The 56,895-nt window shown below is 63.9% G+C and carries 49 protein-coding genes, 1 tRNA gene, 1 rRNA gene and 1 pseudogene (1 of these 52 only partly in view); 30 read left to right on the top strand and 22 right to left on the bottom strand.

What is annotated here, in order from left to right; all coding sequences use genetic code 11:
* Together HBH1_RS03460 and HBH1_RS03455 are read left to right on the top strand one after the other, a co-directional pair.
* Positions 1–1,154: the 3' portion of an ABC transporter permease gene (locus tag HBH1_RS03460; protein ID WP_102661607.1), read on the top strand. The gene continues 592 nt to the left of window position 1, outside the view; only the last 1,154 of its 1,746 coding nucleotides appear in the window; its start codon lies beyond the left edge, outside the window; it ends in the stop codon at positions 1,152–1,154.
* A gap of 14 nt (positions 1,155–1,168) precedes the next feature.
* On the top strand, positions 1,169–2,512 hold the full coding sequence (locus HBH1_RS03455) for an ABC transporter ATP-binding protein (protein WP_102661606.1): 1,344 nt from the start codon (positions 1,169–1,171) through the stop codon (positions 2,510–2,512).
* Positions 2,513–2,628: 116 nt separating this feature from the next.
* On the opposite strand, the gene HBH1_RS03450 is transcribed toward HBH1_RS03455, so the two are convergent.
* Together HBH1_RS03450 and HBH1_RS03445 are read right to left on the bottom strand one after the other, a co-directional pair.
* Complete coding sequence (locus tag HBH1_RS03450; RefSeq protein ID WP_102661605.1) at positions 2,629–4,263, bottom strand: methyl-accepting chemotaxis protein; 1,635 nt, start codon at positions 4,261–4,263, stop codon at positions 2,629–2,631.
* Positions 4,264–4,589: 326 nt separating this feature from the next.
* Positions 4,590–6,050 (bottom strand): MFS transporter, encoded by a 1,461-nt coding sequence (locus tag HBH1_RS03445; protein ID WP_102661604.1) that lies wholly within the window; start codon positions 6,048–6,050, stop codon positions 4,590–4,592.
* A gap of 130 nt (positions 6,051–6,180) precedes the next feature.
* Between HBH1_RS03445 and HBH1_RS03440 the strand changes: the two genes are divergently transcribed.
* From HBH1_RS03440 to HBH1_RS03430, 3 genes are read left to right on the top strand one after another with little or no spacing between them, the layout of a single operon-like run.
* The gene (locus HBH1_RS03440) at positions 6,181–7,122 is read left to right on the top strand and encodes a LysR family transcriptional regulator (protein ID WP_006461899.1); all 942 of its coding nucleotides are present in this window, start codon (positions 6,181–6,183) and stop codon (positions 7,120–7,122) included.
* Between the two features lie 35 nt (positions 7,123–7,157).
* Positions 7,158–7,562, top strand: a complete 405-nt coding sequence (locus tag HBH1_RS03435) for an SMU1112c/YaeR family gloxylase I-like metalloprotein (RefSeq protein WP_102661603.1) — start codon at positions 7,158–7,160, stop codon at positions 7,560–7,562.
* 55 nt (positions 7,563–7,617) lie between these two features.
* Entirely contained in the window at positions 7,618–9,510 is a 1,893-nt protein-coding gene (locus tag HBH1_RS03430; RefSeq protein ID WP_102661602.1) for an AI-2E family transporter, read from the top strand.
* 129 nt (positions 9,511–9,639) lie between these two features.
* Here the strand turns inward: HBH1_RS03430 and ilvD are convergent, their stop codons facing one another.
* The 3 genes from ilvD to HBH1_RS24775 all read right to left on the bottom strand — a co-directional run bounded on the left by ilvD (position 9,640) and on the right by HBH1_RS24775 (position 13,520).
* Entirely contained in the window at positions 9,640–11,502 is a 1,863-nt protein-coding gene (gene ilvD, locus HBH1_RS03425; RefSeq protein WP_102661601.1) for a dihydroxy-acid dehydratase, read from the bottom strand.
* A 168-nt stretch (positions 11,503–11,670) separates the two neighbouring features.
* Positions 11,671–13,137, bottom strand: a complete 1,467-nt coding sequence (locus tag HBH1_RS03420; protein ID WP_199181517.1) for an MFS transporter — start codon at positions 13,135–13,137, stop codon at positions 11,671–11,673.
* 35 nt (positions 13,138–13,172) lie between these two features.
* Entirely contained in the window at positions 13,173–13,520 is a 348-nt protein-coding gene (locus tag HBH1_RS24775; protein ID WP_146012811.1) for a hypothetical protein, read from the bottom strand.
* Between the two features lie 21 nt (positions 13,521–13,541).
* Here HBH1_RS24775 and HBH1_RS03415 point away from each other — a divergent pair, with 21 nt between their 5' ends.
* A complete protein-coding gene (locus tag HBH1_RS03415; protein WP_102661600.1) occupies positions 13,542–14,495 on the top strand; it encodes a 2-hydroxyacid dehydrogenase in 954 nt (317 codons plus the stop codon).
* 64 nt (positions 14,496–14,559) lie between these two features.
* A complete protein-coding gene (locus HBH1_RS03410; RefSeq protein ID WP_102661599.1) occupies positions 14,560–15,489 on the top strand; it encodes a LysR family transcriptional regulator in 930 nt (309 codons plus the stop codon).
* Between the two features lie 2 nt (positions 15,490–15,491).
* Here HBH1_RS03410 and mntP read toward each other — a convergent pair whose 3' ends face one another.
* The 3 genes from mntP to HBH1_RS03395 form a co-directional block, all read right to left on the bottom strand.
* Positions 15,492–16,073 (bottom strand): manganese efflux pump MntP, encoded by a 582-nt coding sequence (gene mntP, locus HBH1_RS03405; protein WP_006461904.1) that lies wholly within the window; start codon positions 16,071–16,073, stop codon positions 15,492–15,494.
* A 287-nt stretch (positions 16,074–16,360) separates the two neighbouring features.
* Positions 16,361–17,755, bottom strand: a complete 1,395-nt coding sequence (locus HBH1_RS03400; RefSeq protein WP_102661598.1) for a hypothetical protein — start codon at positions 17,753–17,755, stop codon at positions 16,361–16,363.
* A gap of 348 nt (positions 17,756–18,103) precedes the next feature.
* Positions 18,104–19,039: a cation diffusion facilitator family transporter gene (locus HBH1_RS03395; RefSeq protein WP_102661597.1), complete on the bottom strand. Its 936-nt coding sequence runs from the start codon at positions 19,037–19,039 to the stop codon at positions 18,104–18,106.
* A gap of 319 nt (positions 19,040–19,358) precedes the next feature.
* Here HBH1_RS03395 and HBH1_RS03390 point away from each other — a divergent pair, with 319 nt between their 5' ends.
* Both HBH1_RS03390 and HBH1_RS03385 read left to right on the top strand, forming a co-directional pair.
* A complete protein-coding gene (locus HBH1_RS03390) occupies positions 19,359–20,996 on the top strand; it encodes a DUF342 domain-containing protein (protein WP_102661596.1) in 1,638 nt (545 codons plus the stop codon).
* Between the two features lie 77 nt (positions 20,997–21,073).
* On the top strand, positions 21,074–21,472 hold the full coding sequence (locus tag HBH1_RS03385; RefSeq protein WP_102661595.1) for a hypothetical protein: 399 nt from the start codon (positions 21,074–21,076) through the stop codon (positions 21,470–21,472).
* A gap of 12 nt (positions 21,473–21,484) precedes the next feature.
* On the opposite strand, the gene HBH1_RS03380 is transcribed toward HBH1_RS03385, so the two are convergent.
* Positions 21,485–22,333, bottom strand: coding sequence for a LysR family transcriptional regulator (locus tag HBH1_RS03380; RefSeq protein ID WP_102661594.1), 849 nt, complete (start codon positions 22,331–22,333; stop codon positions 21,485–21,487).
* Positions 22,334–22,444: 111 nt separating this feature from the next.
* Between HBH1_RS03380 and HBH1_RS03375 the strand changes: the two genes are divergently transcribed.
* The 5 genes from HBH1_RS03375 to HBH1_RS03355 all read left to right on the top strand — a co-directional run bounded on the left by HBH1_RS03375 (position 22,445) and on the right by HBH1_RS03355 (position 25,984).
* Entirely contained in the window at positions 22,445–23,491 is a 1,047-nt protein-coding gene (locus tag HBH1_RS03375) for a bile acid:sodium symporter family protein (RefSeq protein WP_102661593.1), read from the top strand.
* Between the two features lie 136 nt (positions 23,492–23,627).
* Positions 23,628–23,999, top strand: coding sequence for a VOC family protein (locus HBH1_RS03370; protein WP_006461911.1), 372 nt, complete (start codon positions 23,628–23,630; stop codon positions 23,997–23,999).
* A gap of 118 nt (positions 24,000–24,117) precedes the next feature.
* Positions 24,118–24,816, top strand: coding sequence for a helix-turn-helix transcriptional regulator (locus HBH1_RS03365; protein ID WP_166758401.1), 699 nt, complete (start codon positions 24,118–24,120; stop codon positions 24,814–24,816).
* A gap of 121 nt (positions 24,817–24,937) precedes the next feature.
* The gene (locus HBH1_RS03360) at positions 24,938–25,342 is read left to right on the top strand and encodes a DUF2325 domain-containing protein (RefSeq protein ID WP_006461913.1); all 405 of its coding nucleotides are present in this window, start codon (positions 24,938–24,940) and stop codon (positions 25,340–25,342) included.
* Between the two features lie 138 nt (positions 25,343–25,480).
* Positions 25,481–25,984 carry a hypothetical protein gene (locus tag HBH1_RS03355; RefSeq protein WP_102661591.1) on the top strand — a complete coding sequence of 168 codons (504 nt, stop codon included), beginning with the start codon at positions 25,481–25,483 and terminating at the stop codon, positions 25,982–25,984.
* A gap of 137 nt (positions 25,985–26,121) precedes the next feature.
* On the opposite strand, the gene HBH1_RS03350 is transcribed toward HBH1_RS03355, so the two are convergent.
* From HBH1_RS03350 to HBH1_RS03340, 3 genes are all read right to left on the bottom strand, one after another.
* Positions 26,122–26,949 carry a diguanylate cyclase gene (locus HBH1_RS03350; RefSeq protein ID WP_006461915.1) on the bottom strand — a complete coding sequence of 276 codons (828 nt, stop codon included), beginning with the start codon at positions 26,947–26,949 and terminating at the stop codon, positions 26,122–26,124.
* Between the two features lie 212 nt (positions 26,950–27,161).
* Complete coding sequence (locus HBH1_RS03345) at positions 27,162–28,739, bottom strand: methyltransferase regulatory domain-containing protein (protein ID WP_102661590.1); 1,578 nt, start codon at positions 28,737–28,739, stop codon at positions 27,162–27,164.
* A gap of 55 nt (positions 28,740–28,794) precedes the next feature.
* Positions 28,795–29,268, bottom strand: a complete 474-nt coding sequence (locus tag HBH1_RS03340; protein WP_006461917.1) for a nucleotide pyrophosphohydrolase — start codon at positions 29,266–29,268, stop codon at positions 28,795–28,797.
* A gap of 170 nt (positions 29,269–29,438) precedes the next feature.
* Here HBH1_RS03340 and HBH1_RS03335 point away from each other — a divergent pair, with 170 nt between their 5' ends.
* The 4 genes from HBH1_RS03335 (at position 29,439) to HBH1_RS03320 (ending at position 33,238) form a co-directional block, all read left to right on the top strand.
* Positions 29,439–30,032, top strand: coding sequence for an attG domain containing protein (locus HBH1_RS03335; protein WP_166758403.1), 594 nt, complete (start codon positions 29,439–29,441; stop codon positions 30,030–30,032).
* A 387-nt stretch (positions 30,033–30,419) separates the two neighbouring features.
* Positions 30,420–32,069, top strand: coding sequence for a methyl-accepting chemotaxis protein (locus HBH1_RS03330; protein ID WP_102661589.1), 1,650 nt, complete (start codon positions 30,420–30,422; stop codon positions 32,067–32,069).
* 184 nt (positions 32,070–32,253) lie between these two features.
* Positions 32,254–32,463 carry a protamine P1 domain containing protein gene (locus tag HBH1_RS03325; protein WP_102661588.1) on the top strand — a complete coding sequence of 70 codons (210 nt, stop codon included), beginning with the start codon at positions 32,254–32,256 and terminating at the stop codon, positions 32,461–32,463.
* 148 nt (positions 32,464–32,611) lie between these two features.
* Complete coding sequence (locus HBH1_RS03320) at positions 32,612–33,238, top strand: trimeric intracellular cation channel family protein (RefSeq protein ID WP_102661587.1); 627 nt, start codon at positions 32,612–32,614, stop codon at positions 33,236–33,238.
* A gap of 589 nt (positions 33,239–33,827) precedes the next feature.
* On the opposite strand, the gene HBH1_RS03315 is transcribed toward HBH1_RS03320, so the two are convergent.
* Positions 33,828–34,037 carry a cold-shock protein gene (locus HBH1_RS03315; protein WP_006461922.1) on the bottom strand — a complete coding sequence of 70 codons (210 nt, stop codon included), beginning with the start codon at positions 34,035–34,037 and terminating at the stop codon, positions 33,828–33,830.
* A 450-nt stretch (positions 34,038–34,487) separates the two neighbouring features.
* Here HBH1_RS03315 and HBH1_RS03310 point away from each other — a divergent pair, with 450 nt between their 5' ends.
* The 4 genes from HBH1_RS03310 to HBH1_RS03295 all read left to right on the top strand — a co-directional run bounded on the left by HBH1_RS03310 (position 34,488) and on the right by HBH1_RS03295 (position 39,697).
* Positions 34,488–37,409, top strand: a complete 2,922-nt coding sequence (locus HBH1_RS03310) for an HD domain-containing phosphohydrolase (protein ID WP_102661586.1) — start codon at positions 34,488–34,490, stop codon at positions 37,407–37,409.
* 93 nt (positions 37,410–37,502) lie between these two features.
* On the top strand, positions 37,503–38,159 hold the full coding sequence (locus HBH1_RS03305) for an alanyl-tRNA editing protein (protein ID WP_102661585.1): 657 nt from the start codon (positions 37,503–37,505) through the stop codon (positions 38,157–38,159).
* A gap of 15 nt (positions 38,160–38,174) precedes the next feature.
* A complete protein-coding gene (gene arfB / locus HBH1_RS03300; protein ID WP_006461925.1) occupies positions 38,175–38,582 on the top strand; it encodes an alternative ribosome rescue aminoacyl-tRNA hydrolase ArfB in 408 nt (135 codons plus the stop codon).
* Positions 38,583–38,761: 179 nt separating this feature from the next.
* Positions 38,762–39,697: an exopolyphosphatase gene (locus tag HBH1_RS03295; protein ID WP_102661804.1), complete on the top strand. Its 936-nt coding sequence runs from the start codon at positions 38,762–38,764 to the stop codon at positions 39,695–39,697.
* A 98-nt stretch (positions 39,698–39,795) separates the two neighbouring features.
* Here HBH1_RS03295 and trmB read toward each other — a convergent pair whose 3' ends face one another.
* The 6 genes from trmB to HBH1_RS03265 all read right to left on the bottom strand — a co-directional run bounded on the left by trmB (position 39,796) and on the right by HBH1_RS03265 (position 45,649).
* Complete coding sequence (trmB, locus tag HBH1_RS03290; RefSeq protein ID WP_102661584.1) at positions 39,796–40,515, bottom strand: tRNA (guanosine(46)-N7)-methyltransferase TrmB; 720 nt, start codon at positions 40,513–40,515, stop codon at positions 39,796–39,798.
* A gap of 79 nt (positions 40,516–40,594) precedes the next feature.
* A tRNA-Gly gene (locus HBH1_RS03285) sits at positions 40,595–40,668 on the bottom strand.
* Positions 40,669–40,890: 222 nt separating this feature from the next.
* Complete coding sequence (locus tag HBH1_RS03280) at positions 40,891–41,622, bottom strand: molybdate ABC transporter substrate-binding protein (protein WP_102661583.1); 732 nt, start codon at positions 41,620–41,622, stop codon at positions 40,891–40,893.
* Positions 41,623–41,875: 253 nt separating this feature from the next.
* Positions 41,876–43,720 (bottom strand): DNA helicase RecQ, encoded by a 1,845-nt coding sequence (gene recQ, locus HBH1_RS03275; RefSeq protein ID WP_102661582.1) that lies wholly within the window; start codon positions 43,718–43,720, stop codon positions 41,876–41,878.
* Between the two features lie 37 nt (positions 43,721–43,757).
* Positions 43,758–44,630: an undecaprenyl-diphosphate phosphatase gene (locus HBH1_RS03270; RefSeq protein WP_077236889.1), complete on the bottom strand. Its 873-nt coding sequence runs from the start codon at positions 44,628–44,630 to the stop codon at positions 43,758–43,760.
* A gap of 164 nt (positions 44,631–44,794) precedes the next feature.
* Complete coding sequence (locus HBH1_RS03265; RefSeq protein ID WP_102661581.1) at positions 44,795–45,649, bottom strand: undecaprenyl-diphosphate phosphatase; 855 nt, start codon at positions 45,647–45,649, stop codon at positions 44,795–44,797.
* A gap of 296 nt (positions 45,650–45,945) precedes the next feature.
* Here HBH1_RS03265 and arsC point away from each other — a divergent pair.
* Together arsC and HBH1_RS25190 are read left to right on the top strand one after the other, a co-directional pair.
* Positions 45,946–46,296, top strand: a pseudogene (gene arsC, locus HBH1_RS03260) (arsenate reductase (glutaredoxin)); the annotation flags it as partial.
* Between the two features lie 152 nt (positions 46,297–46,448).
* Complete coding sequence (locus HBH1_RS25190) at positions 46,449–46,616, top strand: hypothetical protein (RefSeq protein WP_166758416.1); 168 nt, start codon at positions 46,449–46,451, stop codon at positions 46,614–46,616.
* Here the strand turns inward: HBH1_RS25190 and HBH1_RS03255 are convergent, their stop codons facing one another.
* The gene (locus HBH1_RS03255) at positions 46,617–46,907 is read right to left on the bottom strand and encodes a YkgJ family cysteine cluster protein (protein ID WP_102661580.1); all 291 of its coding nucleotides are present in this window, start codon (positions 46,905–46,907) and stop codon (positions 46,617–46,619) included. It abuts the gene before it with no gap.
* A 162-nt stretch (positions 46,908–47,069) separates the two neighbouring features.
* On the opposite strand from HBH1_RS03255, the gene HBH1_RS03250 reads away from it, so the two are divergent.
* The 3 genes from HBH1_RS03250 (at position 47,070) to HBH1_RS03240 (ending at position 48,914) form a co-directional block, all read left to right on the top strand.
* Positions 47,070–47,699 carry a TetR/AcrR family transcriptional regulator gene (locus HBH1_RS03250; RefSeq protein ID WP_039877179.1) on the top strand — a complete coding sequence of 210 codons (630 nt, stop codon included), beginning with the start codon at positions 47,070–47,072 and terminating at the stop codon, positions 47,697–47,699.
* A gap of 207 nt (positions 47,700–47,906) precedes the next feature.
* Positions 47,907–48,572 (top strand): protein-L-isoaspartate O-methyltransferase family protein, encoded by a 666-nt coding sequence (locus HBH1_RS03245; RefSeq protein WP_102661579.1) that lies wholly within the window; start codon positions 47,907–47,909, stop codon positions 48,570–48,572.
* A gap of 18 nt (positions 48,573–48,590) precedes the next feature.
* On the top strand, positions 48,591–48,914 hold the full coding sequence (locus tag HBH1_RS03240; RefSeq protein ID WP_077236884.1) for a rhodanese-like domain-containing protein: 324 nt from the start codon (positions 48,591–48,593) through the stop codon (positions 48,912–48,914).
* Positions 48,915–49,013: 99 nt separating this feature from the next.
* Here the strand turns inward: HBH1_RS03240 and HBH1_RS03235 are convergent, their stop codons facing one another.
* Entirely contained in the window at positions 49,014–49,673 is a 660-nt protein-coding gene (locus HBH1_RS03235) for a TetR family transcriptional regulator (RefSeq protein WP_077236883.1), read from the bottom strand.
* Positions 49,674–50,253: 580 nt separating this feature from the next.
* Here HBH1_RS03235 and HBH1_RS03225 point away from each other — a divergent pair.
* Genes HBH1_RS03225 through adeC form a run of 3 tightly spaced genes read left to right on the top strand, consistent with a single transcriptional unit; the run spans position 50,254 to position 56,073 of the window.
* The gene (locus HBH1_RS03225) at positions 50,254–51,462 is read left to right on the top strand and encodes an efflux RND transporter periplasmic adaptor subunit (RefSeq protein ID WP_102661577.1); all 1,209 of its coding nucleotides are present in this window, start codon (positions 50,254–50,256) and stop codon (positions 51,460–51,462) included.
* A gap of 11 nt (positions 51,463–51,473) precedes the next feature.
* The gene (locus tag HBH1_RS03220) at positions 51,474–54,629 is read left to right on the top strand and encodes an efflux RND transporter permease subunit (RefSeq protein ID WP_077236880.1); all 3,156 of its coding nucleotides are present in this window, start codon (positions 51,474–51,476) and stop codon (positions 54,627–54,629) included.
* The gene (gene adeC / locus HBH1_RS03215; protein ID WP_102661576.1) at positions 54,622–56,073 is read left to right on the top strand and encodes an AdeC/AdeK/OprM family multidrug efflux complex outer membrane factor; all 1,452 of its coding nucleotides are present in this window, start codon (positions 54,622–54,624) and stop codon (positions 56,071–56,073) included. The genes HBH1_RS03220 and adeC overlap by 8 nt, the downstream gene beginning before the upstream one ends.
* 707 nt (positions 56,074–56,780) lie before the next feature.
* Here adeC and rrf read toward each other — a convergent pair.
* A 5S ribosomal RNA gene (rrf, locus tag HBH1_RS03210) occupies positions 56,781–56,893 on the bottom strand.
* Positions 56,894–56,895 lie beyond the last annotated feature (2 nt).

Genomic DNA, 56,895 nt, shown 5'->3' with positions numbered 1-56,895 from the left:
TGATGTCCTTCGGCGGCGGCTGGTTCTTCGTGGCGCAGAGCGAGGCCATCAGCGTCATGAACAAGGACCTGAAGCTGCCCGGCCTGGGCTCCTACATGGCGCAGGCCATCGACCAGGGCGACCACACGGCGGCGCTATGGGCGGTGATCGCCATGCTGGCACTGATCCTCATCAGCGACCAGCTGGTATGGCGGCCGCTGCTGGCCTGGGCCGACAAGTTCAAGATCGAACTGACCGAATCGGGATCGGCACCGACGTCCTGGGTCTTCGACCTGCTGCGCGGCTCCTATGTCTTTACCTGGCTCGACGAAAAACTGTGGCAGCCGCTGGGCGACTGGCTGGCGCGCCATCGGCCGGCGTCACCCGGTGTTCCCACCCCGGCCCGCATCGCGCGCCGGCGCTGGACCCATCGCATCCTGAGCGGCCTGATCTGCGCGCTGCTGATCTTCGAGGCCCTGCGCGGGCTGGTGGCCGCCATCGACGCCCTGCACGGGGCGATGAGCTGGAGCCTGTTCGGGCATATCGTGTGGCTGGGTTTCCTGACCATGCTGCGGGTGCTGGCCATGACGGTGATCGCCACCCTGATCTGGACCCCGGTGGGGGTCTGGATCGGCTCCAAGCCGCACATCGCCCGCTTCGCCCAGCCGCTGGCACAGATCGGTGCCTCCTTCCCGGTCAACATGACCTTCCCGCTGGTGGTGGGCTGGTTCGTGGCCGGCAACGTCAGCATGAACTGGGGCAGCATCCTCCTGATCGCCATGGGCACGCAGTGGTACATCCTCTTCAACGTCATCGCCGGCGCCATGGCCATCCCCAACGACCTGAAGGAGGCCGCCCGCATGTACGGCCTGTCGCGCTGGAACCTGTGGAAGACCCTGATCCTGCCCGCCATCTTCCCGTTCTGGGTGACCGGGGCCTGCACCGCCGCCGGGGGCGCCTGGAACGCCTCCATCGTGGCCGAACTGGCCAGCTGGGGCGATGTCTCGCTCAAGGCCGACGGCCTGGGCGCCTATATCTCGGCGGTCACCAAGTCCGGTGATACGCCGCTCATCATCGCCAGCATCGGTGTGATGTCGATGTTCGTGGTAGTGATGAACAAGTTTGTCTGGCGTCGCCTGTATGCCTTCGCCGAACGCCGTTTCCGCCTCGATTGATCCTGAGCCCAGCCATGACCATGACTTCTCCGCAACAACGTCCCGCCGTCGCCGAACTGTGCGCGGTCAGCAAATCCTATAACACCGCCGGCGGCCATGAACTGAAGGTGCTGGACAACATCGACCTGGCCGTGCACGAGGGTGAACTGCTGGCCCTGCTGGGCCAGTCCGGCTCGGGCAAGTCGACCATCCTGCGCTGCCTGACCGGGCTGGTGGAACCCAGCTCGGGCCACACCATGGCGGCCGGCAAGCAGCTCTATGGCGTCAATCGCGATGCCTCGGTGGTGTTCCAGACCTTTGCGCTCTATCCCTGGCTGACGGTGGAACAGAACGTGGCTGTGGGCCTGATGTCGCACAACCCGACCCGCGAGGAGCGCGACGCGGCGGTGGACCGCGCCATCGAACTGATCGGCCTGGGCAATTACCACAGCGCCTATCCGCGCGAACTCTCCGGCGGCATGCGCCAGCGTGTGGGCATCGCCCGCGCCCTGGTGTCCAAGCCCAAGCTGCTGTGCCTGGACGAAGCCTTCAGCGCCCTGGACGTGCTGACCGCGGAAAACCTGCGGCAGGAACTGATCAGCCTGTGGCGCGCACCGGACAGCGGCCTGACCTCGATCTTCATGGTCACCCACAACATCGAGGAAGCGGTCGAGATGGCCACCCGCATCGTGGTGGTGTTCCCGCGCCCGGGCCGCCTGGGCCTGGTGCTGGAAAACCCGCTGCCCTACCCGCGCGACAGCAAGAGCCCGGAATTCCAGCGCCTGGTCAATATCATCCACGAAGCGATCACCACCCTGACCCTGCCCGACCTGCCGCCGGAAGTGCATATGCCGGGCGAGCCGATCTCGCGTGGCCGCAAGCGCATGGAGTCGATCCCGCTGATCCCGGTGGGCCAGATCCTGGGGCTGATGAGCCTGCTGCACGACGAGCCGGAACTGAACAACATCTACGACATCTCCGACGAGATCGGCAAGGAATTCGGCGAGACCATCGCCACCGTCAAGGCCGCCGAAATCCTGGAACTGGTCGATACGCCCAAGCAGGAAGTCTTCCTCACCGAGCTCGGGCACCGCTTCGTGGCGGCCGACCGGCTGGGGCAGCGCGCCATCTTCGCCGAACAGGTCTACAAGCTGCGTATCTTCCACATCATCCTGGCGGTGCTGGGCGAGGCCGAGGAAATCGAGGCCGAGCGCGTGTTGAAGGACATCGGCAGCGCCCTGCCCTACGACAATCCGGAAAAGACCTTCGAGACCATGATCGCCTGGGGCCGCTATGCCGGTCTGATGGATTACAACGCCAAGACCGGCATGGTGTTCGTGCCCAAGGACGAAGATGATGAAGGCGGCCCTTCGGCCTGAGCGTAAAACTAAAACCGGGCCCGACACCGACATCGGGCGCATGAAAAACGGCTGATCCCCGATCAGCCGTCAAATCATTACCAGATCGGCATTCCTGCCTGCACCGCCGTCTGCGCTCAGCGCAGCGCCGGCATCGGCGCGGACCTGCTCATGGCGGCCTGGTCCTGCATCGTCGTCAGCGATTTGTCCTGGCGGATCTTGAAGATCGAGACCACCTTCAGCAAGCCGCTGGCCTGTTGTGCCAGCGACTGCGCGGCCGCACTGGCCTCCTCCACCAGCGCCGCATTCTGCTGCGTGACCTGATCCATCTGCACCACGGCGGTATTGATCTGCTCGATACCGCTGCCCTGCTCCTGGGTGGCGGTGGCGATGCTGTTCATGATTTCACCGAAGCGCTGTACCGAGTCCACGATCGCGCCCATCTGCTGTCCGGCGCTGGCCACCAGCTGCGACCCGGCGCCCACGTGGGCCATCGATTCGCCGATCAGGTCCTTGATCTCCTTGGCCGCGACCGCGCTGCGCTGGGCCAGCGAACGCACTTCCGAAGCCACCACCGCAAAGCCCCGTCCCTGCTCGCCGGCACGGGCCGCTTCCACGGCCGCGTTCAAGGCCAGGATGTTGGTCTGGAAGGCGATCCCTTCGATGACGCTGATGATGTCGGCCATCTTGCCCGAGCTGGCCGATATCCGGTCCATGGTCTTTACCACGCGATCGAAAGCCTCGCTACCGGCGCTGGCGGTCTGCGATGCGCCGCTGGCCAGGCGCAGCGCCTCGCCCGCGTGCTCGGTATTCTGGCGCACGGTGGTGGTCAGCTCTTCCATGCTGGCGGCGGTCTCTTCCAGCGAGGCGGCCTGTTCCTCGGTGCGTTGAGACAGATCGAAGTTGCCCTGCGCGATCTGCCCGCTGGCCACCGAGATGGTTTCGGCGGCCGACTTGATGCCGTGGGCGATCACGTTCAACTGGTGACGCATCTGTTCGATGGACGCCATCAGGCTGGAACCGTCGCCTTCGCGCAGTCGCACCGTGGCGGTCAGGTCACCGCTGGCGATGTCGCGCGCGATGGCCTGTGCTTCGGAAGGTTCGGCGCCCAGCTGGCGCAGGATGCTGCGGGCGATCATGGCCGATCCCGCCACGCCCACCAGCAAGGCCAGCGCCACGGCGCTGAGCATGATGCCGCGCAGCCATTCATAGGTGGCACGTGCGCTGGTGGCAGCCTCGTCATTGAGCTGTTCTTCGAACTCGGACAGGTCGGTGAGCGACTTGATCCAGCCTTGCTGCCTGGGTCGCACTTCGGTGATGAGGACCTTGACGGCGTCGGCCGGCTTGTTCTCCAGCCCCAGCTGCAAGGCCTTGGCCATCAGCGGTACGGTGGCCGCTTCATCGGCCTTGATCTGGGCCAGCAACTGGCGCTCGCGGTCGGTGGTGGCGGTTTCACTGGCAAACATCTTCTCCAGTGCCACGCGTGCATCGCCGTAGAGCTTTTCCTGGCGTGCCAGCGTCTGCGCTTCGACCCGCATGCCTTCCTGGTCGTCCAGCAAGGCAATATTGCGGATGGCGATGGCGCGCTGGCTCAGCGCATTGCGCATGGCGGTGACCAGCCTGGTCTCGGCATTGTTGACGGCAGTGATGTCGGTGAGGGCGTCGTTCATGCGCGACATGCCCATCATCCCCAGCAAGGAAATGCCCAGAAGAAACACGAGAATCAGGCCGAAGCCCAATGCCAGCCTGGTCACGACTTTGAATTTGCCCATGGTATTGCCCCCTTTGCGGTATCCCCCGGCCGGTCTCGGGTGGGTCGGGGAGAGTTTGACGGAGCTTGTCGCAGGGAGGCTGCGACGCCAGGTCGCATGAACCTGGCGGCAAAGGATGTGCTGTTTGTTGTCATTGTGATGGACATCCGCAGCAACCGGCGCAGCGGCAAGCAGGAGCAGTCTAAGTCTCCACTCGACGGGGCAAAGCGAGAATCAGCGAGGATTTATCCGGTCACTAAAAAGTTAGGTTTTTACGTACCTTTCAGTTTTGTCCATATGCCGGCGCTACTGCTGAGCAGTCCTGCAGCATGGCTTGCTCTGCCGCATCAGGCGGGCGATTGCGCCTTGCGGCGCAGGCGGCTGGCGCTGACCGCCGTGGCCAAGGCCGTGGCCAGCGCGGCCACCCACAATGCGACACGGATCGCCTCGCCATCCTGCACCGGGCTCATCTGTAGTTCACCGTGGGCCACGGCACCTGCAGTATGGACGGCCAGGATCACGCCCAGCAACGCGGCGCCCAGGCACTGGCCGAAAGTACGCATGATGGCCAGCACGCCGGAGGCATTGCCACTGCGTTCGCGCGAGACATTGCCGAGCATCTCGCGGTTGTTGGGGCTCTGGAAAAAGCCGAAGCCCATGCCGCACACCAAAGCGCGCCAGCCGATGTCCCAGGCCTGGGCGTGATCGGGTAGCAGGGCCAGCAACACCAGGCCGACGGTAAATACGGCCAGTCCCAGGCTGGACAGCAGGGCCGGAGAATGACGGTCGGCCAGGCGTCCGGCATGCGGCGCCACCAGTACGATGCCCAGCGGCCAGGGCGTAAACAGGGCCGCCGATTCGAAGGCGCTGTAGGCATAGGCATTCTGGAACAGGAACGGCAGGGCCACGAAGGCGATCCCCTGGCCCACGAAGGACGCCAGCGAGGTCAACGCAGCCAGGGAAAAGCGCGCATTGGAAAAGATGTCCAGCGGCAACAGCGGTTCGCGCACCCGACGCTGGCCGCGCACGAAGGCCAGTGCAGAGACCAGCGCCACCAGCGCGTAGGCCGCGGCGGTGAGCGCCGCGTGGGCGCCCTGGCCGGGGTCGGCGAAGTGGGCACAGGTGTCGGCGGCCATGATGACCGCGCCCATGGCCAGCGCCGACCACAGTGCGCCGGCCATGTCGAAGGGCGGGCGCAGGCGGCCACGCTGGCGGGTGTCCGGGATGGCGCTCCACGACAGCAGCACCGCTGCCACGCCCAGCGGCAGGTTGATCAGGAAGATCCACTCCCAGCTCAGCGCGGCCAGCAGGGTGCCGCCCAGCACCGGGCCGATGGCGGTGCCGGCCGCCACCAGCACTGCGTTGAGCCCGAGGATGCGGCCCAGCAGGCGGTTCGGAAAGACCGTGCGATGGATCGCCGGCGCGATACTGAGCATGGCCGCGCCCCCCAGCCCTTGCAGCACGCGCATGGCAATGAGCCATTCCACCGAGGGCGACAGGGCACAGCCCAGCGAGGCCAGCGTGAACACCGCCAGCCCGGCCGTGAACTGGTTGCGAAATCCCAGTCGCGACGACATGGCGGCAAAGGCCGCCAGCGTCATGGCGGTGGCCAGCAGGTAGGCATTGGCCACCCAGACGGAGGCGGCGGCCGAGGTCTGCAGTGCCAGACCGATCTGCGGCAGGGCGACATTGATGATGGTGCCGTCGAATACTGCCATGGTGGTGGCGGTCATCACCGCCAGCATGGCGCGACGGCGGCGCACGCCCGGCAGGCCTTCGTCGCCGGGCAGGTCGGAAAACAGTTCCATGGGAAAATTTCCTGGAGGATCGAATCAGGTCTTCACTATAGCCACCCACGAGACAAGGCGGAAGACGCACGGCTTGCATTGGATCATTGCATGCGACGCCATGTCACTGCGGCCATGCTAGGATGCCGGCATGACCGAAACCGACCTCAACCTGCTCATCGCGCTCGATGCCCTCATCGCCGAGGCCAGCGTGGCAGGGGCCGCGCGCCGCCTGGGCCTGAGCGCCTCGGCCATGAGCCGCACGCTGACCCGGCTGCGCCAGGCCACGGGCGACCATCTGCTGGTGCGTGCCGGCCGCCAGATGGTGCTGACGCCCTGCGCCGAGGCGCTGCGCGAGCGGGTACGCAACGTGGTGCACGAAGCCCGCTCGGTGTTGCGCCCCTCCGTCCCCGAGCTGGACCTGGCGCGGCTGGAGCGGGATTTCACCGTGCGCGCCAACGAGGGCTTCATCGAAGCCTGCGGTGCCGCCCTGATCGGCGCCGTGGCCGCCGAAGCGCCGCTGGTGCGCCTGCGCTTCGCCCCCAAGGTGGAGCGCAGCCCGCTGCCGCTGCGCGAAGGCAGTGCCGACCTGGAGATCGGCGTGGCCAGCGAGATGGGGCCGGAAGTGCGGCTGCAGACCCTGTTCCGCGACCGCTTCGTGGGTGCGGTGCGCATCGGTCATCCGCTGGCGGCATTGCGCCGCGTGAGCGCCGAGCGCTATTGCAGCTTCGAACACGTGAGTGCATCGCCACGGGGCGACCGCAGCAGCCCGCTGGATGCGGCGCTGGCCGAACGCGGACTGACGCGCAAGGTGGTGGCCATCGTCCCCAGTTTTCCTGCTGCGCTGGCGGTGGTGCGCTCGTCGGATCTGGTCTCCATGGTGCCGTACTCCTTCCTGACCACGGCCGGTGCGCCGCGCAAGGATGGCAGCGCCTCCGGCATCCATCTGTTCGAACTGCCGGTGGCGACCGATCCCATCGTGGTATCGCTGATGTGGCATCCGCGCGTGGAACTGGACCCGGCCCATCGCTGGCTGCGCGAGAAGGTACGCGGCGTCTGCGCCGAGCTGGCGCGCACCGGGCCGCGACGTTGATGTCCACGCTTACCTCTTCCCTCTGAAAGACCGCCATGCAACTACAAGGCACTCATCACGTCGCCATCATCTGTTCCGACTACGCGCGCTCGAAGGCCTTCTACGTCGGGCTGCTGGGCCTGCGCGTCATCGCCGAGCATTATCGCGAGGCACGCGACTCCTGGAAGCTGGACCTGGGCCTGCCCGATGGCACGCAGATCGAACTGTTTTCCTTTCCCGCGCCGCCGGCCCGGCCGTCGCGTCCGGAGGCCTGCGGTCTGCGCCACCTGTCCTTCGCGGTGGCCGATGTACAGCATTGCAAGGAGCAACTGGAGCAACAGGGGGTGGCGGTGGAGGACATCCGCGTGGATGAATACACCGGCCGCCGCTTTACCTTCTTCGCCGACCCCGACGGCCTGCCGCTGGAGCTCTACGAAGTGATCGACCCGGCGCGATCCTGACAACCATCCCAACAACGCCGCCGGCCCCGCCAAAGACATTGCTCCCGCCCCTCCCATGCCAAACCTCAAGACTTCCGCCTTCTCGCGCCTGAGTTCCACCACCCTGCTCGGCGCGGCCGTGATACTGGGCATGCTCTACTTCGGTCGCGACATCCTGGCACCGCTGGCGGTGGCCGGCATTGCCAGCCTGATCATCCTGCCGCTGGTGCGCCAGCTGGACGCCCTGGGCATCAATCGCGCCGCCGCCGCCATCATCTCGGTGCTGCTGGTGGGTGCCTGCCTGGTGGCGCTGGCGGTGGTGCTGGCATTCCAGCTCGTCAGTGTCACCAGTGACCTGCCGCAGTACCGCGAAGCCATCCAGGAAAAGGTGGAGAGCGTGCGCGCCATCACCGAGCGCCCCTTCGCCCGGCTGGAGGCCGAGTTGAGCGCGGTCATTCCGCAACCGGTGCCGGAGGTCAATCGCAGCGGCAAGAAGAACAGCCACGCAGCAGCTGCAGCAGCGACCGCGGCCAATGCCACATCCACGCCGGAGGCCGATACCCGCATGTCGGTCAGGGGTGCCCTGCGACGGCTATTCGCACTGGCCTGGGGGCCGATCGGCCAGGCCGGCATCGTGCTGGTGCTGCTGGTCTTCATCCTGCTGGAACAGGAGTCGCTGCGCGAACGCCTGATCCGCCTGGCCGGCCTGACGGAAATGAGCCGGACCATGCAGGCCCTGGGCGACGCGGCCGAGGGGGTGTCACGCTTCTTCTTTTCGCAGTTCCTGGTCAACCTGGCGTTCGGCCTGATCATGGGCGCGGTGCTGGCCGCCGGTGGCGTGCCGCACGCGGTGCTGTGGGGTACGCTGGCTGGCGTATTGCGCTTTGTGCCTTATCTGGGGGCACTGGCGTCGGGCCTGATGATCTCCATCTTCATCGCCGCCATCGATCCCGGCTGGTGGCTGGCATTGTCCTTCCTGGCCTTCTATGTCTGCCTGGAAGTGATCGTGGCCAACTTCGTCGAGCCGCGCATCTATGGTCATAGCTCCGGGCTGTCGCCGCTGGCGGTGATCGTCTCGGCACTGTTCTGGGGTTCGCTGTGGGGGCCGATCGGCCTGTTGCTGTCGACTCCGCTGACGCTCTGCCTGGTGGTGGCCGGCCGTCATGTGGCAGCGCTGGAGCCGATCACCATCCTGCTGGGCGAGGCCCCTGACATGAGCCACGCCGAACGCTTCTACCAGCGCGCGCTGGCCGGCGAATCCGACGCCATCATCCGCGACGCCCGCAGCCATCTGCAGAAGCAGAGCTTTGCCAAGTACTGCGACCAGATCCTGCTGCCTGGGCTGGCGCTGGCGGCGCTGGACCTGCGCCACGGGCGCATCGAGACGGCCCAGCAGGAGCGGCTGCGCGGTTCGGTTTCGCAGTTGACCGACGTGCTGACGCAAACCCCCGGCGCGCCGCGCAGCTTGCGGCGCCGGCGCGAAGTCCCCTTGCTCAACAGCGGCGTGGGCGCGCATCTGCGCGAACTGCGCCTGGCGCGACTGGGGCGCTGGCAGGGCTCGCTGGACGTGCCACTGGGATCGGTGGTGTTGTGCGGCGGTCTGCAGGGCGAACGCGACGACCTGCTCTCCGAACTGCTGGTGCATGCCCTGCGCGTGTCCGGCATCGATGCCCGCAGCATCACGCTGGATCAGCCGGAAGACGAACGCCCGGACAGCAGCAAGGCCGAACTGGTATCCATCGTCTTCCTGGTCTATCCGACCCGCGAACGGCTGGACGCCTGGATGGCGGTGGTGGGGACGCTGCGCAGCAACCTGCCGCAAGCCTTGCTGGTGACGATCCGCCCCTCCTTCTTCAATGAGGAAGTAGACGCGGCAACCGTGAAGGAGCAGGTGGACATGGTGCTGTCTTCCTTCGAGGAAGGGCTGGCCCTGGCGTCCACCCATATGCGCCCGGCCATCAAGGTCTGAGCGGCGCGAAAGGTCTCCGGGGCCGGAGCAGAAGATCCTGGCGTAAAAAATGCCGCCCGCTTGAACGCGGGCGGCATTGTCGTCTGGTGTTGCCGCCAATCAGCGGCATCAGCAGGACGTGGACACTTCTCAGCGCTTCAGTTGCGACAGGTCGCGCACCGCACCGCGATCGGCCGAGGTGGTCAGCGCGGCATAGGCCTGCAGCGCCTGTGACACCACGCGGGTGCGCTCGGCCGGCTTCCAGGCGGCATCGCCGCGGGCCTCCATGGCGGCGCGGCGCTTGGCCAGGTCGTCCGCCGTCACACGCAGGTTGATGCTGCGGTTGGGGATGTCGATGTCGATCAGGTCACCCTCTTCCACCAGGCCGATGGCGCCGCCTTCGGCCGCTTCCGGCGAGGCGTGGCCGATCACCAGGCCCGAGGAGCCGCCGGAGAAGCGGCCATCGGTGAACAGGGCGCAAGCCTTGCCCAGGCCCTTGGACTTGATGTACGAGGTGGGGTACAGCATTTCCTGCATGCCGGGGCCGCCCTTGGGACCTTCGTAGCGCACGATGACCACGTCGCCGGCCTTGACCTTGTCACCCAGGATGCCTTCGACGGCGGCGTCCTGGCTTTCGAACACACGGGCCGTGCCGGAGAACTTGAGGATGCTTTCATCCACGCCGGCGGTCTTGACGATGCAACCCTTCTCGGCGATGTTGCCGTACAGGACGGCCAGGCCGCCATCCTGCGAATAGGCGTGCTCGCGGTCACGGATGCAGCCGTTGGCGCGGTCCAGGTCGTTGTCCTCGAAACGCTCTGCCTGCGAGAAGGCCACCTGGGTGGGAACGCCGCCGGGTGCTGCGCGGAAAAGCTTGTGCACGGCCGGATCGCTGGAGACGCGGATGTCGTATTTCTCGATGGCTTCGCCCAGGGTCTTGCTGTGCACGGTGGGGCGCGAAGTATCCAGCAGGCCGGCACGGGCCAGTTCGCCCAGGATGGAGATGATGCCGCCGGCGCGGTGCACGTCTTCGATGTGGTACTTGTTGGTCATCGGCGCGACCTTGCACAGGCAAGGGACCTTGCGCGAGATGCGGTCGATGTCGGCCATGGTGAATTCGACCTTGGCCTCGTGCGCGGCCGCCAGCAGGTGCAGCACGGTATTGGTGGAGCCGCCCATGGAAACGTCCAGGGTCATGGCGTTTTCCCAGGTTTCCTTGGTGGCGATGTTGCGCGGCAGGATGGAATAGTCGTCCTGCTCGTAGTGACGCTTGGCCAGTTCGACGATCAGGCGGCCGGCGCGCAGGAACAGTTCCTTGCGGTCGGCGTGGGTGGCGACGATGGTGCCATTGCCCGGCAGCGACAGGCCCAGCACTTCGGTCAGGCAGTTCATCGAGTTGGCGGTGAACATGCCCGAGCAGGAACCACAGGTCGGACAGGCCGAGCGTTCCACTTCGGCCACGTCGGCATCCGAGATGTTCTGGTCGCCGGCCTGGATCATGGCGTCCACCAGGTCCAGCTTGATGACCTTGCGGTCTGTGTTGACGGTCTTGATGACCTTGCCGGCTTCCATCGGGCCGCCGGAGACGAAGACCACGGGGATGTTCAGGCGCATGGCGGCCATCAGCATGCCCGGGGTGATCTTGTCGCAGTTGGAGATGCACACCATGGCGTCAGCGCAGTGGGCGTTGACCATGTATTCGACCGAGTCGGCGATCAGGTCGCGCGAGGGCAGCGAGTACAGCATGCCGTCGTGGCCCATGGCGATACCATCATCAACGGCGATGGTGTTGAATTCCTTGGCCACGCCACCGGCCGCCTCGATCTCGCGGGCCACCAGCTGGCCCAGGTCCTTCAGGTGCACGTGACCGGGCACGAACTGGGTGAAGGAGTTGACCACGGCGATGATGGGCTTGGTGAAGTCGCCATCCTTCATGCCGGTGGCGCGCCACAGCGCGCGTGCGCCGGCCATGTTGCGGCCCTGGGTGGTGGTATAGGAACGATAGGTCGGCATGATGGGTGTCTCCTCAGGGCTGCTTAGGGAAAATGGGACGCCAAGAGTGCCTCGGGCGCTACCATTTGTCCAATATATAATTCGACTCGAATTAATATCCTATGGATATTTATCCCACATGAAAAAGCCCGCGCGATGGCGGGCCCGGGTAAGGTGCCGAAGCAAGGCTCAGGCCTCCTCCCCTGCCTTTCTCACCGTGATCGGCTCGACCACGCTCAAGAGCAGCACCAGGCACAGCAACGAGGTGCCGACCATGTAGAGGAACACGCTGGTCCAGTCATAGCGGTCCAGCAACATGCCCACCGCCAGCGGCGCGCAGGCGCCACCGATCTGGCCCAGCGAATTGACGATGCCAAAGGCGGTCGGATAGGTGGCCTTGGTGGCCAGCCCCATCGGATAGGCGGAATAGCCGGCAAAGCCGATGCCCAGCATCAGGCCGGAGAGCATCAGCATGGCGCCCAGGTAGAGCACGCTGTCGGGCGCTTCCACCAGCAGCAACGTCATCGCCGCCGTACCCAGTGCACCGAGCAGCATCATGGGCTTGCGGCGGCCACCGAGGAGACGGTCCGAGATGATGCCGCCCAGCATGTTGCCGGCCACCGCGCCAATGAAGGGTGCCGAGGCCAGGAAGCCCATCTTGACCGAGGCGAAGCCCTTGACCGTGACCAGGTAGGTCGGTATCCAGGACATGAAGATATTGCTGATGCCGATCATGCAACCGTAACCCAGGGCCACGCCGATCACGTTCCAGGAGGTGAAGACCTGGCGCAGTGTTTCCAGGCGTGGCACGCGGCGGGTGCGGTTGATGCCGTCCAGCCAGGGCATGGGCGTGACCTGGGCACCCACCAGGGGCTTGCTGCCGGCGGCGTTGGCATTGGTATTGGCGTTGGCACTGCTGGCGGGAGCATCATGGCTGATATAGCGGCGCTCGGCCTCGTTGCAGAAACGGTTGTCGCCCGGGGAATTGGTCACCAGGAACAGCCACAGGATGGCCAGGAAAATCCCCGGCACAGCAAAGACGTAGAAGATTTCACGCCAGCCCCAGAGCTGGATGACGATGATGCACACGGTGGGCACGATCAGCGGTCCCAGCTTGGAGGCGGCGATCCAGAGCCCGGTGGCAGTTCCCTTTTCTTCCGGCGGGAACCAGCGGTTGATGACGTTGGTGCAGCCGATGCCCAGCGGGCCTTCCGACAGGCCCAGGCCGACCCGGTAGAGCTGCAGCAGCAGTACCGAGGAGGTGGTCCCCATCAGGCCGGTAAACAGCGAGGTCAGCAGCATGAACACCGAAAACAGGATGCCGGTGGTCTTTTCGCTCAGCCGCTTGTACATCAGGCCGACCGGAATCTGCACGAAACCATAGGCGAAGGAGAACAGGCTCACGATGAGGCCGGCCTCGGTGTTGGAAATGCCGTACTCCTTTTTCATGTACGGCAGGGCGATGCCGAAGTTGGCGCGGTCGGCACAGGCGATGGCCCAGATCAGGAAGATCAGGCCCATCACCACCCAGCGGTAGCGGGTAGGCTTTTGCAGGGTGGCAGCGGCAGAGGTGGCTGAGGTTGCTGAAGTTGCAGATGCGGCGGATGCGGCTGAACGGTGGCGGCCGACCTGGTCGGCGGCGTCGACATGATTCATCGTCGGACTCCTTGTGGCGTGTCTCGTGGTTATCGTTATTGGCGGCGGGAAGATGACGGTGTCGCCTTCAGGGCGGCAGCGCCCTGCCCGTCCGGTGCGATCGCAGGTGCATGCTTGTCTCCATTGCGGGTGGCGGGCTTTGTTGTGCTTCCCGGCAAAGGGAGATATTGGCGCCCGACGTTCTCGGCGGCCGTCTCGGGATGGCCGACGCTGGGAATCATGGCCGTGCACTGCAATACCGTCCAATCTTTTCTGGCTATCAGGTGATGTGCAGATTGAATCGATGCTGATACCGGATCGCTCACCAATTCCTGTATCAATTGATAGCCTTTTCGGATTGGACGCGCTCCCCGAATGACCGCATCATCCGCCGGCATTGCCATCGAACGAGAAGGAGTCTCCCCATGAAACGCCACGTGCTGCAACTCAATCCCATCCTGGTCCCGGCCATCAACGACAAGCTGGAAAGCCGGTACCACATGCATCGCCTGTTCGAGCAGGAGGACAAGGAAGCCTATATCGCCCGTCACGCCGCGGTCATCGAAGGTGTGATCACGGGCGGTCACACCGGCATCAGCAATGCGTTGATGGATCAGCTGCCGGCATTGAAGGTGGTGGCCGTCAATGGCGTGGGTACCGATGCCGTGGATCTGAACCATGCGCGCAGCAAGGGCTTGCCGGTGACCGGTACCTTCGGCGCGCTCACCGAGGACGTGGCCGACCTGGCGCTGGGCCTGATGCTGGCGGTGTGCCGCCAGATCTGTCCGGGCCATGCCTTCGTGCAGCGCGGCGACTGGGTGCGTCATCCCTCGCCGGCGGCGATCCCGCTGGCACGGCGCCTGAGCGGCAAGCGCGTGGGCATCGTCGGCATGGGCAAGGTGGGGCGCGCCATCGCGCAGCGCGCCGCGGCCTTCGGCTGCCCGATTGCCTATACCGACCTGCGTGCCATGGACGACCTGCCGCACCGTTTCATTGCCGACCTGCTGCAACTGGCGCGCGAGAGCGATGTGCTGGTGCTGGCCGCCGCCGCCGACAAGGCGCAGGGCATCGTCAATGCCGCGGTGCTCGACGCACTGGGTCGCGACGGGGTGCTCATCAACATCGCGCGCGGCAAGCTGGTGGTAGAAGAGGATCTGGTCGATGCCCTGCAGCGCGGGGCCATTGCCGGGGCCGGTCTGGATGTGTTCGTGGATGAACCCAACGTGCCGGCCGCCCTGCTGCAGATGGACCAGGTGGTGCTGCAGGCGCATCGCGCCAGCGCCACCGTGGAGTCGCGTACCGCCATGGGCGAAATGGTCCTGGCCAGCCTGGAACAGGGCCTGGCCGGCCTACGCCCGGAAGGCAGCCTGACCACCTGAGGCCAGCCGGCCGCAACAGGGAGTGCGCCTATAATGCAGGCGCACTCTTCACAGGCGAATCCCCATGCTCGATCTGGCTCAAGTCCGTTGTTTCGTGGTCGCTGCGACCGAACTCAACTTCCGTCGCGCAGCGGCCCTGCTGAACATGACGCAGCCACCGCTGTCGCGCCAGATCCATCTGCTGGAGCACAAGCTGGGCGTGCAATTGTTTGAACGGGTTGGCCGCACGGTGCGGCTGACCACCGAAGGGCGGGTGTTCCTGGCCGACGCCTCGCGCCTGCTGCAGCTCTCCGAACAGGCCGAGAGCACGGTACGCCGCGCCAGCCAGGGCAAGACCGGGCGCGTGCGGGTGGGCTTCACCGGCGCCGCCGGCTATGAATTGATCCCGGAACTGCTGATGCAGGCGCGCCAGCAATTGCCGGAGATCGACGTGGTGCTGTTCGAACTGATCTCGGTGGCGCAGCTGGAGGCCTTCACTGCCAATACCATCGACATCGGCTTTCTGCGGCCCCTGTCGTCGCGCCAGCCGCTGGAGCTGGCCCTGGTGGACGACGAGCCGCTGGTACTGGCCATGCCCAAGGGCCATGCGCTGGCACGCCATGCGGAGGTGGCCACGGCGCAACTGGACGGCCAGCCCTTCATCATGCATTCACCCACGCATGGCAAGTATTTCTACGAACGCATCATGGCCATGCTCGGCGCGGCCGATGTCAAACCCGACTTCACCCAGTACATCGACCAGAGCCACACCATCCTCTCGCTGGTCAGGGCCGGCCTGGGCGTGGGCATCCTGCCGGCCTCGGCCCAGCGCTTCCATTACGACCGGGTGGAGTTCCGCCCGCTGGCCGGCGAGGTGCCGCGAGCGGAAATGAGCATGGCCTGGCGCGCCGACCAGGACAACCCGGCGGTGACCGCCTTTCGCCTGATGGCCGCCGACTACTGTGCGGCCAGGGCCGCGAGGGCCGCCCCTGGCGGTGATGTCGCGCCGGACTGAATTCAACCGCCTGCGCGGCTCAGGTGTTCATACAGGATGGCCGCGCCGACACCGATCAGCACCACGCCCCCGATGATCTCGGCACGTTTGCCGATGAGGTGACCGAGCACGCGACCGACCATCACGCCGATGGTGACCATGGTGGTGGTGGCCAGGCCGATCAGCAAGGCCGCTTCGAGGATGTTGACGTCGATGAAGGCCAGGCCCACGCCGACGGCCATGGCGTCGATGCTGGTGGCGACCGCGGTGAGGGCCAGCATCACCACCGATTGCTTTTGCGGGGCGGCGTCGGCTTCTTCGTCTTCATCGTCCTCGCTCATGCCTTCGCGGATCATGCGCGCGCCCAGCACCAGCAGCAGCGTAAAGGCGATCCAGTGATCCCATTCCGACACCCATTTGGTGGCGACCGAGCCGGCGAACCAGCCGATCAGGGGGGTAATGGCCTCGATCACACCAAACAGCAGACCGATGCGCAGGGCTTGCAGGAAGCGCGGCTTCTGCATGGCGGCGCCCTTGCCGATGGCTGCCGCAAAGGCGTCAGTGGACATCGCAAGCGCGAGGAGAAGGAGTGCGGGGAAATTCATGAAGGGGATTCCTTGGCCGGGCGAAGTCCATGGACGTGCCTGCGCGCCCAGCCTGGCCGCAGGATACGTCTATGGTCTCGCCTACCTGATTGGCTACCCGCGCCACGGCAAGATGTTGCCGAGAATGTTGACACGGGCTCTTCCGGATGACCCGGAAGCTGGCTACTCCCCAAAGAGAAGCCCGGATTTTAAACGAAGACGGTTGGGCTAGACAAGTTGTTGTGGCGGTCGCCGCAACAGGGCGAGTGGCAAGACGCATCGTCTCACGCCACGCTCCTATGCCCCATTCAATCGTTGAGCAACTGCGTGCCGTTGCGACGGACCTGGTCCGGATCGGCCTGCAACAGGCCCAGCGCACTGATGCCGTCGAGCAGCCGGCTACGCCGGTAGGCCCCATCGGCGGCACGGGCCTCCTTGCCGTCCTGCAACTGGGCGGCAAAGTCGCGCACGATCTGGGCCTGCAAAGGGGTGTGGCTCTGGCTCACCAGCTGACCGAGCACGTACTTGCTGACGCGACTGTCCTGGCTGGCCGATTGCTGCAGGCGGGCCTGCGTCATGTAACCGAGGCGGTAGCCGATCTCCAGCCGGCTGTCGGCCTGGTCGTCGATCTGGTGGTAGGTGTAGTTCTGCGATTGACGATCGGTCCCCAGCCGCAGCGGCAGGTCGGCTTGCAGGGATTGGTGGTAGGACGCCTTGAGTCGGGCCTGCGCCTGCTGCACGATGGAGCGGTCAGCCTGGCGCGCACCGGACAGGTTGGTGTGCTGCGAGACCTGGTAGTCAAAACCATCCACCTCGTCGCGCCGCAGGGGATTGGGCGCCGCGCTGGCACCGGTGATGGAGGCCGTGAAATCGGCCAGCCCCGACAACATGCGACGATCATTGAGGTCGGCGACCAGCGCCGGTGCCGATAGCTCGCCGGGACGCGTCGGCGTCGTGCTACCGCCATGCAACTGGGCGAAGGCATCCTTGAACAAGTCGGCAAGGGCGGCATCGCCATGGCCTCGACGGGTGGCGGCATCGAACTGCTGCAGGTAACTGGCGATGGCGCGCTGGCGTTGTTGGGCGCTACCGGTGATGGCCTCGCTGGTGGCATCGACGGCGACCTTCATGGTGCCGGCGGCGCTGGTGGCGCTCACGCTGCGCTGGGTCGCATCGGCATGCAGTTGCACCTGCAGATCGTCCCCCAGCGTGGCGTTGAGGTCGATGGCGGTCAGGTGCTGCTGGTCCAGGTGCATCAGGCCATCCAGGTCCAGCGTGGGCGGTTGGGCAGCCAGCCCCTTGAGGGCCTGCTCGAAGGCATCGCCCATCGCACTCAGGGCGGCGCGATCGTCATCGTCCAGCGTACCCTGGGCCAGCTTGAAATCGACGGCGATGCCGTCGGCATTGGCAGCGAGATGGAGCTCGATGCGCGCCCCCGATTGGGTGGTCAGCGAAAGATCGACGCGCTGGCTGGCGAATCGATGCAGCTGATCACGCAGGACCGCCTGCACATCGCTGTTGCCCTGGGTCGCGGTGGACGACAGCAGCACCGACTGCGAGTAGCTGCCGCCCCCCAGGCTGGCCTGGTCCAGCAGGGCCTTGCCCAGACCGGTCCAGCGCTCACCCATCGGGCCGGCGCCGATGTTGCGCGCCATCAGGGTGGAGAGCGTGTCGCCCTGACGGCTCTCCCATATCGGCGGCATGGATGCAGGCGCCTCACTCATCCGGCCGGACGCTGAATAGAGGGAGAGCACGGGCGCCAGGGGGCGGGCGCTGGCGCTGGAACTGGCAGTAGAGCTCGGGGCCGAGGTCGATGACGCCGTGACGACGGCGGGCGAGTTGCTACTGGTGGAGGTTGCGACCGCTGCAGGAGCGGTGGACGTGTAGGCCGGCGACGGCGACACGGAGGTCAGTGGGCTCATGAGCGCAGAGGGGCTGGCGACGATACGCTAGCTAACGGCCCCCTGCTGCGATTCTTTAGATGAACGTACGCGGCGTATCGGCACGCGACGTCTAGAGATGTCTAGCGGAGTCCGGCATGGCCTGGCGCGTCAAGGCTGCTGCGCGGTGAGGCCCGCCTTTCCCGGGGTGTCGATCGGGTCCACATGCGTCATCACATCCAGCACATGATGCGCATCCAGCACCCGGCGCCGGGCATCGGTGGCGATCGCATGGCCTTGCGTGACGCTCAGCGCCCCGTCGATTTCCAGATGCACGTCCACCTGCGTCATGTCGCCCATGCGTCGGGTGCGCAAGTCATGCAGGCCTTGCACGCCAGGTGTGGCGAGGATGGTGGCGCGGATCGCCTCTGCCTCTTCGGTCGAGACGGCGCGGTCCATCAGGTCGTGCAGGGCGCTCCAGAAGAAACCCCAGCCGGTGCGCACCACCATCAGGCCGACCACCGCTGCGGCCACCGGATCGAGCAGGGTGAAACCGGCCAGGCTGCCGACGATGCCCAGTGCCACCACCAGCGACGAGGCGGCGTCCGATCGCGCGTGCCAGGCATTGGCCACCAGCATGCTGGAACGCACGCGCTCGGCAATGCGCAACATGTAGCGGAACAGCAGTTCCTTGGCCAGCAGGGCCACCAGTGCCACCCACAGGGCGGTGATATGTACCGGCGGAGTATGTCCGTAATGCTGGATCTTTTGCGCAGCGGAGATCAGCATGCCCAGGCCGACGGCCAGCAACAGGGCGCCCAGCGCCAGGGAGGCGGCATTTTCGTAACGCTGGTGACCATACTGGTGATCGTCGTCGGCCTGCTTGCGGCTGTGGTGCCCGGCCAGCAGCACCACGAAATCCGAGATCAGGTCCGAGAGCGAATGGATGCCATCGGCAATCAGGGCCTGCGAACCGGTGAATACGCCAGCCGTGACCTGCAGCATCACCAATACGATATTGACCACGATGCTGACCAGCGTACTGATGCGTCCGGCGCGGTAGCGGGCGGGATCGCCCTTGAAGTCTTCTATTTGGGTACTTAACATAAAACCAACGATAAGAGCCTAATCTAGAGTCAAAGTCGGCAAAACTTGTGCTATCCATCAAATTACTGGATCATCTTGCCACATTACAATGTCAGCTGTATTGCGCCAGGGGGTGGCGTCGCCGCTTTTTTACGGTCCGGCGTACGCGGGACCGCGCAGACGCGGTGACCAACGAGCGACAACAGCATGCGCCCCCTTCGCATGAAATAACAGCACGGCGCCCCTGGCGAACCGTGTACATCCGCGGCAGCGGCGGTGGCAACAACGTCGCGCAAGCAATCCGCGGCAGACCCGGTGCAGCCATTCATCGAGGAACAGCATGAACCAAGCAACTCCGCAACCGCTGTCGTTTGCGTTCGACAGGGCCAGCGGCGAACTGAGCGCAACGTTTACCCCGACGGCGGGCTTCCCGCCGCTGACCCTGGCCTTCCTGAAGCAAGCCATGACCGATCATGGCCTGACCAAGCTGTTCTTCCAGGACTCGGTCCTCAACGCCTTCGTGCGCAAGGCCGAGGAGGGCAAGGAAGCCGTCACCCAGGTCATCGCCGAGCGCCGTGATGGCGAGTTCTCGCTGGACGTGGCCGACGACCTGATGACGGCATCGCTGACCCTGGTGCCGCCCTACGGCGGTCGCGCCAAGAGCGTGGAAGTGGTCAATGCGATCCGCGCCGCCGGCATCACCTACGGCATCCTGCATGAACAATTGCGCGGCGCGCTGTCCGCCGGTTTCTGCAACAAGCTGGTGGTGGCCCAGGGCTTGATGCCCACGCCTGCCGAGCCGGCCCGTTTCGAGAGTCTGCTGGAAGAGAAGGAAGAAGAGCTGGCCGACATCGACGACGATGCCGTGGTTTCCTATGCCGACATGGGGCATATCCTGCTGGTGAAGGTGGGCGACCCGCTGATGCGCCGCATTCCGCCCGTGCCGGGCAAGGATGGCATCGATATCCGTGGCGGCAAGGTGCCGGCGCGGCCGATTGCCGATGTGAGCTTCGCCAAGGACAGCATCGGCGCCGAACCCAGCGAGGACGATCCCGATCTGCTGGTGGCGATCGTGCCGGGCCAGCCGACGGTGATCAAGAACGGCGTGAAGGTCAACCCGGTGCTGGATGTGGAGAACGTCGACCTGTCCACCGGCAACCTGAGCTTCGAAGGCACGGTGCGCGTCTCCGGGGATGTGCTGACCGGCATGAAGCTGCACGTGGGCGGCGACGTGGTCGTCAACGGTACGGTGGAAGCGGCCGAGATCGTGGCCGGGGGCAGCGTCACCGTCAAGGGTGGCGTGATCGGCCACAGTGAAGGCGTGACCGCACAGGCGGGCAGCACCGCCATCGCCTCGCGCATCAGCTCACAGAAATCGGTGCAGGTGATGTTCGCCGAAAGCGCCCACATCGAAGCCGCCGAAGACATCCTGGTGCTGGGCAATGCGCGTCACTGCGAACTGCTGGCCGGTAACGAGATCACGGTCGGCAAGGGCAATCCGCGCACCGGCCACATCATCGGCGGCCGGGTAGAGGCCACCAACATCATCCGTGCCAACGTGATCGGCGCCTCCACCAGCACCCATACCCGCATACAGGTCGGCCTGGATCCCTATCTGGAAGAAAAGATCGCCATCAAGGAACAGGAATACACCCGCAAGGTGTCCGAACTGGACCGCACCATCAAGCAGCAGAGCTACTACAAGCTCAATCCCGAAAAGGCCACGCCGGAACTGGTGCACGAAACCAGCGACAAGCGCAAGGCGCTGGCCTACGAGGTCAAGGTGCTGCTGGAAGAAGTGGGGCAGATGAAGGAAAACATGGTCGCTGCGGAAGATGCGCGCATCATCGTGGCCAAGGCCGTCTATGAGGGTACGGAGCTGCGTATCGGGCACGAGGTCTGGCCGGTGCAATCCGACCTCGGTGGCGGTACCGCGCAGTTGTTCGAAGGCGATATCCGCTACAACCCGAAAAAGTGATGCCGCGCCAGCGCGCCTGTGGATAAATCGTTTATACGGTTACACTTGCACTTATCCACAGGCCCGACCACTCTCCCATGCAAGATCAGCTTCCCCAGGCCACGCCACCATTGCTGCGCGAACTGGCCACCCGTTCCGCCGACATTTCCCAGAACTGCAACTGCCGTGCGGTCGACACCAGCGGCTGGATCAGCCTGCCGCTCTCGCTGCCGGAGACGCAGCTGGCCGACGTCGCCACCCTGATCATCGATCCCTACGCGGAACCGACCTTCACCGAATATCACCCGGAAGGTACCCGTTACGATTCACCGACGGCGCCCATCGCCCCCGCCTGGTATCCCTACAACCGCTGCAATGTCGCCCGCTGCACGCAGTGCGGTCGGCATTACCTGCGCTACATGGAGGCCGGCGGCTACTTCGTCGACCGCCGCATCCGTGCCCTGGAAAATCCGGCACTGGTGGTCGACCCGGCATAAGCGCCCTGCCCTTCAGCCGCGACTGAGGCGGCTCGACATCAGGATCTGATACAGCGTATCGGCCGGCTGCGACAGGCGGCGCGCCGTCAGGGCCACATATTCCACATCCGGCAGGCGCGGCAGGGCCGCGTGATTGAGCGGCGGTACCAGGTCACGCGAAGACAAATGCTGCGGCAGGGCCGCCAGCCCCAGGCCTCCGCGTGCAGCCGCCATGCAGCCGGCGTGGCTGCCGCTGGTGCAGACGATGCGCCAGTGATGCCCGGACTTGCCCAGCGCCTGCAAGGTCGCGGCCCGGGTGATGCTGGGTTCGGGCAGCAGGATCAGGGGCAGCGGCTCGGTCAGGTCCACCAGCGTGTCCGGCCGGGTCAGCCACTGCATCGGCGTGGAAAACATGCTGTGACCGCGCGATTCGCCGGCACGGCGCTTGCCCACCAGCAAATCCAGCTTGCCCTGGTCCAGCGAGGCATAGAGGTCGCTGGTCAGGCCGATGGTGATCTCCAGTTCCACTTCAGGATGCTGGCTGCGGAAAGCGGCCAGCATGTCCGGCAGCGGCCCCATGGCGAGATCGTCGGAAGTGCCGAAGCGCACCCGGCCGCGCAGGCGGGGGGCGCTGAACTGGGCCTCGGCGCGGGCATGTGCCTGCAGGATCAGGCGCGCATGCACCAGCAGGCTCTCGCCGTCGGCGGTCAGCGCCAGCGAGTGGGTATCGCGCACGAAGAGGCGCCGGCCCAGGCTTTCTTCCAGCCGGCGGATGTGATCGCTCACGGTGGACTGGGTCAGCCCGAGCTGGCGCCCGGCCTCGGTAAAGCTGGCCGAGGCGGCGGCGGTGGTAAAGGTCTGGAGCCAGAGCGGATTGAGCATGAGGCATTATCATCGGACTTTCCGATGACAGTCAACGTGCTCAGAGGGGTTCCCGATGGCAGGCGGATTTCCTATCATGACGACAAACCCCTTTTCCATTGCGAGTACGTCATGAACCGCTTCCTCCCAGACCGCTTCACCCAGTTGCTGATCGGCACCGTGCTGCTGGCTACGCTCTTCCCGGCCACCGGGAGCTTCGAGCATTTCATGCACCTGGCCAGCAATGCGGCCATCTCGCTGCTGTTCTTCCTGCATGGTGCCAAGCTCTCGCGCGAGGCGGCGCTGTCGGGCCTGAAGCAACCGCGCCTGCACCTGCTCACGCTGGGCTCGACCTTCATCCTGTTCCCGCTGCTGGGTCTGGCACTCAAGAGCGTGGTGCCGGACCTGTTGACGCCGCAACTGTGGATGGGCGTGCTGTTCGTCTGTACGCTGTCGTCGACGGTGCAGTCCTCGATCGGGTTCACCTCCATCGCCCGTGGCAACGTGCCGGCAGCGATCTGCGGCGCCACGGCGTCCAACCTGCTGGGCATCGTGATCACGCCGCTGCTGGTGACGCTGCTGCTGCACCGGCACCACGAGGCCAATGGCCTGTCGCAGGTGTTGAGCATCCTGCTGCAACTGTTGCTGCCCTTCGTGCTGGGCAACCTGATGCGGCGCTGGATCGGCGAGTGGATCAACCGCCACAAGGTGATCGTCAACGTGGTCGATCGCGGCGGCATCCTGCTGTCGGTCTATGCCGCCTTCAGCGTGGCGGTGGCACAGGGCGTGTGGCACCTGTTCCCGCCGGGCCAGCTGGCCTTGCTGGTGCTGGTCAATGCGGTGCTGCTGGGCGCGGTACTGCTGATCACCACCTTCGGCGCACGCGCCCTGAAGATGCCGCGCGGCGATGAAATCGTGCTGGTGTTCTGTGGTTCCAAGAAGTCGCTGGCCTCCGGCATCCCCATCGCCTCGGTGCTGTTTGCCGGCAGCGGTGCAGCGGTGGTGCTGTTGCCCATCATGCTGTTCCACCAGATGCAGCTGATGCTGTGTGCCGTGCTGGCGCGGCGTTATGCGGCGCAGCTGGACGGCGTGGAGGCTGCCGAGGCTGCCGACGCTGCAGAGGTTGCAGAGGTTGCGGCAGCTGGCAAGGCCGGCGCACCGCTGGCGACCTCCCGCTGAAGCGACTCGATTCTTCCCATTTCTTCTTCCCTGGCGAGGGCTACTGACAGAACGTTGTCAGTAGCCCTCGCGCATGATGCGTCGCATGCCACACGGCATGACCAATCCCTCATCAACGACGCAAAGGAAGAAGAACATGCAAACCCAAGTCAACTGGTTCGAGATCGCCACCAAGGATCTGCAGCGCGCCACCCGTTTCTACGAAGCCGTGTTCGCCACGCAGTTGCGCCAGGAGCAGATCAGCGATAGCGGTCCGATGGCCATCTTCGTGCGTGACGATGGCCGCTCGGTCGGCTGCCTGACCGGCCCCGGCTGGCTGGAACCGACCCGCCAGGGCACACTGATCTATCTCGATGCCGGGCCGTCGATCCAGGCGGTACTCGACCGCGTGGTCGCCGCCGGTGGCGAGCTCACCATGGAACGCACGCAGCTGCCCAACGATATCGGCTATATCGCGCAATTCATCGACAGCGAAGGCAACCGCATGGCGCTGCACGCCATGCACTGAGCGACTGGCCCGGCCTGGTGACGAGCATGCAGGCATCTTGCACAGCAGCATCGAAGTCTGTGGCGGGCCTGCAGCGTGCGTGCCAGAATGGCGCGCATCAATTTTCCGCCTCCCTTCCATGCGCCGAGCCGACCGCCTGTTCCAGATCACCCAGTACCTGCGTGGACGCCGTCTCACCACGGCGCGCCAGCTGGCGCAATGGCTCTCGGTCTCGGAGCGCACGGTCTATCGCGATATCCGCGATCTGTCGCTGTCGGGCGTGCCGGTCGATGGCGAGGCCGGCGTCGGTTATCGCATCAAGCCGGGCTATGACCTGCCGCCGCTGATGTTCAATGCCGATGAAATCGATGCCCTGGTGATCGGCATGCGCATGGTGCAGGCCTGGGGTGGCCCGCAGCTGGGCGCCTCGGCCGCGTCCGCGCTGGCCAAGGTGGTGCTGGCACTGCCCAAGGAAAAACGCGACTTCGTCGAAGCCACACCGCTGTTTGCCCCGACCGCACCGGACGCCGGCGGCCAAGGTGAGCGGCTGGAGGCGCTCCGCCAGGCCATCGGCAGCCGCCACAAGCTGCTGCTGCACTACACCGACGCCCAGCAGCGCGCCAGCCAACGCGTGGTCTGGCCGCTGGCGCTGGCTTTCTTCGGCGGCACCTGGCTCCTGGCGGCATGGTGCGAACAGCGCGACGACTTTCGCTCCTTCCGCCTGGACCGTGTACAACAGATGAGCGAGCAGGGCTATTACCCGGACCGCAATGGCCGGCGTCTGCCCGACTTCGTACGGGCCATGCAACGCCAGGCCCGCAACCAGCCGGCGGCCTGAACCATACGGGCTTGCGGCAGCTTCAACGCAAATCGCATATGTAGCTGCAAATTGATTCGTTCGCGTCACGGAAGGCGGCGGTTAGGCTGGAACCGTTCCTCACTTCCGGCGAGTCTGTCTCATGCGTGCTGCCCTGCCCTCCCCTGCCCAAGCTGCCGTTTCGCTGGCCGACCGCTGCGTGCTGTGCGTGGGCGGCCTGACCGGCGCCCGCAACCACTACCGGGCCGAGATCGAAATACGTGCCGGCCGCTTCCTGCATCACGATGGTGGCCGCGAAGACAACCTGCATCGGCTCACGCCCATGCTGGCGGCGGCCGACATTGTCATCTGCGCCTCCGGCAACATCAGTCACAACGCCTATCACCTGGTCAAGAGCACCTGCAAGAAACTGGGCAAACCCTGTGTATTGGTGAAGGGGACGGGCATCGCGTCCTTCCTCGACGGACTGGGTCACCTGGCCGCCGAGGATGCACCGGCCGACGGTCCCTCGGCACGCGGTGACCGGGTCTTGCGGCGCAAGCGCTAGCAGCCCATCCGTCGCAAAAAATGCCGCGCTGCAGTACGGATTGGAAAAATCGGCAAAAGCCCCCTACAATCGACTCCCTGGCCCGCATTGCCTGGCCGCACAGACAACATGCCGTCACGGCAATTTCCGGGAGTCCGTTTGAAGATCGTAACCCGCCTGAGCAATCGCCTCCTGGCGCTGGCGCTGGCCTGTGCGGCCACTGTCGCACCGGCGGCGCACGCTGCACCGCAGCCCAGTTTCGGCATCGAGGTCGGCAACGCCCTGCTGTGCCTGAACCAGCTCAACAGCAAGTATTTCTTCGATTATCTGGTGGCAGCCTTCGGCCCTCCGTACAAGACCGAGGGTGGCGCCTACTGGTTCAAGGCCACCAATGTCTCGCTGTGGGGCATGCAGGCGACCGACTTCCTGGTCAATGACAGCAGCAGCCAGGCCGATTTCATCGGGGCCTACTTCAACACCACGCCGGTCAAGCTGACCGATGCCATCAAGGCGGCGCTGGGCATCCGCTTCACGCCCGAGGATGACACCGCCTATCCGGTGCGACAGTCGCAGGCGGGCAGCAAGATCGTCTACAACGATACCAATGCCAAGATGTATTGCGCCAAGTCCAAATTCCTGGTGCCGGGGCCGGAACAACCCTGAGGTGGTGCCGTAACGGCGCCCCCGCCCGTCCAAGACAAATGCCGCGCGCTGCAGATTGCAACGCGCGGCATTTGTCCATTTGCACTCCGGATGACGCTGGAGCGCTCCGCCCGGGTCAAGAGGGGACGGGGACCGGCTCAGGCCTGCGCCTTGACCAGATCCTCGGTGGTGCGGATGCAGTCGCGGCCGGAGGCCTTGGCCAGTGCCAGTGCCTGTTCCGATTCGCGCAGCACCGTTTCGGGCTCATCCACCTGACGCTGTGGCGTCACCGAGGCGATACCGATGCTGATCGTCACCCGTCCGGTCGGGCTGGCGCTGTGGGTGATGTCGAGCTGCTCGATCGACTTGCGGATGCGTTCGGCCACGATCAGCGCGCCTTCCAGCTTCGACCCCGGCAGCAGGACTGCGATTTCCTGGGTCCCGAACCGCGAGAGAAGGTCTTCCGGTCGCACGTTGGTATCGCGGATGGCGCTGCCCACCCGGCGCAATACCTTGTCGCCGGCCATGCGACCGTAGGCGGCGTTGTATTCGTCGAACAGGTCGATGTCGATCATGATCACCGCCAGCGAAAGATTGGTGCGGGCGGCGCGGTTGAATTCCTCCAGCAGGCCACGCTCGAACTGACGACGGTTGGCCAGGCCGGTAAGGGCATCTTCCAGGCCGACGCGGGCCAGGGTCTTTTCCATTTCTTCCAGATGGACGCGCGCATCGTCGCGCTCCTCCACCAGCTGCTTGCGCTCGCTCTGCAGGTTCTGCAGTTCGCTTTCAAGACCGCCCAGCGGCCGCAGCAACTGCCCCAGCAGCAGCCAGGACAGCAATGCCGACAGCAGCACCAGCACGATGGCGGCGCCAGCCAGGCCCTGCGTGCCGCTCCACGCCATGGCGGTCAGGACGGCAGCGGTGACGACCACGGCGGCGGTAGCGGCCAGGGTCAGGCGAGTTTGAAGTGTTCGGGACAGGGACATAGGCAGAAACCGACTTTCCTTAAAGAATTCCGGCGCCGGGGGCTGCAAGCGCGGCAGTGACGGCCGGCAATACGGCCACGCGAAATGCTACAGGCTCGGACGCTGCGATGCAACGCGCAATGTCATCCGGAGTGTCGACGCCGGCCCCGATCAGCCACGCCGCGAGGATTGCGGTGAGGATTGCCCTGGTAATCGGCGCGCCTGGCCTGCCATCAGGCCACCTGCAGGGCCTGCAGCAACGGCAGCCGGGTACGCGCGAACAGCCGGGCCTGGGTCGCCAGTTCGGCCAGGTTTTCCTCTTCGCCTTCCAGTCGCACACCGTCGCGCACCAGCCGCTTGCCCTGCGCCGAAACGTGGCGCCAGACCTGGGCCGGCCAGGCGTCGATGTCATCGCCGCAGTGCTGGCGCGCCAGCAGGAACAGCTGCTCGACGCGATCCACGCGCACGCCACCACCGGTGAGCGGGCTGACCAGATGACTGATGTCACCCTCGTCACTCCCGAGGCCATGGGTCGGCGCCAGCGCCGCACGCTGCAGCAGCCAGGCGTTCAAATCGCCGGTGCGGCGCGCGATCTGGGCCTGGGTGGCGGCGTCCGACTCGGCCGGCAACGGCGCGGCGTGACCGGTGCCGATCAACATCAGGGCCGAATCGATCACCTGCGAGAGGTTCAGGTTGCGATGCGCCAGCGTCGCCGCCAGGTCGACCAGGGTATGCGGCTGGTAGTCCGACAGGGCTTGCAGGATGGGCTCGTAGATCAGGCGGTTGAGGGTGATCTCGGAGGCCACGTTCTGGATGGTCAGCGGCACCTTGTCCGGCTCGGTCAGCAGGACCACGCTCTGCAGCGCCAGCGCCTGTACCCGCTGGCGCTCGTCGAGGACCTCCCCGCCGCGCACCCAGTAATCGCGCCGGAAGGTCTGGTTGACCATGAAGTCGCGCACGCTCTGGTACAGCACCGGATCGCTGATCCCGGCCAGGCATTGGCGCTGGGCCGGGGTCAGGTTGGCCATGTCGAGATGGTCGATGTAATGCGCCGGGCAGGCGAACTGCAGGCCGGCACGCGCCAGGCAGCGATGGATGTCGGCGAAGGCCTCGGCATGCCAGTCGCGATTGAAGTATTCGTGGGCGAGATAGCTGCGCGGTTGCTGCTGCAGGATCTTGAGGCGATCGCGCATGAAGGGATTGGCCTGGGCATAGACCGGATCGGTCTCGAACATCTGCGCGGCGAAGGCCAGCGCGGCATCGATGCGGGCTGCGGTGGGCAAACCCTGCTCGTCATTGCCCACCTGCTGGGTGTGCTGCACCAGCAGGTCGCGCAGCGGCATGAATGCCGACCAGCCGGGCTGGGTGTTGTAGCTCAGGTAGAGCACGCCACCGGGCTTGAGCTTGCGGTCGATGAAATCGAAGATGATCTCGCGGTTTTCCTGCGAGACCCAGCTCCAGATGCCGTGCAGGGCGATGAAGTCGAAATCGGGCAGGTCGTCACGCCGGCAGAAGTGCGAGAAGCTGGAATCCTCCAGTTGCGCCCCACTCCCGCTGGCGGCTGCCAGTTCGCGGGCGAAGGCTGCCTGCAGCGGGTTGAAATCATTGCCCCACCAGCGCGTGCCGGACGCGGCCGCATGGAAATTGGTCGACAGCCCCTGGCCGAAACCCAGCTCACAGGCGGTCTGGATGGCCGGTGCGCGCAAGCCGTGGAAGGCGAAGGCCAGCGGCAGGCGTGCCGGGTTCATGCCCGGGTAGTAGCCGTAGGTGTAGGCGATGTCGACGACGTAACCGTCATTCCAGTTGTTCAAGGCGGGCTCCGTACGGCAGGGAAGACTGGCAAAGGGATAAGGAACGACAACCGGCTCAGCGCGCCGGACCGGCCTCGCCGCCGGTGGCGTCGGCGGCTGCCGAAGCAGCCGACGCGGCCAGCACATCGTATTTGCGGGCGTTGCCACGTGCCAGCTCGACCGGGTACTTGCGGCGGTTCAGTTCCATCTTCTCCAGCACGGCGCTGCGCAGGTCGACGCCGGTGTGGTCGGCCAGCTGGATCAGGTAGACCAGCACGTCGGCCATCTCATGCCGGATGCCTTCGCGCGCGGCGTCATCGAGCTCGTGCATGGCGCCGGTCGGCAGCCACTGGAAATGCTCCATCAGCTCGGCTACCTCCACCGACAAGGCCATGACCAGGTTCTTGGACGTGTGGAAGCGCAGCCAGTCGCGCTCACCGGAAAAGCGGCGGATGATGTCGCGCAGTTCATGCAGGTCGGAGACAGGGGTGGCCGGGGTGGCAGCGGCTGCAGCGGGATCGGCAGGGGGCTGGGCGGAATGATCAGTCATGGCGTCTTGTCCGGGGGAGTGCGCTATGGCGCTGTTGTATTGATGCGCATCGGCTTGGCTCGACACTTTATCACCAACCCACACGGGGGCAGGCGGACGATTGATCTGGGACAGTTTTTGTGTCGCCGTAATGAGGCACAATGAGCAAAAATCGCGACGTTTAGATCACCATGCCGATAACTCTTCGCACCTCGCTGCGTTTCCTGTCCTGCGCCACGCTGATGCTGGCGCTGCTCACGACAGGTTGCGACCGGCGCATCGACCAGCAACTGGCCGAGCATGAAGCCGCGCAGGCCACGCTGGGCATCACGCCCAAGCAATTCGCGGCGCGCTTCAATGAGCACGTTGCCGACGTGCTCAAGGACATGCAGGTCGAAGAGCCCGAGCACATGGCCCGTCTTTACATGCTGGACGCGGACCGCCTGCATCCCGGCCAGTACGACTACGTGCTCGACGCCAAGGTCGGCCCGGCCCAGACCACCATCATCGGTACGCTCAACAAGAGCGGCGAGCTGCGCAACGTGGGCGTGATGCTGACCAACAAGACCCAGGGCGCCCGCGACGAATTCCTCATCTGTGCCTCCAGCGCCGCGCGCAGCTTCGTTACCTCCGGCCAGGACAAGCTGCTGCCCCTCATTACCCGCCTGACCACGGTCGCGCTCGACAATCCGGGACAACGCATGACCGAGGTCGTGGCCGATCAGTTGCTCTCGGTCGAACTGGTGCCGCAAGGCGTGTTGTTCCAGGTGCAGCCGCGCCAGTGATCCCCGCGCGGCGCGGCCGATGACGTCGGGAAACAGTACGGCCGCGCAAGCGCAGCACAATAAAACGCCAGGGTCGCAAAGGTTTCAACGGGAAATGCCTGCCTATTTCTCGGATAGAAAAGGCAAGCCAACGTTTAGATTCTGGACATCGTGGTTTCCGTGTTTCCCTGATCACGCCGGGACAGGCTGACGGGAAACATCCATTGCGGAACGGCCATGGATCGCCTTCTTACAGACTCGGGATTCCACGTCAGGCCCATGGTCAGCCATGACCTGTCTTGAAAAACGGGGCTGCAACGCTTGGGGATGAAGCGCTGCAGCTTTCTATAACAGCGGCAGGACCGTGGCCTGGGCAGGGTCGGGCGGTCCGAGGGCACGGGGGCAAGCATGCGCACGAATCTACCTATCACCACCAATGAACGGTTGCTGGAGGATGGCAAGTCCATCGTTTCCAAGACCGACCTGCAAGGCAACATCCTCTACGTCAATCCTTACTTCGTGGAAATCAGCGGCTTCGAGGAGGCCGAACTGATCGGCGCGCCGCAGAATATCGTGCGCCATCCGGAAATGCCGCGCGAAGCCTTTGCCGACATGTGGACCACGCTCAAGGCCGGGCTGCCCTGGAACGGGCTGGTCAAGAACCGCTGCAAGAACGGTGACTTCTACTGGGTACAGGCCAACGTGACGCCGGTACGTGAAAACGGCCGCGCCGTCGGCTACATGTCGGTGCGTACCCGCCCTTCGCGGGAGCAGGTGCAGACTGCCGATACCGCGTATCGACGCTTTGTGGCCGGTCAGGCGCGTGGCGTGCGTATCCATCGCGGCGCCGTGGTGCGTACCGGCCTGCTGGGATGGCTGCAGGGTCTGCGTGACCTGTCGGTGGCGCGACGGCTGGGTTGGACCATGAGCGTGCTGACATTGATGTTCCTGCTGGGCGGCGTCGTTGCCGGGGCCGCCGTGCAACGCGCTGGCGGCAGCCCTTACGCCGTGTGGCTGGGGACGGCGCTGGGCGCCATCCTGCTATTGGGTTCGTGGGCGCTGCTGCACGCGAGCATCGTGGCACCGCTGCAGCGGGCCATCCGGTCCGTACATGGTCTGGCCGGTGGCGACCTCGACCTGCATATCGATACCGACGCACGCGGCGACATGGGCTTGCTGCTGCAGGCCTTGCAGCAACTCAACGTCAACCTGCGCGCCATCATCGGCGACGTGCGACGCAATGTGGAATCGATGACCATCTCCACCGGCGAGATCGCCAGCGGCAACATGGACCTGTCCGGGCGCACCGAATCGCAGGCCTCGGCGCTGGAAGAAACCGCCTCCAGCGTCGAGCAGTTCGCCGCCACCGTGCGCCAGAACGCCGACTCCGCCGCCAATGCCGACCGTCAGGCTCAGTCGGCCTCCTCCATTGCCCAGCGTGGCAGCCAGTCGGTGCAGCGCATGGGCAAGACCATGGAAGAGATCGATACGGCCTCGCACAAGATCGTCGACATCATCGCGCTCATCGACGGCATCTCCTTCCAGACCAACATCCTGGCGCTGAACGCGGCCGTCGAGGCAGCCCGCGCCGGCGAACAGGGCCGCGGCTTTGCCGTGGTGGCGTCGGAAGTGCGCACGCTGGCGCAGCGTTCGGCCTCGGCCGCCAAGGACATCAAGGGGCTGATCGACGACTCCCGCGCCAAGGTGGAGAGCGGCAACCAGCTGGTGCGGGAGACCGCGCAAGCCATGGGTGACCTGGGCGGTGCAGTGGAAAACATGGCGGTGACCATGGCCGAGATCACGGTGGCCAGCAATGAACAGAGTGGCGGCATCGAACAACTGAACCAGGCCGTCAATGCCATCGACGAAACTACGCAGCAGAATGCGGCGCTGGTGGAGCAGGCCGCGGCGGCCGCCGAAAACCTGCGCGACCAGGCGGTCAAGCTGAGCCAGGCCATGTCGGTCTTCAAGATCAGCCACGGCGCTACACGCGCCGGGGCATCGGTGGCACTGCGGCCATCGCGCACGCAGGACCCGGGCCTGATGCTGGCGCAATAAAACCGCAGCGAGGAAGCCGGCTTTACACAGCATTGCATATCTTTACGCGCATGGCAGGGGGTGGCACCTTTGCACGGCTGTCGCGCTTGCTTATGATGAACTCCCGCCCGGTGGTCTCCGGTATCGCTGACGATATCGATGCAATCTGCCGGGTGCCTTCGATCTCATCACAAGGGAGTTTGACATGAGCGTATCTTCCGTTTCCTCCGGCAACAGCGGCTTCTACAACACCGTCATCGCACCGATCAAGAAGGTCGCCGTGGAAGTGGGCGACGACATCGAAAGCGCCTACGACACCACCGCCGACGCCGTCTCCTCGGCTGCGCATGCGGTGGCCGATAGCGTCAGCTCGGGTATCAAGGCGATCGGCAACATCATCGATACCTCGGCCTGAGCGGTCCGTTTCTCGCGAGCGCATCACCCATGGTGGTGACGGTCGCGTTGGCATTGCGTGATGGAATGCGTATCCGGCCATCGCGGTCCGCAGGGCGACATGCAATAATCCGGGCAATCCGACTTCTTCGGCTCGCCCGGACCCTGCCATGCTGCTGTACACCATCTACCTGATCGCCATCTGCGCCGAAGCCGTCTCCGGCGCGCTCATGGGTATCCGCAAGGATATGGATATCTTCGGCATCTGCCTCATCGGTACGGTCGCCGCGCTCGGTGGCGGCACCGTGCGCGACCTCCTGATCGGTCACTATCCGCTGGGCTGGGTGGCGCATCCGGAATACCTGGCCTTCACCATCTGCGCGGCCATCGTGGCGGCAGTCGCGGCGCGCGCGCTGCATCACTTCAAATCGGCCTTCCTGGTGGTGGATGCGCTGGGGCTGGTGGCTTTCACCATCATCGGCTGCGACATCGCCCGCAGCTTCGACAACTTCCATCCCGCCATCGTGGTCATGCTGGGGATGGTCACCGGCGTATTCGGTGGCCTGCTGCGCGACGTGCTGTGCAACGAAATCCCGCTGGTGCTGCGGCGCGAAATCTACGCCAGCGTATCGCTGCTGACCGGCGCCCTGTATGTGCTGATCCTGCATCTGCAGATCGACAGCCGCATCGCCACCCTGAGCTCGCTGCTGCTGGGCTTTTCGGTACGCCTGCTGGCCATCCGCTTCCATTGGGAATTGCCACGCATGGACAAGGAACGGGTGCGCGGCTTCGACTGAGCTCTGCGCCGCCCACCACGCCCCAGAACGCAAAAAGCCCGCCTCGGATGAGGCGGGCCGTTCATTGATTAACGCTGGATTCACCGCGACCCAGGCTATCTGCAAGGTGTCGCCGATCCGACCTGCCCGGCCTATCTGGCCGGTGCGGTCCTGCTCCAGGTGTTCGTCTTGTCCTGGTCCCGGCAGATCTCAGGGATCGGCGGTCCAGTCACTCCATCTACGAGCGATTAATTAACTATTTGCTCCACGGGACCAGCCCGTGATCGGCGGACGATTTGCTGTACCTGCCACATGCCCGCGCTATCTGCACGGCCACATGGGGCTGGCCACTGGCGATCGCCGGCCGCGCCCTGTGCATCCTGAGCGCAACGAAACGTCGCGCGACTGATGCAGGAAGGGCTGGCATCCCCTCTTCCGGATCGGGATCGGCCCTGACTATCTGCCAGGTGCCGCTCCGAGGAAGCCCTCGTCCGGAGTGAGGTGATGCCGCTTGGTGCTGCCGGCCTGGCCATCGGAATGTATGGAATACCTTGGCGTTCAGGCGCGGGCAGCGGGGATGTTCGGGTTCGCTTGCGCGAAGATCGAGGTCTTAGATGACCTTGATGTTGGTGGCCTTTTCACCCTTGGGGCCGACACCGCGGTCGAACGACACGCGCTGGTTTTCCGACAGGCTGCGGAAGCCATTGGACTGGATGTCCTGGAAGTGCGCGAAGACGTCGGCGCCGCCAGCATCAGGAGTGATGAAGCCGAAGCCCTTGGCGTCGTTGAACCATTTGACTACGCCGGTTTGAGTGCTCATGTTTATTCCTTTGGAAAAGTTTGGGACGAATGAAGGCAACATGCCTGCAAGGCACTTGAGACCAAGAACTGAAACCGAAGGAAAGAAAACAGAACGACCGAGGAGGGAACGACAGTCAGGCGGAATTGGAACCAACAAGAATACAACTTGATGCAAGTACAGCTAGTATTGTACACGACTTGCAGCAAATTGCCTCTCCTTGTCAACAAATGTGTGGTTTTTATGAAAAACGAGGCGCTGTCACGCCGCATCCCCTCAGCGACATCCCGTCGTCTTACGCGGTAAATCGAAACGGCGAGCAGGGGGAAGAAAAACCGCTTAACCACTTTATGCGACTCCAACGTAATTCCGGTATATTCAGTCGCATGGCCGTGTCCCGTTTGCGCCTGTGCATGGCGCTGCAAACGGCATCGCGGGTTTCGCTGCATGTCACCAGTCCCTGCGTGCTCAATGCCCCTTCCCGAACGCCCTTTGCCCGATACGGGCGACGACGATGCCAGCCTGCCGGGCCTGCCGGTGCGCTTTGGTATTTCAGCACTGGTGATGGCCGGCATGATCCTGCTGGCGGTGGTGCTGGTGTCGGTGGGCTGGTGGGGCGCGCGTCAGGTCCTGCTGGACATGGCCGAACGCTCGGCCGAGGACGCCGGGCGCATCATGACGGAGCGCTCGCGCCGCATCATCGACCCTGCCGTGGCCACGCTGCGCCAGCTGGCATTCGATCCCATCACGCAGGCCGGCACACTGGACGAACGTCTCACGCGCATTGCCGCCTTCTCCATCGACATGGTCGCCAACCCGCTGGTCTCGGCGGTCTATGTGGGCTATCCCAATGGCGACTTCCTGCTGGTGCGGGCGCTACGCGGCGCCGCGCAGCGCGAGTTCTTTGCCGCGCCGGCGGCAACCGCTTTCCTGGTGCAGACCATCACCGTCAATGGCGCCGGCCAGCCGAAGGGCCAATACCGTTTCTATAGTGCCGAGCTGAAACTGCTGGCCCTGGAAGACCAACCCGCTTACCGTTTCGATCCCCGCACCCGCCCCTGGTACGCCAGCGCGGACCGTTCGCTGGCACCGGCAATTTCGGCACCCTACGTGTTCTTTACCACGCGCCAGATCGGCATCAGCCTGTCGCAGCGCGCCCGCAACAGCGACGCGGTGGTGGCCATCGACATGACGCTCGATGACCTGGCGGCCAGCCTGGGCAATCTGCGCCTGACGCCCCACAGCGAACTGGCGCTGGTGGATGAGAACGACAAGGTGATCGCCTACGGTGACATGGGTCGGGTACTGGAGCAGGACGGCGACAACTTCCGCTTCCGCAGCCTGGCCGAACTGGACGTATCGAGCCTGTCGCTGTTGTCGGCCAAGTCCAGGGCGGGCGAGCAGCGCGCCCTCTACGATGTCAACGGCAGGGAATGGCTGGGCCTGTCACTGCCCTTCAACGTGATCGACGGCCACACTCTCAACCTGCTGATTGCCGCGCCCGGCGACGAACTGCTGGGTCAACTGGATCGCAATCGCAAGACCCTGGTATTGGTGGCACTGCTGCTGGTGATCGCCTTCCTGCCGCTGGGCTGGTGGGCGGGCCGTGCCATCGGGCGCAGCATGGAACGGCTGGCGCTGCAGGCCGGGCGCATGTCGCGCTTCGACTTCCGTACCCAGGACCGCAAACGCAGCGTGCTGCGCGAAGTCAATATGCTGACCCAGATGGTGGACCACGTCAGCCTGACGGTAGAAGCCTTCCTCGACATCAGTGCCATCCTCAGCACGGAAATCCATGTTGAAGAAATGCTGCAGCAGGTGCTGGAGAAATTCGTCCAGGCCACCCGCTGCGATGGTGGCGCGGTCTACCTGTGGCAACGCGAGAGCCGGCAGATGCAACGTGCGGCCGCCTACGGGCAGCAATGCGGGCTGACCGATACCATGGCCTACGAGGAACACGGCCCCGCCGCCGACATGGCCCGCGAAACCGACGACAACCGCCTGCGCGTGGAACTGGACCTGCGCGGCCGCAATGGCTCGCTGGAAGGGCTGCTGGTGCTGATGCATGCGCACGACAGCGCGCATGAGGATCCGCGCTTCCTGGCCTTTGCGCGCAGGCTGTCGGGCATGCTGGCCGTGGCCATCGAGACGCGCCAGCTGATCGCCGGACAGAAGGCCCTGCTGGAATCCCTGATCCGCCTGATGGCCGACGCCATCGATGCCAAGAGTCCCTATACCGGTGGCCACTGCGAACGCGTGCCGCACCTGGCCATCATGCTGGTGGAGAGCCTGGAGCAGGAGCGCGACGGTCGCTACGCCGACTTCAGCCTCAACGAGGACCAGCGCTACGCCTTCCAGCTGGCCGCGCTGCTGCACGATTGCGGCAAGGTCACCAGTCCCGAGCACATCGTGGACAAGGCCACCAAGCTGGAAGTGATCCACAACCGTATCCACGAAGTGCGGATGCGCTTCGAGGTCCTGTGGCGCGATGCCGAACTGGAGCTCCTGCACCAGTACCTGCCTGCGCTGGCACCAGCACAGGCCGAGGCGCTGCGACTGCGGCTTGAGGAAAGGCGCAAGCGGCTGCACGAGGATTTCGCCTTTGTCGCGCAATGCAATGTGGGGGGCGAGGCGATGTCGGAACAGGCCATCGCACAGTTGCGCCAGATTGCCGCGCAGACCTGGCAACGTCACTTCGACGACAGCCTCGGACTGGCCGATGAAGAAGCCCGGCGCCTGGCGGCAGCGCGTGGCGGCCAGCCGGCCCCGGCATTGCCGCAGACCGAGCAGTTGCTGGCCGATCGGCCGGAACACATGGTGGCGTGGGATGAGGAACATCGTCCGGCGGTCGAACGCGATGACCCGCGCAACACACTGGGCTTCAACATGAAGCTGCCGCGCTATCGGCAGAACATGGGCGAACTGCACAACCTGACGGTGCGGCGCGGCACGCTGACCGAGGAAGACCGCTTCGCCATCAACAACCACATCGTGCAAACCCTGGTGATGCTCAAGAGCCTGCCCTGGCCCGATTCGCTCAAGAGCGTGCCTGACACGGCCGCCAACCATCACGAGAAAATGGACGGCACCGGCTACCCGCGCGGCCTGCTGGCGGGCGATCTGCCCTTGCAGGACCGCGTGATGGCGCTGGCCGATGTGTTCGAAGCGCTGACCGCGGCCGATCGTCCCTACAAGCCCGCCAAGACCTTGTCGGAATCGCTGCGCATCATGGCCTTCATGTGCCGCGACCGCCATCTGGATGCGGATTTGTTCCGCTATTTCCTGCGCAGCCGGCTGTGGCGGAACTATGCCGATGACATGCTGCGACCGGCGCAACGCGACGAGGTCGACATCGCAGGCATCGAAGCATTGCTGGCACCCCTGCCGGCCTGAAGCGCAGGCAGGCCTGGGCCGGCCAGCACTTCCGGCGTAGAATCGGCGGCTGCCGACATTGGCACACCCTCTTATCCCTTGCGAACGCATTCCATGACGCACAAGATCTTCTGGTCGGCGCCCTACCAGACCGAACTTGATACCGTGATCACCCACCTCGATGGCGATCAGGTGCAAGTGGCCGACACCATCTTCTTCGCCTTCTCCGGCGGACAGGAGAGCGACGCCGGCACACTCGGCGGCCATCCTGTCCTCACGGCGGAAAAGCGCGACCTGTCCATCGTCTACACGCTGCCGGCCGGGCATGGATTGCAGGTCGGCGATGCAGTGAAGATGAACATCGACTGGGAGCGCCGGTACCGCCTGATGCGCCTGCATTTCGCCGCCGAGATGGTATTGCAGCTGGTGTACCAGTTGCGCCCCGGGATCGAACGCATCGGCGCCCATATCGCAGCGGACAAGGCGCGCGTGGATTTCGCCAGCGAGACCAGCCTGGCGCCGCTGTTCGGGGAAATCGAGGCCGCCACGCAACGGCTGGTCGCAGCGGGATTGCCTATCGTCACCGCCTTCAGCGATGAACAGGCCGGGCGTCGCTATTGGGAAGTCGAAGGCTTCGCGCGCATGGCCTGCGGCGGCACGCACCCGCGCACCACGGCCGAAGTGGGCAAGATTCGGCTCAAGCGCAAGAACACCGGCAAAGGCAAGGAACGCATCGAGATCATGCTCGATGCCGGCCTGCAGACAGCCTGAATATCAACAGAGGGCTTGACCATTTCCATCCCGCTGATCCCCGAGGAAGAAGTCGAACTGACGGCCATCCGCGCCCAAGGCGCAGGCGGACAGAACGTCAACAAGGTATCGAGCGCGATCCACCTGCGCTTTGACATCCACGCCTCGTCCTTGCCGGATGAGATCAAGCAACGTCTGCTGACATGGTCGGACCAGCGCATCAGCAAGGATGGCGTCATCATCATCAAGGCGCAGACACATCGCAGCCAGGAGAAGAACAAGGCGGAAGCCTTGCAGCGCCTCCAGGAAATGCTGGCCCTGGCCGCGGCGGTACCGGTGCCGCGTCGCCCGACCCGCCCTACCCGTAGTTCCCAGCGGAAACGACTGCAGAGCAAGACACAGCGCGGCGAGATCAAATCGATGCGCGGCAAGGTGCGCGACTGATGCCGGCCCTGGCCGCCGCACGGGGTCAGCGAGGGCCGCAAGAATTCCCGCCTGGCTCCAGGGTAACGAGGTAACATGGACTTTTGCATCGCAAAGGGATGATCCATGGGCAAGCCAGCAAACCATGGTCAGGCGATGAACACACCGGGTCAATTTCATCAATGGAGGGGGGTGTCACCATGTCGGAAGCAAAGAAATATCGTCTCGTCACGCGCAGCGACTTCGATGGTCTGGTCTGTGCAGTCTTGTTGAAGCATCTGGACATGATCAACGAGATCCTGTTCGTCCACCCCAAGGACATGCAGGATGGCAAGATCGCCATCAGCGACAACGACATCACCACCAACCTGCCCTTCGTTGCGGGCGTGCATCTGGCCTTCGATCACCATCTGTCCGAAACCATCCGCAACACCGGTGAACGCAAGAACCACGTGATCCATCCCGAGGCGCCGTCGGCTGCGCGCGTGGTGTATGACTACTACGGTGGCGACAAGACTTTCCCGGCGGCATGGGCCGACATGATGGCCGCCGTCGACAAGGGCGACTCCGCCCGCTTCAACGAGGAGGAAGTGCTCAATCCGCAAGGCTGGGACCTGCTGAACTTCCTGATGGACGCGCGCACCGGCCTGGGGCGCTTCCGCGATTTCCGCATCTCCAACTACAACCTGATGATGGACCTGATCGAGCTCTGCAAGACGCACACCATCGATCAGATCATGGACTCGCCGGACGTCAAGGAACGTCGCGAGCTGTATTTCGAACATGCGGAGAAATGCAAGGAGCAGATCCGCCGCTGCGCCACGATACACAAGAACCTGGTCGTGCTGGACCTGCGCAAGGAAGAGACCATCTTCGCCGGCAACCGCTTCATCATCTACGCCCTGTTCCCGCAGACCAATATTTCCATCCACGTGCTGTGGGGCCTGAAGAATCAGAACACCGTCTTCGCCACCGGCAAGTCCATCCTCAACCGCAGCGCCAAGACCAATATCGGTGCGCTGATGCTGGAATACGGCGGCGGCGGACACGAGAACGCCGGCACCTGTCAGGTGGACAACGAACGCGCAGAAGAGGTGCTGGAGGCCTTGATCACGCGGATCAATAAAGACGGCTAAGTAGCGAGCGGCTGGCGCTCCAAGGAAAAAAGGCATGTCGAATCTCGACATGCCTTTTCATTTTGACTTCCGGACCTGCGGTGCCGGGCTCAAGCCGCTTACGCCAGCTTTTCAAACACCAGGTCCCACACCCCATGCCCCAGACGCAGGCCGCGGTTCTCGAACTTGGTGGTAGGTCGATAATCCGGACGCGGTGCATAGCCCGACGGATCGGTGGAGGTGTTCTTCAGTGTCGGCTCCGCACCCAGCACGTCCAGCATCTGGATCGCATAGTCTTCCCAGTCGGTGGCGCAGTGGATGTAACCGCCCACGGCCAGGCGCGAGCTCAGCAGCTGCACCAGCGGCGCCTGGATCAGGCGGCGCTTGTTGTGGCGCGCCTTGTGCCAGGGATCGGGGAAGAACACGTGCACACCCGCCAGGGCGCCTGGCACGATCATGTTGTTGAGCACTTCCACGGCGTCGTGCTGGATGATGCGCACGTTATTCAGGTTGCCTTCACCGGCCAGCTTCAGGTAGCTGCCCACGCCGGGCGTATGGACTTCCACGCCGATGAAATTCTTTTCCGGCATCAATGCGGCGATCTTGGCGCTGGTCTCGCCCATGCCGAAGCCGATCTCCAGCACGGTCGGCGCCGAGCGGCCGAAAGCGGCCTGCAGATCCAGGGCTTCTTTGGCATAGGGCAGCATGAACCTGGGCCCCAGTTCTTCCAGCGCACGGCCCTGTGCATTGGAGACACGCCCGGTGCGCGTGACGAAGCTGCGGATGCGGCGCTCGCTCGGATCATAGAAAAGCGGCTTGCCGGATTTGTTCTCAGACATGGATGACTCGTGAATCGGTGAAGCGCGGCCCTGAACCCCTCTTGTGCCGGAGGCTTCCGGCGGCAGGCCGCATGCGGTATGGAGCGGGTGAAGGGGATCGAACCCTCGTCTTAAGCTTGGGAAGCTTCTGCTCTACCATTGAGCTACACCCGCGTGTGGGTGGGCATTATACCGGGTTACGGCGGGTCTTTTCCAGCATCGGGGATTGGCCAAGAGGAGGATTGACGAGAAGCCTGCATCGTCAGGACCGCGGCCCGCCTGTCCAGCATGCAGCGATCTGCACATGCTTGAGCTGATGGAAGCGGTCCGCTACCTCACCGGCCTGCCCCGACGATCAGTGGCGCATGGGGATGCTGAATCGGGCTCATCCACCCCTCAACGATCTTCCGGCAACAACCCATGCTCCTCAATCGCCTTGCGCGCCGCCGGCTCTGCAAACATCGTCAGAAAGGCGCGTGCTGCGACAGCAGAGGCAGAGTGCGCGCCCACTGCACCAGCATAGACGGTGTAGTTCTGGATGGCGGCGGGTAAGGGGCCGACCAGGTGGGCGCCTTTGACCTGCAGGATTTCGCTCTGCTGATGCAGTGCCAGCGCGGCGCTGCCATCGACCAGCTTTTCGGCCACCAGACCACCGGGTACCAGGACTTCCTTGGCATGCATCTGGGCGGCGATGCCGAGTTTCTCAAACAGCTTTTCCAGATAGATCCCGCTTGATCCTCCGGCCTTGGGATCGATCAGCGCTACCGAGGGCGCGTCCAGCAATGCCTTCCTGAACTGGGCGACGGTGGCGATGGCCGGCGACGGGGCGCCCTGCTTTACCGCAACCGCGATGCCCACGCGCGCAATCGGGCGGCTGCTTGCCAGGTTGAGATAGCCATCCTTGCCCAGGCCATCCAATACGCCGTCTGGCACGACGAGCACATCAAAAGCGGCGCCTGAGCGCACACGTTTGTCCATGACGCCCGCGGTGGCGTTTTCCACTGTCACATGGATGCCGCTGCGCTGCTCAAAGTCGGCTGCCACGGTGCGGACGACGGGTGCAATGGCGCCGGCAGCAAGGATCTTGAGATCGTCGGCCGCGGCGGGCAGTGCGATCAGGGTGGACAAGGCGGCGGCTACAAGAAGCAGAAGCGGGAGACAGAACGGGCGCACGATTTCTCCAGAGGTGGAAGTGCAGCGGATGGGAACAGCGGAAGGAAGGCAGAAAGCGCGTCGGCGCTGATTATACGACGCGTGAAGGTGGGCCGTTTGTGCCCTGCCGGCAGGCCTTGCATGAAGATGACCGGCGGCATTGACGTAGAACGGACTGGACCGGATTGCGCCGATGGCGACGACAATCCCGATCCATCACCCGCCCCGCTCAGGCCTGCATTTCTGCGATCAACGCGATGATCTGATCGCCGTAGGTTTCCAGCTTCTTCTCGCCCACGCCGGTGACGTGGCGCAGGTCGTCCAGCGATTGCGGTCGGGCCTTGGCGATTTCGCGCATGGTCGCATCGTGGAAGATGACATAGGCCGGGACGTTGTGGGCGCGCGCGGTTTCGACGCGCCACCAGCGCAGTTTTTCGAAGAGCGCCTGTTCTTCGGTGTTGAGATCGGTCTCGACGAAACCGGAACGCTGGGAGCTGCGCTTGGCCTTTTCCGGCTTGCGGTAACGGCGCAATTGCACCTGCTGTTCACCCCGCAGCACCGGGCGGGCGGCTTCGGTGAGCTTGAGGGCGCTGTAGTTCTCGGCATCCACCGTCAGCAGGCCCAGGGCGATGACCTGGCGCAGGATGGCACGCCATTCGGCTTCGCCACGGTCACTGCCGACACCGAAGACGGAGAGCTGGTCGTGCCGCCACTGCTTGACGCGCTCGCCATCGATGCCGCGCAGCACCTCGATCACATGACCTGGCGCGAAGCGCTGGTCGACCCGATAGACGGTGGAGAGGAGCTTCTGCACCTCGACGGTGGCATCGAAGGACACCGGGGGCGTGAGGCAGGTATCGCAATTGCCGCAGGGGCCGGACTTCTCGCCGAAGTAATCGAGCAGGTGCACGCGCCGGCAGTGCAGGGTTTCGCACAGGGACAGCATGGCGTCGAGCTTGGTGCTCTGGACGCGTTTGAAACTGTCGTCGGCTTCGGATTCGTCGATCATACGGCGCTGCTGCACCACGTCCTGCAGGCCGTAGGCCATCCAGGCGTCGGCGGGTAAGCCGTCACGGCCGGCGCGGCCGGTCTCCTGGTAATAGCCTTCTACGCTCTTGGGCAGGTCCAGGTGGCAGACGAAGCGTACGTCGGGCTTGTCGATGCCCATGCCGAAGGCGATGGTGGCGACCATCACGATCCGGTCCTCCCGCAGGAAGCGCGCCTGGTTGGCGGTACGCAGCGCGTAGTCCATCCCGGCATGGTAGGCCAGGGCATTGATGCCTTCGCCGCGCAGGAATTCGGCGGTCTCCTCGACCTTCTTGCGCGAGAGGCAATAGACAATGCCGGCATCCTCGGGGTGTTCGCTCTTGATGAAGTCCAGCAGCTGCTTGCGACCGTTGGCCTTTTCCACGATCTGGTAGCGGATGTTGGGGCGATCGAAGGAAGAAACGAACTGGCGTGCATCTTCCAGTTGCAGGCGGTGGATGATTTCTTCGCGGGTCTGCTGGTCGGCGGTGGCCGTCAGGGCGATGCGCGGCACCTGCGGGAAGCGCTCGTGCAGTACCGACAGCTTGATGTATTCCGGCCGGAAATCGTGGCCCCATTGCGAGACGCAGTGCGCTTCGTCGATGGCGAAGAGGGAGATGCGGGAGGATTCGAGCAGTTCCAGGCAGCGCGGCGTCATCAGCCGTTCGGGGGCGACGTAGAGCAGGTCGAGGTCGCCCTGGCGCAGGCGGCGCTCGATCTGCATGGCTTCGTCGAAGCTCTGGGTGGAATTGAGGAAGGCGGCGCGTACGCCGACTTCGGCCAGCGCGTCCACCTGGTCCTGCATCAGGGCGATCAGCGGCGAGACCACCACGCCGGTGCCGGCGCGCAGCAAGGCCGGTACCTGGTAGCACAGCGACTTGCCACCGCCGGTGGGCATGAGCACCAGTGCATCACCGCCGCCGGCGACGTGCTGGACGATCTCGCCCTGATGACCGCGAAAGGACGAATAACCGAACACCGTCTCCAGCACATGCAATGCGCGTTCTTGCTGGGTGGCGCCGGCGGGCAGGGAATCGAAATCGACCATGGAAAACCTGAAGCTGCTGCGTAGCGAAGGCGCTATTTTATTGCAGCCAGCCCCGGGACACCGCGAACAACAGGAAAACACCCAGTACGGCTCGATAGATGATGAAGGGCCATGTCGAGAAACGCTCCAGGAATTTCATCAATCCCCAGATGGCGGCAAAGGCCGAGACGCTCGCCACGGCCAGGCCGAACAGCAGGACACCCCAGGCTTCCAGGGGGATGTGGGCGTGCAGCAGCACGGCCAGCTCCTTGAGGCCCGCCAGGGCGATGGCCGGCAGCCCGAGCAGGAAGGAGAAGCGTGCCGCCTCTTCCCGACGGAAATTGAGAAACAGGGCTGCGGTGAGCGTGGAGCCGGAGCGGGAAACGCCCGGGATCAGCGCGCCGACCTGGGCCAGGCCGACGATAAGGGCGTCGCGCAGGCGCATCTGATCGACGCTGCGGCGATGCCGGCAGACCAGTTCGGACAGCGCCAGCAGCAGCGCCATGACGATGCAGGACCAGCCGATCACGGACAGGCTGCGCAGCGGCGAGCCGCAGGCGTTGAGCACGTGCGATAGCGCCAGGCCGGCAATGCCGATGGGGATGGTCGCCAGGATGATGGCCACGGCCAGCTTGAACATGGGGTCGCTGAAATCGCGACGGCGCCAGGCCGCCAGGCTGCCGCCGGTGACGGCCGAGACATCGCGCCGGAAGTAGCTGATCACGGCGGCCAGGGCTGCGAGCTGCATGGCGGCCGAGAAGGCCGAACCCGGATCATGCCAGCCGAGAAAGGCCGGCACGATGCGCATGTGGGCGGTGGAGGAAATGGGGAGCAGTTCGGTAATGCCCTGGACGATGCCGAGGAAACCGATCTGCGCGTAGCTCAGGGAGGCAAAGCCGATATCAAGCCCGGCGCTGCAGACGTTGGCCATGGAGTGTGCTCTGAAGGGGGTGGCGAAAGAGAGTTGTGAACGCCGCCGGCATCTAGGGCCTGTTCACACTATATCTGCGAGTGCGAACAGGCCATAGGACGGCGGGTGCTGCAGTGTACCGCGCCGCAGGCGGCGCTGGCTGACAGGGTCCTGACGAGTACGTTTTACTCGACCCAGGCCACCACGCCGGTGTAGGCGGTGACCAGCACGATGATGCCGAAGACGATGCGGTACCAGGCGAAGATCGTGAAATCGTGCGAGCTGATGTAGCGCAGCAGCCAGCGTACGCACAGGAAGGCGGAGACGAAGGCGGCAACCGTGCCCACCGTGAACAGGGGGACGTCGGCCGCCGACAGCAGCGCGCGCTCCTTGTAGAGCGAATAGATGGTGGCGGCGAACAGGGTCGGGATGGCCAGGAAGAAGGAAAACTCGGTAGCGGCCTTGCGCGACAGGCCGAACATCATGCCGCCGATGATGGTGGCGCCGGAGCGGCTGGTGCCGGGGATCAGGGCGAAGGCCTGGGCGATGCCGACCTTCAGCGCATCCAGCGGGGTCATGTCGTCCACGGTTTCGACGCGGGCCGAGGCCATGCTCATGCGATCCTTGTTGCGACGTTCCACCCACAGGATGATCAGGCCGCCGACGATGAAGGCAATGGCCACCGAGACCGGATTAAACAGCACTTCCTTGATACGGCGACTGAACAAAAAGCCCAGGATGGCGGCCGGCAGGAAGGCAATGATCAGGTTGATGACCAGGCGCTGCGCCTTGCGGTCGGTGAACATGCCGGAGAGGACAGTGGCGATGCGCACGCGATATTCCCAGCAGACGGCGAGGATGGCACCGGCCTGGATCACGATTTCGAAGACGTCGGCTTTTTCCTTGGAGAAAGAAGGGCCGGTGAATTGCAGCAGGCTGTTGGCCAGGATCAGGTGGCCGGTGGAGGAGATGGGAAGGAATTCGGTCAGGCCTTCGACAATGCCCATGATGAGCGCCTTGAGCGCGAGGATGGTATCCATACGGTAGCTGGGGGTGGCTTTTTCTGAGGAGTTGAAGGGAAATGGTGCTGATCACGCAGGCGGGCCAGCGAAATCGGTACCGATATGGCCGGAATCGTTCAATTGCACCCTCAAGAAGGCACATCGACAAGCCCGCATCGGTGCAAACCGGCGTTTCGACCGCACGAACCTGAAAAAAGTGCAGTCGGTGCAGTGCAACAAATTCGGATTCTACCTTAGCAACGTGACAAAACTCGCGTTTTCCTTTGGTGATAACGCGCTACCATGCGGTTTTTCATTCACCTGCGGGAATCTGCATGAGCGCTTTCACCATCTATCACAACCCGCGTTGCGGCACCTCGCGCAATGTGCTGCAGGCGCTGCGGGACGGCGGCGTCGAGCCGACCATCATCGAATACCTGAAGACCCCGCCCGACCGGGCGACCCTCAAACAGCTGATCGCCGCCATGGGCGTGCCGGTGCGCGAGGTGGTGCGGACCAAGGAAGCGCTGTACCAGGAACTCGGGCTGGATGCGGCCACGGTCAGCGATGAGCAATTGATCGATGCCATGCTGGAACATCCCGTGCTGATCAACCGCCCTATCGTTGTCGCGCCCAAGGGAACGATGCTGGTGCGTCCCAGCGAGCGGCTGGCGGAAATCTTTCCCTGAGCTTCCTTCCTGACATTTCCTGAACGCAATCGGGAGGCATCGGGACGGTATCCGCACCGTATCGGCAGTCATTTGACCTCAATCGCGCTATACTTGGCTGATCCGTGGTACAACGCGGGAGTTCTCTCCCCATCGAATCAGGAGCAGCGGTGCATCATCGACACGAAGAAAGTACTGCCGATCTGAAGGAGCTGACGACCATCGCTCCGATCAGCCGAGAAGCCCATGCCGCCCACCTCAAGGAAAAGGTGGATACCCGGCGCCTCATCGAAGATATCCGCGATGAAGCGCGACGGCGGCGCGAGGAAGCCTACTAACTACTTAGGGGCGAGCCTACCGGCGTCAGCTCGTGGCGCAGGCGCAGTCAGCGCCTCCAGTCTCGTCAGCCAGGCGATGGCCTGGCTACGGTCGTCGCCGCACATCTCTGCCGAAGGCTGCAGCCCTGCACAGAAAGCCGGTCGCCCGGCCTGTCCGAATATCTTGCAACGCATGTCCTGATCCAATTGCACACACGGCACGTTGGCCGGTTTGCCGTCGGGCATACCGGGGATCGCGCTGGTGATGGAGGGGGCGATGCAGCAGGCGCCGCAGGCATCTCGGCACTTCATGGGGCTTCCTGGTGGGACGGTGGGCCTGCATTGTAGTCCATCGCCGCCTCGGCGCAGTGACAGTCCACCGCAGTCGCAATGCTTGCTCCCCGCTTGCGCCAGCGGCTTGACGTCGGCGCAGCTTGCCACTTACAGTGCCCCGTCCCGGTCATTTTGCTTCTCATGTCTGCCTTATCCAAAGAACCGCGTTGGGAACGACGCAAGCAGGACCGCCCCCAGGAGTTGCTGGGGGCGGCCCTGGAATTGTTCGTGGAACGCGGCTATGCAGCGACCCGCCTGGAAGACGTGGCCACCCGCGCCGGCGTTTCCAAGGGCACCCTCTATCTCTACTTCGACAGCAAGGAAAGCCTGTTCAAGTCGGTGGTACGCACCAATATGCTGCCGCTGCTGGATCAGGCCGAGGCGCGCATCGCCGGCCACGCCGGCAGCAGTGCCGACCTGCTGCGCGACCTGATCATGCACTGGTGGGAGGCCGCCTCGCACTCCGGGGTGATGGGCATCGCCAAGCTGATGATGGCCGAATCCGGCAACTTCCCCGAACTTGCGCGTTTTTACCATGAAGAAATCACTGCCCGGGGCGACGCCACCGTGGTCCGCGTGCTGGAGCGCGGCATGGCATGCGGGGAGTTCAGACAGATTGATGCAGAAGCGATGAAAAAGGTCATCGTGGCTCCAGTGGTCATGCTCATGCTCTGGGACCAGTCACTGGCCCCCTGTGCAGTGGCTCCCATCGATCCGCGCTGCTATCTGGAGAACATGATCGACCTCTGCCTCAATGGGCTGAGGGCCTGAAGCACAAGCCACAGATGACCGCCCGCTGCGCATCCGCCCCCGGGGTTCAGCACGCAACAACAGGCCCATACTCGCATTGCATTGAGGAAAACCCGCAACAGAAGCGCCGCCCGCCACTTTTTCCCGGCATAGATGGGCTGATTAGCTGGGCGGTGTTTGATAAAATGCTGCCTTTCCGTCGCTATTAGATTAGATCGAGCCACCGCCATGAATATCGAACAAGCCCGCTTCAACATGATCGAACAGCAAATCCGTCCCTGGAATGTGCTGGCGCAGGATGTGCTGGACCTGCTGATGGTCGTCAAGCGTGAAGAATTCGTCCCGGCCGCCTATCGCAGCCTGGCTTTCTTCGACACCGAGATCCCCCTGCCGGGCGGTGAAAACATGCTGGCCCCCAAGATCGAAGCGCGCATGCTGCAGGAAGCCAACGTCAAGAAGCACGAATACGTGCTGGAAATCGGCGCCGGTTCGGGATACATGGCGGCACTGCTGGCGCACAAGGCGCGTCACGTGACCACCGTGGAAATCTCCCCCGAGCTGAAGACACTGGCCGAGCAGAACCTGTCCGACTACGGCGTGGCCAACGTGGATGTGCAACTGGGTAATGGCGCCCAGGGCTGGACCGGCGCCGACGGCAAGGCCGGCGAATACGACGTGATCATCATTTCCGGTTCGCTGCCGGTGCTGCCGGAAGCCTTCGGCAAGCAACTGAAGGTGGGCGGCCGTCTGCTGGCCATCGTCGGTTCCGCGCCGGTGATGGAGCTGCAACTGATCACCCGCACCTCGGAACATGTCTTTGAAACCGTGAACATCGTGGAAACCATGGCCAAGCCGCTGCATGCAGCGCTGGTGCCGTCCCACTTCACGTTCTGAACCTGACAGGAAAGCATCATGGAGCACATCTCCGCCCCGGAACTGGCTGCCTGGATCAATGATCCTGACCGCCCCACGCCCCTGCTGCTGGATGTGCGCGAGCCCTGGGAACACCAGACCTGCCACATCGCCGGTACGCAACTGGTGCCGATGAACACCATCCCCGGTCGTTTTTCCGAGCTCGACGAAGAACAGCCGGTAGTGTGCATCTGCCACCATGGCGGCCGCAGCATGCAGGTCGCGGCTTTCCTGGAGCGCCAGGGCTTCACCAAGGTCATCAACCTGAGTGGCGGCGTGCATGCCTGGGCCACGCAGGTCGATCCGACCATGCCGACCTACTGAGTCGACGCTTCCCTCCCGCCATGTGGCCCGGTCAGACCGGATCGCATGGCACGGCAAGGCGGCCCGCCTTCTTCTCCGGGTCGCCCTTCCCTACCTCGCTCAGCTCACCACTTCCTTCACTTCTTGCACTTTCTGCAGTGAAGGTGCCGCCTTCAAGGCGTACAAAGACGCCGCCAGCACACGCTCACCTTCCACGACCAGGTCAAAACTCTCGGGTGAAAAGAACCAGTCCGTCAGCAAGCCACTGAAGGTCGCATGGGCCATCAGGCAGGCCAGGCGGATGTCCAGCGTGGCCGGCAGTTGCCCGCGCGCTACCGCATTGCCGAGGATCTGCTCGAGTCGCAACATGCCGTCGACATGGCACTCGCGCTGCCGGATCAGGATGGGGTCGTGCGCGTCGGCGAATTCGCACTTGTTGAAGATGATGTCGAAGACGCGCCGGCAGCGCTCATCGGTTGCGGCCATCGTCAGTACGTAGATGCCGCTGCGCAGAAACTGTCCCAGCGGATCGGCCACCTGCGGGCTGGCGTTCTCTTCCAGCACGGCCTCCATCGGCAGGCGTACGCGCTCGCACATGGCGTCGAAAAGGTCGCTCTTGTTCTTGAAATGCCAGTAGATCGCGCCCCGCGTGACGTCCGCCGCCTTGGCGACGTCGGCCAGCGAGGTCTGCGAAACACCGCGTTCATGGAATACCTGCTCGGCAGCATCGAGGATGCGGGCGCGCGTTTCCAGCGCTTCTTCCTTGGTGGAACGGGCCATCTCAGCAACCTCCGGAGAGCATCCAGTGGGAATCATCCATCGGCAAGCTTTGCTGCGTGCGCACATCTTCAGTGAACATTATTTGAACCTGAACAATCGCGCTTAAGCAGAAACTGTCATGGAGTGGAAAGAATTCGTCGTACACAATATCGGGCCATCTGTTTCGTCTTGCCGAGACCCGCTTATCGCGACGGGCCATGCGGAAGAGCTCGGTTTCAACACTGCGGAAACGGTATCAGAGTGCCTTCTGCAGGAAAATGCAAGGAATCGCTCATATTTAACTACGCCGTTTCGAACAAGTTTGTTAAATTAATGTGATGTTTCGGAGAAATACATACATACATGAATGTATGTATAATAGCATCCGCTTCAAGCCCCTGTCGTAAGTCCTTCGCAAAAATTCGTCGCCCTGGCCGGGAAGCGGGCGGGGGATTTTTCGCATTGCAACAATGCCTCATCCTGCCGTCCCGCCAACTTCAGCCGGCGACGACAGGCACAGCATCATCGTCATCACCGGTTTTACCGAATTCGTTTCATCGCCGCCCTGGCGGCTTCAACTTTACTTTCGTGCGAGATATCTATGAGCTCAGTCAGTCGTTTCACGCGCCTCACCATGACCGTCGCCATTGCCGCTGCGCTGGTCGCCTGCGGACAGAAACCCGCCGCCCAAGGCGGCCAGATGCCGCCGGCCGAGGTGTCGGTGGTGACCATCGCCCCGCAACGCGTGGCCATTACCAATGAACTGCCGGGCCGGGTGGAAGCCTTCCGTGTGGCGCAAGTCCGCGCACGGGTGGCCGGTATCGTGCAAAAGCGCGTCTTCAAGGAAGGCAGCGAGGTCAAGGAAGGCCAGGTCCTGTTCAAGATCGATCCGGCCCAGTACAAGGCCAGCCTGGAAAGCGCACAAGCCACACTGGCACGTGCCCAGGCCAACCTGACGCAGACCTCGTTGACGGCGCAACGCTACAAGCCGCTGGTGGAAGTCAACGCCGTCTCCAAGCAGGAATATGACAACGCGGTCGCTGCCCAGAAGCAGGCAGAAGCCGACGTGGCCGCCGGCAAGGCTGCCGTGCAGACCGCCAGCCTGAACCTGGGCTATGCCACCGTGACCTCGCCCATCTCCGGCCGCATCGGTCGCGCGCTGGTGACCGAGGGCGCACTGGTGGGTCAGGGCGATGCCACCCAGCTGGCGCTGGTGCAGCAGCTCGATCCGGTCTATGTCAACGTGACCCAGTCCAGCGCCGACCTGTTGAAGCTGCAGCAGGCCATGGCGGCGGGCCAGTTGAAGAGCGTGGGCGAGAACAAGGCCAGCGTGACCCTGGTGCTGGAAAACGGCCAAGCCTATGAACAACCGGGCAAGCTGCTGTTCTCCGACATCAGCGTGGACGAGAGCACCGGTTCGGTCTCGCTGCGCGCCGAGTTCCCCAACCCCAAGCGTCTGCTGCTGCCGGGTACCTATGTGCGTACCAAGATCGAACAGGCAGTGGACGAACAGGCCCTGCTGGTGCCGCAACAGGCTGTGATGCGTGATGCCGGCGGCTCGTCGGTGCTGGTGGTCAATGCCGAGAACAAGGTCGAGCCACGTCCGGTCAAGACGGGCGGTGCGCGTGGCAACAACTGGCAGGTCCTGGACGGCCTGAAAGAGGGTGACCGCGTGATCGTGGAGGGCCTGCAGAAGGTTCGCCCGGGCGCTTCGGTCAAACCGGTGCAATGGAATCCCGCGGGCGCTCCCGCACAAGCGCAAGGCCAACCGGCCAAGCAAGACCCGAGCGCCCAACCGAAAGCTAACTAAGAGGCTGCCAGATGGGAAAGTTTTTTATTGATCGCCCCGTATTCGCGTGGGTGCTAGCGATCTTCATCATGCTGGCCGGTGCGCTGGCCATCACCGGCCTGCCGGTGTCCCAGTACCCGAACATCGCGCCGCCGACCATCGTGGTCACGGCGACCTATCCGGGTGCGACCGCACAGACCCTGGACGATTCGGTGACCAGCCTGATCGAACAGGAAATGAACGGCGCCGATGGCCTGCAATACATCGAGTCGCAAAGCCAGGCCAATGGCCAGGTGCAGATCACCATCACCTTCTCGCCGGAAACCAATCCGGACCTGGCGGCGGTGGATGTGCAGAACCGCCTGAAGCGCGTCGAGGCCCGTCTGCCGGCCGCGGTGACGCAACAGGGCGTGCAGGTGACCAAGTCGCGTTCCAACTTCCTGCTCTTCATCGGTCTTTCCTCGACCGATGGCAAGCTCGATCCGGTGGCGCTGGGTGACTATCTGTCGCGCAACGTCCTGAACGAAATCAAGCGTGTCCCGGGCGTGGGCCAGGCACAGTTGTTCGGTACCGAACGCGCCATGCGCATCTGGATCGATCCGAACAAGCTGATCGGCCTGAATCTGACCCCGGCCGACGTGACCGCAGCCATCCAGGCACAGAACGCGCTGGTGGCCGGCGGTACACTGGGCGCCCTGCCCAGCCCGGGTACCCAGCAGATCGCCGCCACCGTGGTGGTGAACGGTCAGCTGACATCGCCCGAGCAGTTCGGCAACATCGTGCTGCGCGCCAATGCCAACGGCTCGTCGGTGCGACTACGTGATGTCGCCCGGGTCGAGGTCGGTGGCCAGAGCTATGACACTTCCGGTCGTCTGGACGGCAAGCCCTCCTCCTTCATCGGCGTGCAGCTCTCGCCCACCGCCAATGCGCTGGGCACCGCTACGGCCGTACACAAGAAGATGGACGAGCTGGCCAAGTACTTCCCCACTGGCGTGAAGTACACCATCCCCTACGACACCTCCAAGTTCGTCAAGATCTCGATCGAAGAAGTGGTCAAGACCCTGATCGAAGCGATCGTGCTGGTGTTCCTGGTGATGTTCCTGTTCCTGCAGAACATCCGCTACACCATCATCCCCACCATCGTGGTGCCGGTGGCGCTGTTGGGTACCTTTGCCACGCTGCTGCTGTTCGGCTTCTCGATCAACGTGCTGACCATGTTCGGCATGGTGCTGGCCATCGGTATCCTGGTGGACGATGCGATCGTGGTGGTGGAAAACGTCGAACGCATCATGAGCGAGGAAGGTCTCTCGCCGGCTGACGCCACCCGCAAGGCCATGGGCCAGATCAGCGGCGCGCTGATCGGTATCACCCTGGTGCTGATCGCGGTGTTCATCCCGATGGCCTTCTTCGGCGGTGCCGTGGGTGCGATCTATCGTCAGTTCTCGCTGTCGATGGTGGCTTCGATGGTGTTCTCGGTGCTGATGGCCTTCACGCTGACGCCGGCGCTGTGCGCGACCATCCTCAAGCCGGTCGAAAAGGGACATCACCACGAGAAGAAGGGCTTCTTCGGCTGGTTCAACCGCAAGTTCAACAGCACGGCCGCCGGCTATCAGGGCGTGATCGCCCGCATGCTGAACAAGGCTGGCCGCTACATGATCGTCTATGTCGTGATCGTGGCCTGCGTGGGCTTGCTGTACGTGCGCCTGCCCGCGTCCTTCCTGCCCAATGAAGACCAGGGCTACATCATCACCAACGTCCAGTTGCCGCCGGGCGCAAGCACGGCGCGCACCACCGAGGTGGTCAAGAAGATCGAAGAGTATTACCTCAAGGACCCGGCAGTGGAACACGCCATTGCGGTGCTGGGCTTCTCGTTCTCGGGTAATGGTCAGAATGCGGCACTGGTGTTCACCCCGTTGAAGGACTGGTCCGAACGCGACAAGTCGCAGTCGGCCGACGCCGTCGCGGGCAAGGCCTTCGGTGCGTTCTCGCAGATCAAGGATGCGATCGTGTTCCCGCTGAACCCGCCGCCGATCCCGGAACTGGGTAATGCCACCGGCTTCACCTTCCGTCTGCAGGATCGCGCCGGGATGGGCCACGCCGCACTGGTGCAGGCCCGCAACCAGATCCTGGGCATGGCTTCGCAGAGCAAGGTGCTGGCCGGTGTGCGTCCGGAAGGTCTGGAAGATGCGCCACAGTTGCAACTGGACATCGACCGCGATAAGGCCAACGCCCTGGGCGTGCCGTTCTCGGCGATCAACAGCGTGCTGTCCACGGCGCTGGGCTCGTCCTATGTGAACGACTTCCCCAACCTGGGTCGTCAACAGCGTGTGATCGTGCAGGCTGACGCCACCCGTCGTCTGCAACCGGAAGACCTGACCAACCTGTACGCCCGCAATTCCAATGGCGGCATGGTTCCGTTCTCGGCCTTCGTCACTGCGAAGTGGATCAATGGTCCGGTGCAACTGATCCGCTACAACGGCTACCCGGCCATGAAGATCGCCGGTGGCGCTGCTCCTGGCCGCAGTACCGGTGAGGCGATGGCGGAGCTGGAATCCTTTGTGGCCAAGCTGCCGCCTGGCTTCGGCTTTGAATGGACGGGTCAGTCGCTGGAAGAAAAGACTTCCGGCAACCAGGCTCCTGCCCTGTATGCACTGTCGCTGATCGCGGTGTTCCTGGTGCTGGCAGCGCTGTATGAAAGTACCTCCATCCCGCTGGCGGTGATGCTGGTGGTGCCGCTGGGTATCCTGGGTGCGCTGCTGGGCGTGACGTTGCGCGCCATGCCCAACGACGTGTACTTCAAGGTGGGCATGATCGCGGTGGTGGGTCTGTCGGCCAAGAACGCGATCCTGATCATCGAATTCGCCAAGGATCTGCAGGCGCAGGGCAAGGGGTTGATCGAGGCGACGCTTGAGGCGGTTCACCTGCGTTTCCGTCCGATCATCATGACCTCGCTGGCCTTCATCCTCGGCGTGCTGCCGCTGGCGATTGCCTCTGGCGCCGGCTCTGCCAGCCAGCGCGCCATCGGTACCGGCGTGATGGGCGGCATGATCACGGCGACCGTACTGGCGGTGTTCCTGGTGCCGATCTTCTTCGTGGTCGTGCGCAAGATTTTCAAGGGTAGCGATCGTCAGCGCAAGTTCGACGCTGACCATTCGCCCAAGATCAATGTGGAGAACAACAATGGCTAATCTGTCGTTGCCGCGCTCGCCGCGCCTGCTGCAAATGTGCGCAGCGCTGCTGGTGGCCGGTGTCCTGGGGGGCTGCTCGCTGGCCCCCACTTATGAGCGTCCGCAAGCGCCGGTGGAAACCGTCTATCCGGCGGATGCCGCCGGTCGTGCCGAACTGCAGGCTGTCAACCTGGGCTGGCGCCAGTTCTTCCCCGACCAGCGACTGCAGCAGCTGATCGCGACCGCTCTGGAGAACAACCGCGATCTGCGCACTGCCGTGCTCAACATCGAAGAAGCCCGGGCGCAATACCAGATTGCCCGCGCCGATCTGCTGCCCAACCTGAACGTCACTGGCAATGCTGCGCGTGCCCGTACCGCGGCCAGCCAGTCGCTGACCGGCCAGCCCTTTATCAGCAACAGCTACCAGGTGGGGCTGGCGGTGCCGGCCTACGAGCTGGACTTCTTCGGTCGCGTGCGCAACCTCAAGGATGCGGCACTGGCCAGCTATCTGAGTACCGAAGAGGCGCAGAAGTCGGCGCAGATCAGCCTGGTCGCTCAAGTGGCACAGGCCTACCTGTCCGAGCGCTCCTATGCCGAGCAGCTGCAGCTGGCCAATGACACCCTCAAGTCGCGTGAATCCAATCTGGATCTGGCGCAAAAGCGCTTCGACGTCGGGGCCAGTTCGGCGCTGGATTTTCGCCTGACGCAGACGCTGGTGGAGTCGGCTCGCGTGGCCAAGGCCCAGTTGGAACGTCAGCGTGCACAAGCCGAGAACGCCCTCACGCTGCTGGTGGGCAAGAAAGTGGGCGACCTGCCACCGGCGCAACTGCTGTCGGATGAAAAGATCGTGACCGACATCCCCGCTGGACTGCCTTCGGAGCTGCTGACCAATCGCCCTGACATCCGCTCGGCCGAGCAGAGCCTGCTGGCAGCCAATGCCAACATCGGTGCGGCGCGTGCGGCATTCTTCCCCCGCATCTCGCTGACAGGCAGCTTCGGTAGCGCCAGCAGCACACTGGGTGGATTGTTCGAGAGTGGTTCGGGCGCATGGAGCTTCGGCCCCTCGCTGTCACTGCCCATCTTCGATTTCGGCCGCAACAGCGCCAATCTGGACCTGGCTGAAGTACGCAAGAACAAGGCTGTAGTGAGCTATGAGAAGACCATCCAGACGGCCTTCCGCGAGGTTGCCGACGCGCTCGTCGCGCGTGGGACTCTGGATGACCAGGTCAAGGCGCAGGAGGCTTTCCTGGCGGCCCAGCAGGAGCGGCTGAAGCTGACGGATCTGCGTTTCAAGAACGGGATTGCCTCTTCACTGGATCAGCTTGATGCACAGCGGGATCTGTTCTCTGCGCAACAATCCTTGATCCAGGCTCGCCAACTGCGCTTGAACAATGCCATTGATCTGTATAAGGCATTGGGTGGTGGTATCAACGAGAACACCTTGAGTGTTGCAGCCAAGCAGTGAGTTTTATGGCGATCTGTTGAGATCGTGTTGTGGATGGAAGTAAAAAAGCCGGCTTTGCCGGCTTTTTTATTGTCTTGTGTTTTAGAGGGTTCGGTGCCTGGGTGAGGTCATTACAGTCACTCAATGCTCCGCCGAATGTTGCTCGAGCAAGCCATCAGCCATGGACGTCGAGAGAGGGTTTTGGCGCTGTGGATAAGATAGGTCCCGCACAAACTTGAAGGCTGCCCTGTGCATAAACTAAGTTAACGAATTATCGAGGCCACACTGGACGCTCCTTTGCGCCTTGCTTGTTCCCCAAATACTAAGTTTTCAACTTGATGTCGTGCAATCGATGCGTCGGTCTGTGGGCGTGACAGGCTGTGGATAAGATATCCAGTCGAAGGGGTTTATTGTCCGAGCTTTTTGCCCAGTCCGATCTAGTAGCCGACACTCTCAACCTCAAATGATGGCTGATCAGAGGTAACGTTCAGCCAATAGGAACGGTTTTCCCCGTTCAAGAAGGAGATGGCGGAGTGACCGCCTTACCAGCTCTGCTATCCGGGTCACTTGAACCCAAGTCGAGGTCAGCCTGATGAGAGCAGGAGCGCGATGCTAATCAACGCGGGCCTGTGGAATTGCATGCAGCCGGATGGGATGGGTGCGTGTTTTTGCCGCCCCAAAGCAAAAACCCTCGCTACTTACGTAACGAGGGTTCTTGGGAGTAACAAGCCTGACGATGACCTACTTTCACACTGGTTGCAGCACTATCATCGGCGCGAAGTCGTTTCACGGTCCTGTTCGGGATGGGAAGGGGTGGTACCAACTTGCTATAGTCATCAGGCA

Origin of the sequence: Herbaspirillum sp. BH-1 (assembly GCF_002870055.1) — a bacterium.
Taxonomy (GTDB): Bacteria; Pseudomonadota; Gammaproteobacteria; order Burkholderiales; family Burkholderiaceae_D; genus Herbaspirillum; species Herbaspirillum frisingense.
Note: the sequence above shows the minus strand (reverse complement) of the source record. Positions and strands in the feature narration are given on the sequence as shown.

What these genes read in the sequence shown, in the direction of transcription:
- adeC (WP_102661576.1), top strand. Translation starts at nt 54,622, where the DNA reads ATGGCTAATCTGTCGTTGCCGCGCTCGCCGCGCCTGCTGCAAATGTGC.
- HBH1_RS03395 (WP_102661597.1), bottom strand. Translation starts at nt 19,039, where the DNA reads ATGTTAAGTACCCAAATAGAAGACTTCAAGGGCGATCCCGCCCGCTAC.
- HBH1_RS03235 (WP_077236883.1), bottom strand. Translation starts at nt 49,673, where the DNA reads ATGGCCCGTTCCACCAAGGAAGAAGCGCTGGAAACGCGCGCCCGCATC.
- HBH1_RS03350 (WP_006461915.1), bottom strand. Translation starts at nt 26,949, where the DNA reads ATGTCCCTGTCCCGAACACTTCAAACTCGCCTGACCCTGGCCGCTACC.
- HBH1_RS03220 (WP_077236880.1), top strand. Translation starts at nt 51,474, where the DNA reads ATGGGAAAGTTTTTTATTGATCGCCCCGTATTCGCGTGGGTGCTAGCG.
- HBH1_RS03330 (WP_102661589.1), top strand. Translation starts at nt 30,420, where the DNA reads ATGCGCACGAATCTACCTATCACCACCAATGAACGGTTGCTGGAGGAT.
- HBH1_RS03265 (WP_102661581.1), bottom strand. Translation starts at nt 45,649, where the DNA reads ATGGATACCATCCTCGCGCTCAAGGCGCTCATCATGGGCATTGTCGAA.
- HBH1_RS03410 (WP_102661599.1), top strand. Translation starts at nt 14,560, where the DNA reads ATGCTCGATCTGGCTCAAGTCCGTTGTTTCGTGGTCGCTGCGACCGAA.
- HBH1_RS03445 (WP_102661604.1), bottom strand. Translation starts at nt 6,050, where the DNA reads ATGGAACTGTTTTCCGACCTGCCCGGCGACGAAGGCCTGCCGGGCGTG.
- HBH1_RS03240 (WP_077236884.1), top strand. Translation starts at nt 48,591, where the DNA reads ATGGAGCACATCTCCGCCCCGGAACTGGCTGCCTGGATCAATGATCCT.
- HBH1_RS03455 (WP_102661606.1), top strand. Translation starts at nt 1,169, where the DNA reads ATGACCATGACTTCTCCGCAACAACGTCCCGCCGTCGCCGAACTGTGC.
- HBH1_RS03295 (WP_102661804.1), top strand. Translation starts at nt 38,762, where the DNA reads ATGTCGGAAGCAAAGAAATATCGTCTCGTCACGCGCAGCGACTTCGAT.
- ilvD (WP_102661601.1), bottom strand. Translation starts at nt 11,502, where the DNA reads ATGCCGACCTATCGTTCCTATACCACCACCCAGGGCCGCAACATGGCC.
- HBH1_RS03450 (WP_102661605.1), bottom strand. Translation starts at nt 4,263, where the DNA reads ATGGGCAAATTCAAAGTCGTGACCAGGCTGGCATTGGGCTTCGGCCTG.
- HBH1_RS03430 (WP_102661602.1), top strand. Translation starts at nt 7,618, where the DNA reads ATGCCAAACCTCAAGACTTCCGCCTTCTCGCGCCTGAGTTCCACCACC.
- mntP (WP_006461904.1), bottom strand. Translation starts at nt 16,073, where the DNA reads ATGAATTTCCCCGCACTCCTTCTCCTCGCGCTTGCGATGTCCACTGAC.
- HBH1_RS03385 (WP_102661595.1), top strand. Translation starts at nt 21,074, where the DNA reads ATGCAAGATCAGCTTCCCCAGGCCACGCCACCATTGCTGCGCGAACTG.
- HBH1_RS03400 (WP_102661598.1), bottom strand. Translation starts at nt 17,755, where the DNA reads ATGCCGCCGATATGGGAGAGCCGTCAGGGCGACACGCTCTCCACCCTG.
- HBH1_RS03250 (WP_039877179.1), top strand. Translation starts at nt 47,070, where the DNA reads ATGTCTGCCTTATCCAAAGAACCGCGTTGGGAACGACGCAAGCAGGAC.
- HBH1_RS03375 (WP_102661593.1), top strand. Translation starts at nt 22,445, where the DNA reads ATGAACCGCTTCCTCCCAGACCGCTTCACCCAGTTGCTGATCGGCACC.
- recQ (WP_102661582.1), bottom strand. Translation starts at nt 43,720, where the DNA reads ATGGTCGATTTCGATTCCCTGCCCGCCGGCGCCACCCAGCAAGAACGC.
- HBH1_RS03320 (WP_102661587.1), top strand. Translation starts at nt 32,612, where the DNA reads ATGCTGCTGTACACCATCTACCTGATCGCCATCTGCGCCGAAGCCGTC.
- HBH1_RS03225 (WP_102661577.1), top strand. Translation starts at nt 50,254, where the DNA reads ATGAGCTCAGTCAGTCGTTTCACGCGCCTCACCATGACCGTCGCCATT.
- HBH1_RS03335 (WP_166758403.1), top strand. Translation starts at nt 29,439, where the DNA reads ATGCCGATAACTCTTCGCACCTCGCTGCGTTTCCTGTCCTGCGCCACG.
- HBH1_RS03440 (WP_006461899.1), top strand. Translation starts at nt 6,181, where the DNA reads ATGACCGAAACCGACCTCAACCTGCTCATCGCGCTCGATGCCCTCATC.
- HBH1_RS03305 (WP_102661585.1), top strand. Translation starts at nt 37,503, where the DNA reads ATGACGCACAAGATCTTCTGGTCGGCGCCCTACCAGACCGAACTTGAT.
- HBH1_RS03360 (WP_006461913.1), top strand. Translation starts at nt 24,938, where the DNA reads ATGCGTGCTGCCCTGCCCTCCCCTGCCCAAGCTGCCGTTTCGCTGGCC.
- trmB (WP_102661584.1), bottom strand. Translation starts at nt 40,515, where the DNA reads ATGTCTGAGAACAAATCCGGCAAGCCGCTTTTCTATGATCCGAGCGAG.
- HBH1_RS03315 (WP_006461922.1), bottom strand. Translation starts at nt 34,037, where the DNA reads ATGAGCACTCAAACCGGCGTAGTCAAATGGTTCAACGACGCCAAGGGC.
- HBH1_RS03255 (WP_102661580.1), bottom strand. Translation starts at nt 46,907, where the DNA reads ATGAAGTGCCGAGATGCCTGCGGCGCCTGCTGCATCGCCCCCTCCATC.
- HBH1_RS03340 (WP_006461917.1), bottom strand. Translation starts at nt 29,268, where the DNA reads ATGACTGATCATTCCGCCCAGCCCCCTGCCGATCCCGCTGCAGCCGCT.
- HBH1_RS03270 (WP_077236889.1), bottom strand. Translation starts at nt 44,630, where the DNA reads ATGGCCAACGTCTGCAGCGCCGGGCTTGATATCGGCTTTGCCTCCCTG.
- HBH1_RS03390 (WP_102661596.1), top strand. Translation starts at nt 19,359, where the DNA reads ATGAACCAAGCAACTCCGCAACCGCTGTCGTTTGCGTTCGACAGGGCC.
- HBH1_RS03380 (WP_102661594.1), bottom strand. Translation starts at nt 22,333, where the DNA reads ATGCTCAATCCGCTCTGGCTCCAGACCTTTACCACCGCCGCCGCCTCG.
- HBH1_RS24775 (WP_146012811.1), bottom strand. Translation starts at nt 13,520, where the DNA reads ATGGCAATGCCGGCGGATGATGCGGTCATTCGGGGAGCGCGTCCAATC.
- HBH1_RS03325 (WP_102661588.1), top strand. Translation starts at nt 32,254, where the DNA reads ATGAGCGTATCTTCCGTTTCCTCCGGCAACAGCGGCTTCTACAACACC.
- HBH1_RS03245 (WP_102661579.1), top strand. Translation starts at nt 47,907, where the DNA reads ATGAATATCGAACAAGCCCGCTTCAACATGATCGAACAGCAAATCCGT.
- HBH1_RS03435 (WP_102661603.1), top strand. Translation starts at nt 7,158, where the DNA reads ATGCAACTACAAGGCACTCATCACGTCGCCATCATCTGTTCCGACTAC.
- HBH1_RS03420 (WP_199181517.1), bottom strand. Translation starts at nt 13,137, where the DNA reads ATGAATCATGTCGACGCCGCCGACCAGGTCGGCCGCCACCGTTCAGCC.
- HBH1_RS03370 (WP_006461911.1), top strand. Translation starts at nt 23,628, where the DNA reads ATGCAAACCCAAGTCAACTGGTTCGAGATCGCCACCAAGGATCTGCAG.
- HBH1_RS03415 (WP_102661600.1), top strand. Translation starts at nt 13,542, where the DNA reads ATGAAACGCCACGTGCTGCAACTCAATCCCATCCTGGTCCCGGCCATC.
- HBH1_RS03365 (WP_166758401.1), top strand. Translation starts at nt 24,118, where the DNA reads ATGCGCCGAGCCGACCGCCTGTTCCAGATCACCCAGTACCTGCGTGGA.
- HBH1_RS03310 (WP_102661586.1), top strand. Translation starts at nt 34,488, where the DNA reads ATGCCCCTTCCCGAACGCCCTTTGCCCGATACGGGCGACGACGATGCC.